The sequence below is a fragment of the Streptomyces roseus genome (assembly GCF_001044425.1).
Lineage (GTDB): Bacteria > Actinomycetota > Actinomycetes > Streptomycetales > Streptomycetaceae > Streptomyces > Streptomyces roseus.
Window position 1 is genome coordinate 1 of record NZ_LFML01000006.1, and the last position, 56499, is coordinate 56499.

At 71.4% G+C, this 56499-nt stretch carries 53 protein-coding genes and 1 pseudogene (1 of these 54 only partly in view); 20 read left to right on the forward strand and 34 right to left on the reverse strand.

Annotation, left to right across the window (positions count from 1 at the left end):
• The 3 genes from ACS04_RS00655 to ACS04_RS00665 all read right to left on the reverse strand — a co-directional run.
• Positions 1-633: NADH-quinone oxidoreductase subunit C (locus ACS04_RS00655; RefSeq protein ID WP_048474458.1), on the reverse strand; the 633-nt coding region annotated here is incomplete at its 3' end.
• On the reverse strand, positions 630-1232 hold the full coding sequence (locus tag ACS04_RS00660; RefSeq protein WP_048474459.1) for an NADH-quinone oxidoreductase subunit B: 603 nt from the start codon (positions 1230-1232) through the stop codon (positions 630-632). The genes ACS04_RS00655 and ACS04_RS00660, both read right to left, overlap by 4 nt.
• Positions 1223-1630: an NADH-quinone oxidoreductase subunit A gene (locus ACS04_RS00665; protein ID WP_048474460.1), complete on the reverse strand. Its 408-nt coding sequence runs from the start codon at positions 1628-1630 to the stop codon at positions 1223-1225. Before ACS04_RS00665 ends, ACS04_RS00660 begins: the two co-directional genes overlap by 10 nt.
• A 148-nt stretch (positions 1631-1778) precedes the next feature.
• On the opposite strand from ACS04_RS00665, the gene ACS04_RS00670 reads away from it, so the two are divergent.
• From ACS04_RS00670 to ACS04_RS00690, 5 genes are all read left to right on the forward strand, one after another.
• On the forward strand, positions 1779-2984 hold the full coding sequence (locus ACS04_RS00670) for a sensor histidine kinase (RefSeq protein ID WP_048474461.1): 1206 nt from the start codon (positions 1779-1781) through the stop codon (positions 2982-2984).
• Positions 2985-3172: 188 nt separating this feature from the next.
• The gene (locus tag ACS04_RS00675; protein ID WP_048474462.1) at positions 3173-4486 is read left to right on the forward strand and encodes a sensor histidine kinase; all 1314 of its coding nucleotides are present in this window, start codon (positions 3173-3175) and stop codon (positions 4484-4486) included.
• Positions 4487-4673: 187 nt separating this feature from the next.
• On the forward strand, positions 4674-5333 hold the full coding sequence (locus ACS04_RS00680; RefSeq protein WP_030161942.1) for a response regulator transcription factor: 660 nt from the start codon (positions 4674-4676) through the stop codon (positions 5331-5333).
• Between the two features lie 280 nt (positions 5334-5613).
• Positions 5614-7557: a 2-oxoacid:acceptor oxidoreductase subunit alpha gene (locus ACS04_RS00685; protein ID WP_048474463.1), complete on the forward strand. Its 1944-nt coding sequence runs from the start codon at positions 5614-5616 to the stop codon at positions 7555-7557.
• Positions 7550-8617 carry a 2-oxoacid:ferredoxin oxidoreductase subunit beta gene (locus ACS04_RS00690; RefSeq protein ID WP_048474464.1) on the forward strand — a complete coding sequence of 356 codons (1068 nt, stop codon included), beginning with the start codon at positions 7550-7552 and terminating at the stop codon, positions 8615-8617. Before ACS04_RS00685 ends, ACS04_RS00690 begins: the two co-directional genes overlap by 8 nt.
• 34 nt (positions 8618-8651) lie before the next feature.
• Here the strand turns inward: ACS04_RS00690 and ACS04_RS00695 are convergent, their stop codons facing one another.
• Positions 8652-9041, reverse strand: a complete 390-nt coding sequence (locus ACS04_RS00695) for a winged helix-turn-helix transcriptional regulator (protein WP_048474465.1) — start codon at positions 9039-9041, stop codon at positions 8652-8654.
• 118 nt (positions 9042-9159) lie between these two features.
• Between ACS04_RS00695 and ACS04_RS00700 the strand changes: the two genes are divergently transcribed.
• From ACS04_RS00700 to ACS04_RS00710, 3 genes are all read left to right on the forward strand, one after another.
• Entirely contained in the window at positions 9160-10014 is an 855-nt protein-coding gene (locus tag ACS04_RS00700; protein ID WP_048474466.1) for an SDR family oxidoreductase, read from the forward strand.
• A gap of 145 nt (positions 10015-10159) precedes the next feature.
• Positions 10160-11164, forward strand: a complete 1005-nt coding sequence (gene rarD, locus ACS04_RS00705; protein ID WP_048474467.1) for an EamA family transporter RarD — start codon at positions 10160-10162, stop codon at positions 11162-11164.
• A 211-nt stretch (positions 11165-11375) separates the two neighbouring features.
• Complete coding sequence (locus ACS04_RS00710; RefSeq protein ID WP_048474468.1) at positions 11376-12692, forward strand: M28 family metallopeptidase; 1317 nt, start codon at positions 11376-11378, stop codon at positions 12690-12692.
• 13 nt (positions 12693-12705) lie between these two features.
• Here ACS04_RS00710 and ACS04_RS00715 read toward each other — a convergent pair whose 3' ends face one another.
• The 4 genes from ACS04_RS00715 to ACS04_RS00730 form a co-directional block, all read right to left on the reverse strand.
• A complete protein-coding gene (locus ACS04_RS00715; RefSeq protein WP_245236228.1) occupies positions 12706-13101 on the reverse strand; it encodes a hypothetical protein in 396 nt (131 codons plus the stop codon).
• Positions 13098-13301, reverse strand: coding sequence for a ribbon-helix-helix domain-containing protein (locus tag ACS04_RS00720; protein WP_225884906.1), 204 nt, complete (start codon positions 13299-13301; stop codon positions 13098-13100). Before ACS04_RS00720 ends, ACS04_RS00715 begins: the two co-directional genes overlap by 4 nt.
• Before the next feature lie 109 nt (positions 13302-13410).
• Positions 13411-14622: a LolA family protein gene (locus ACS04_RS00725; RefSeq protein WP_048474470.1), complete on the reverse strand. Its 1212-nt coding sequence runs from the start codon at positions 14620-14622 to the stop codon at positions 13411-13413.
• A gap of 222 nt (positions 14623-14844) precedes the next feature.
• Positions 14845-15855, reverse strand: coding sequence for a polyprenyl synthetase family protein (locus ACS04_RS00730; RefSeq protein WP_048474471.1), 1011 nt, complete (start codon positions 15853-15855; stop codon positions 14845-14847).
• 211 nt (positions 15856-16066) lie between these two features.
• Here ACS04_RS00730 and ACS04_RS00735 point away from each other — a divergent pair, with 211 nt between their 5' ends.
• Together ACS04_RS00735 and ACS04_RS00740 are read left to right on the forward strand one after the other, a co-directional pair.
• Positions 16067-17572 carry a peptide MFS transporter gene (locus ACS04_RS00735; protein WP_048474472.1) on the forward strand — a complete coding sequence of 502 codons (1506 nt, stop codon included), beginning with the start codon at positions 16067-16069 and terminating at the stop codon, positions 17570-17572.
• 22 nt (positions 17573-17594) lie between these two features.
• Positions 17595-19607: a CocE/NonD family hydrolase gene (locus tag ACS04_RS00740; protein WP_048474473.1), complete on the forward strand. Its 2013-nt coding sequence runs from the start codon at positions 17595-17597 to the stop codon at positions 19605-19607.
• A 65-nt stretch (positions 19608-19672) separates the two neighbouring features.
• Here the strand turns inward: ACS04_RS00740 and ACS04_RS00745 are convergent, their stop codons facing one another.
• A complete protein-coding gene (locus ACS04_RS00745; protein ID WP_048474474.1) occupies positions 19673-20494 on the reverse strand; it encodes an HAD family hydrolase in 822 nt (273 codons plus the stop codon).
• A gap of 140 nt (positions 20495-20634) precedes the next feature.
• Between ACS04_RS00745 and fahA the strand changes: the two genes are divergently transcribed.
• Together fahA and ACS04_RS35940 are read left to right on the forward strand one after the other, a co-directional pair.
• A complete protein-coding gene (gene fahA, locus ACS04_RS00750; RefSeq protein WP_048474475.1) occupies positions 20635-21882 on the forward strand; it encodes a fumarylacetoacetase in 1248 nt (415 codons plus the stop codon).
• A gap of 33 nt (positions 21883-21915) precedes the next feature.
• A pseudogene (locus ACS04_RS35940) lies at positions 21916-22020 on the forward strand (GntR family transcriptional regulator); the annotation flags it as partial.
• Here ACS04_RS35940 and ACS04_RS00755 read toward each other — a convergent pair.
• The 15 genes from ACS04_RS00755 to ACS04_RS00825 all read right to left on the reverse strand — a co-directional run bounded on the left by ACS04_RS00755 (position 22021) and on the right by ACS04_RS00825 (position 38506).
• Positions 22021-22524, reverse strand: coding sequence for a contact-dependent growth inhibition system immunity protein (locus ACS04_RS00755; RefSeq protein ID WP_048474476.1), 504 nt, complete (start codon positions 22522-22524; stop codon positions 22021-22023).
• A 101-nt stretch (positions 22525-22625) separates the two neighbouring features.
• Positions 22626-24272: an NADH-quinone oxidoreductase subunit NuoN gene (gene nuoN / locus ACS04_RS00760; protein ID WP_209441583.1), complete on the reverse strand. Its 1647-nt coding sequence runs from the start codon at positions 24270-24272 to the stop codon at positions 22626-22628.
• A gap of 5 nt (positions 24273-24277) precedes the next feature.
• A complete protein-coding gene (locus tag ACS04_RS00765; protein WP_048474477.1) occupies positions 24278-25870 on the reverse strand; it encodes an NADH-quinone oxidoreductase subunit M in 1593 nt (530 codons plus the stop codon).
• A 1-nt stretch (position 25871) separates the two neighbouring features.
• Complete coding sequence (nuoL, locus tag ACS04_RS00770) at positions 25872-27767, reverse strand: NADH-quinone oxidoreductase subunit L (protein ID WP_048474478.1); 1896 nt, start codon at positions 27765-27767, stop codon at positions 25872-25874.
• Positions 27768-27779: 12 nt separating this feature from the next.
• Positions 27780-28079 (reverse strand): NADH-quinone oxidoreductase subunit NuoK, encoded by a 300-nt coding sequence (gene nuoK, locus ACS04_RS00775; RefSeq protein WP_048474479.1) that lies wholly within the window; start codon positions 28077-28079, stop codon positions 27780-27782.
• The gene (locus ACS04_RS00780; protein WP_048474480.1) at positions 28076-28885 is read right to left on the reverse strand and encodes an NADH-quinone oxidoreductase subunit J; all 810 of its coding nucleotides are present in this window, start codon (positions 28883-28885) and stop codon (positions 28076-28078) included. Before ACS04_RS00780 ends, nuoK begins: the two co-directional genes overlap by 4 nt.
• Positions 28882-29490: an NADH-quinone oxidoreductase subunit NuoI gene (gene nuoI, locus ACS04_RS00785; RefSeq protein WP_048474481.1), complete on the reverse strand. Its 609-nt coding sequence runs from the start codon at positions 29488-29490 to the stop codon at positions 28882-28884. The genes ACS04_RS00780 and nuoI overlap by 4 nt, the downstream gene beginning before the upstream one ends.
• Entirely contained in the window at positions 29483-30853 is a 1371-nt protein-coding gene (gene nuoH / locus ACS04_RS00790; protein ID WP_048474482.1) for an NADH-quinone oxidoreductase subunit NuoH, read from the reverse strand. The genes nuoI and nuoH overlap by 8 nt, the downstream gene beginning before the upstream one ends.
• Entirely contained in the window at positions 30850-33357 is a 2508-nt protein-coding gene (locus ACS04_RS00795; RefSeq protein WP_048474483.1) for an NADH-quinone oxidoreductase subunit G, read from the reverse strand. The genes nuoH and ACS04_RS00795 overlap by 4 nt, the downstream gene beginning before the upstream one ends.
• Positions 33354-34700, reverse strand: coding sequence for an NADH-quinone oxidoreductase subunit NuoF (gene nuoF / locus ACS04_RS00800; RefSeq protein ID WP_048474484.1), 1347 nt, complete (start codon positions 34698-34700; stop codon positions 33354-33356). Before nuoF ends, ACS04_RS00795 begins: the two co-directional genes overlap by 4 nt.
• Positions 34700-35464 carry an NADH-quinone oxidoreductase subunit NuoE gene (gene nuoE, locus ACS04_RS00805; RefSeq protein ID WP_048474485.1) on the reverse strand — a complete coding sequence of 255 codons (765 nt, stop codon included), beginning with the start codon at positions 35462-35464 and terminating at the stop codon, positions 34700-34702. Before nuoE ends, nuoF begins: the two co-directional genes overlap by 1 nt.
• The gene (locus ACS04_RS00810) at positions 35461-36810 is read right to left on the reverse strand and encodes an NADH-quinone oxidoreductase subunit D (RefSeq protein WP_048474486.1); all 1350 of its coding nucleotides are present in this window, start codon (positions 36808-36810) and stop codon (positions 35461-35463) included. Before ACS04_RS00810 ends, nuoE begins: the two co-directional genes overlap by 4 nt.
• Positions 36810-37580: an NADH-quinone oxidoreductase subunit C gene (locus tag ACS04_RS00815; protein WP_048474487.1), complete on the reverse strand. Its 771-nt coding sequence runs from the start codon at positions 37578-37580 to the stop codon at positions 36810-36812. Before ACS04_RS00815 ends, ACS04_RS00810 begins: the two co-directional genes overlap by 1 nt.
• Positions 37577-38131: a NuoB/complex I 20 kDa subunit family protein gene (locus ACS04_RS00820; RefSeq protein WP_030028258.1), complete on the reverse strand. Its 555-nt coding sequence runs from the start codon at positions 38129-38131 to the stop codon at positions 37577-37579. The genes ACS04_RS00815 and ACS04_RS00820 overlap by 4 nt, the downstream gene beginning before the upstream one ends.
• A 15-nt stretch (positions 38132-38146) precedes the next feature.
• The gene (locus ACS04_RS00825; RefSeq protein ID WP_030028256.1) at positions 38147-38506 is read right to left on the reverse strand and encodes an NADH-quinone oxidoreductase subunit A; all 360 of its coding nucleotides are present in this window, start codon (positions 38504-38506) and stop codon (positions 38147-38149) included.
• Between the two features lie 758 nt (positions 38507-39264).
• Here ACS04_RS00825 and ACS04_RS00830 point away from each other — a divergent pair.
• Both ACS04_RS00830 and ACS04_RS00835 read left to right on the forward strand, forming a co-directional pair.
• Entirely contained in the window at positions 39265-40101 is an 837-nt protein-coding gene (locus ACS04_RS00830; protein WP_048474488.1) for a C40 family peptidase, read from the forward strand.
• 240 nt (positions 40102-40341) lie between these two features.
• The gene (locus ACS04_RS00835; RefSeq protein ID WP_158977146.1) at positions 40342-40641 is read left to right on the forward strand and encodes a hypothetical protein; all 300 of its coding nucleotides are present in this window, start codon (positions 40342-40344) and stop codon (positions 40639-40641) included.
• 19 nt (positions 40642-40660) lie between these two features.
• Here the strand turns inward: ACS04_RS00835 and ACS04_RS00840 are convergent, their stop codons facing one another.
• Entirely contained in the window at positions 40661-41944 is a 1284-nt protein-coding gene (locus ACS04_RS00840) for a geranylgeranyl reductase family protein (RefSeq protein ID WP_048474490.1), read from the reverse strand.
• A 98-nt stretch (positions 41945-42042) separates the two neighbouring features.
• Here ACS04_RS00840 and ACS04_RS00845 point away from each other — a divergent pair, with 98 nt between their 5' ends.
• Complete coding sequence (locus ACS04_RS00845) at positions 42043-42579, forward strand: GNAT family N-acetyltransferase (protein ID WP_048474491.1); 537 nt, start codon at positions 42043-42045, stop codon at positions 42577-42579.
• 66 nt (positions 42580-42645) lie between these two features.
• Here the strand turns inward: ACS04_RS00845 and ACS04_RS00850 are convergent, their stop codons facing one another.
• Positions 42646-43557, reverse strand: coding sequence for a glutaminase (locus ACS04_RS00850; RefSeq protein WP_048474492.1), 912 nt, complete (start codon positions 43555-43557; stop codon positions 42646-42648).
• 20 nt (positions 43558-43577) lie between these two features.
• The gene (locus ACS04_RS00855) at positions 43578-44273 is read right to left on the reverse strand and encodes a demethylmenaquinone methyltransferase (protein WP_048474493.1); all 696 of its coding nucleotides are present in this window, start codon (positions 44271-44273) and stop codon (positions 43578-43580) included.
• A 199-nt stretch (positions 44274-44472) separates the two neighbouring features.
• On the opposite strand from ACS04_RS00855, the gene ACS04_RS35715 reads away from it, so the two are divergent.
• Positions 44473-45408: a DUF3152 domain-containing protein gene (locus ACS04_RS35715; RefSeq protein WP_048474494.1), complete on the forward strand. Its 936-nt coding sequence runs from the start codon at positions 44473-44475 to the stop codon at positions 45406-45408.
• Between the two features lie 68 nt (positions 45409-45476).
• Positions 45477-45806: a response regulator transcription factor gene (locus ACS04_RS00865; RefSeq protein WP_048474495.1), complete on the forward strand. Its 330-nt coding sequence runs from the start codon at positions 45477-45479 to the stop codon at positions 45804-45806.
• Here the strand turns inward: ACS04_RS00865 and ACS04_RS00870 are convergent.
• The 5 genes from ACS04_RS00870 to ACS04_RS00890 form a co-directional block, all read right to left on the reverse strand.
• Positions 45775-46032: a hypothetical protein gene (locus tag ACS04_RS00870; RefSeq protein ID WP_048474496.1), complete on the reverse strand. Its 258-nt coding sequence runs from the start codon at positions 46030-46032 to the stop codon at positions 45775-45777. The genes ACS04_RS00865 and ACS04_RS00870 overlap by 32 nt on opposite strands.
• A 58-nt stretch (positions 46033-46090) precedes the next feature.
• On the reverse strand, positions 46091-46735 hold the full coding sequence (locus ACS04_RS00875) for an imidazolonepropionase-like domain-containing protein (RefSeq protein WP_048474497.1): 645 nt from the start codon (positions 46733-46735) through the stop codon (positions 46091-46093).
• Between the two features lie 7 nt (positions 46736-46742).
• A complete protein-coding gene (mqnC, locus tag ACS04_RS00880) occupies positions 46743-47942 on the reverse strand; it encodes a cyclic dehypoxanthinyl futalosine synthase (RefSeq protein WP_048474498.1) in 1200 nt (399 codons plus the stop codon).
• 72 nt (positions 47943-48014) lie between these two features.
• On the reverse strand, positions 48015-49766 hold the full coding sequence (locus ACS04_RS00885; protein WP_048474499.1) for a serine/threonine-protein kinase: 1752 nt from the start codon (positions 49764-49766) through the stop codon (positions 48015-48017).
• Between the two features lie 246 nt (positions 49767-50012).
• On the reverse strand, positions 50013-50876 hold the full coding sequence (locus tag ACS04_RS00890; RefSeq protein WP_048474500.1) for a menaquinone biosynthetic enzyme MqnA/MqnD family protein: 864 nt from the start codon (positions 50874-50876) through the stop codon (positions 50013-50015).
• Positions 50877-51113: 237 nt separating this feature from the next.
• On the opposite strand from ACS04_RS00890, the gene ACS04_RS00895 reads away from it, so the two are divergent.
• Positions 51114-51317: a cold-shock protein gene (locus ACS04_RS00895; RefSeq protein ID WP_030162033.1), complete on the forward strand. Its 204-nt coding sequence runs from the start codon at positions 51114-51116 to the stop codon at positions 51315-51317.
• A gap of 187 nt (positions 51318-51504) precedes the next feature.
• On the opposite strand, the gene ACS04_RS00900 is transcribed toward ACS04_RS00895, so the two are convergent.
• Positions 51505-53214, reverse strand: a complete 1710-nt coding sequence (locus ACS04_RS00900; protein ID WP_078864322.1) for a lytic transglycosylase domain-containing protein — start codon at positions 53212-53214, stop codon at positions 51505-51507.
• 347 nt (positions 53215-53561) lie between these two features.
• On the opposite strand from ACS04_RS00900, the gene ACS04_RS00905 reads away from it, so the two are divergent.
• On the forward strand, positions 53562-54038 hold the full coding sequence (locus ACS04_RS00905; protein WP_048474501.1) for an SRPBCC family protein: 477 nt from the start codon (positions 53562-53564) through the stop codon (positions 54036-54038).
• A gap of 244 nt (positions 54039-54282) precedes the next feature.
• Here the strand turns inward: ACS04_RS00905 and ACS04_RS00910 are convergent, their stop codons facing one another.
• On the reverse strand, positions 54283-56022 hold the full coding sequence (locus ACS04_RS00910) for an AMP-dependent synthetase/ligase (protein WP_048474502.1): 1740 nt from the start codon (positions 56020-56022) through the stop codon (positions 54283-54285).
• A 146-nt stretch (positions 56023-56168) separates the two neighbouring features.
• On the opposite strand from ACS04_RS00910, the gene ACS04_RS00915 reads away from it, so the two are divergent.
• Positions 56169-56499, forward strand: the 5' portion of a protein-coding gene (locus ACS04_RS00915) for an AraC family transcriptional regulator (RefSeq protein ID WP_048474503.1). 680 nt of this gene lie beyond the right edge of the window; the window shows 331 of its 1011 coding nt (coding positions 1-331); the start codon lies at positions 56169-56171; its stop codon lies off the right edge, out of view.

Consider the following 56499-nt stretch of genomic DNA (forward strand, 5'->3'; position numbering starts at 1 on the left):
GGTACCCGCGGCCGCCGCGCGGGCGCCCCGGGCGGGGCGGGCCGGGGCCGGCGGGAGCTGGCCCTTCAGGGGACCCCAGTCGTTGGGGTCCGGCACGCCGGGCGGCAGCATCTGGCGGCGCTTGGGGGCATTGGGGTCGTGGGCCTCGCCCGGCTCCTTGGCCCCGGGCCACGCCTTCGCGACGCGCGCGGCCAGGACGAAGTCCTTCCGCAGCGGGTGGCCCTCGAAGTTCTCCGGGAGGAGGAGGGGGACCAGGTGCGGGTGGTCCGTGAAGACCACGCCGAACATCTCGTGCGTCTCGCGCTCGTGCCATTCCGCGCCCGCGTAGATCGCGACCGCGGAGGGCAGGGAGGGCGCCGAGTGCGGGACCGTCGTACGGAGCAGCAGGCGGCGTACGCGGTGGTTCTCCAGGGAGACGACGTGCGCGCAGACGCGGAAGCCCGTCCCCGGCTCGTCCACCGCGCTCAGCCAGTCGAAGTACGTGCAGCCGAGCTTGTCCCGGGCGATCTCCAGCGAGGGGACCCAGCTCCCGGGCGGCACGTCCACCGTCAGCACGTCGTAGGAGAGATCGGCCAGCGCCTCCGCGCCGAAGACCGTCGCCACCGCGTCGGGGAGGGAGTCGTAGAGGTTCACGCGCCGGCCCCCGGGGCGGGCGGCGGGGTGATCAGACCGCTGGTGAGCTGGGCGGTCGTCGGCCCGGTCGCGTAGCGGTCCGCCAGCGACTCCCTGGCGATCTTCTCCTGGAGCTTGAGGATGCCTTGGAGCAGCGCCTCCGGGCGCGGCGGGCAGCCGGGGACGTAGACGTCGACCGGGATGATCTGGTCGACGCCCTTCGTGACCGAGTACGAGTCCCAGTAGGGGCCGCCGCAGTTGGAGCAGGCGCCGAAGGAGATGACGTACTTCGGCTCCGGCATCTGCTCGTACAGCCGCTTCACGGCCGGGGCCATCTTGTCCGTCACCGTGCCGGAGACGATCATCAGGTCGGCCTGGCGCGGGCCCGGCGCGAACGGGATGACGCCGAGGCGGATGAAGTCGTGCCGGGCCATCGACGCGGCGATGAACTCGATCGCGCAGCAGGCGAGGCCGAAGTTGAAGACCCACAGGCTGTAGCGGCGGCCCCAGTTCAGGACCACCTTCATGGGCTCGGGCGCGAGGCGGGAGAGGACTCCCAGGCGCTTGGGCTCCGGGAGCAGCTGGGGCTCGGCCGGCGTCGCGGCCGGTGTCACGTCCATTCGAGGACGCCCTTCTTGTACGCGTAGAGCAGGCCGACGGCCAGGAAGCCCAGGAAGACGAACATCTCCACGAGCGTGGTGGCGCCGTAGCCGGTGCCCGCGAACACCGTCGCCCACGGGAAGAGGAAGATCGAGTCGACGGCGAAGATGACGTAGAGGAACGCGTACACGTAGTAGCGGACCTGGGTGTGCGCCCAGCCCTCGCCGACGGGGTCCACGCCGCACTCGTACGTCAGCAGCTTCTCGGGGGTCGGGACGACCGGTCTCAGCAGGCGGCCCGCGCCGAACGCGACGGCCACGAAGAGCACACCGAGGACGGCCAGCAGGCCGACGACCGAATAACTCCGGAAATAGTCCGCTGCGAGCACGGTTACGGTCGATACCGTCGGGTCGGGCACGTCCGTTCCTCGCTCCTTGGCCACTGTCGATGATCTGGTACGGACGGGAGTCTAGGGCCTGGTCCGCACAGGGTGGGGTTATCCCCCGTTTACAGCGGCCCGGCTGCCCCATGGCAGCGGCGGACCGGGATTTGGCACGCTGGGCCGCATGACCGCGCCCATACAAGCCTCCCACCCCGGTCCCGATCGTGACCGGCCGCCGCCCGTACGCCCCGCTCTGGGGGCCGTGGCATGGAAAGAGACCGTCCATCTGCTGGGCAATCTGCCGCTCGCGCTCGTCGGTTTCGTCTACACGGTGACCATGGTGGCGACCGCGGGCGGACTGTCCGTGACCGCGATCGGCCTTCCGCTGCTCGCGGTCGGTCTGTTCGGCTCCCGCCTGTTGGGACGGCTGGAGCGGGCGCGGGCGCGCGTGCTCCTGGGCGTACGGGTGGAGGAGCCGTCCCCGCTGCCGGGGCCGGGGCGGGCCGGCGGGTTCTTCCCCTGGCTGTGGGCGGGCGTGAAGGACCCGGTGGGCTGGCGCTCCGTGCTGTACGCGCTGGTCCGGCTGCCGTGGGGGCTCCTGACGTTCATGGTGGCGCTGGTGGGGCTGCTGGTGCTGTGGCCGGTGCTGCCGTACGTGGTGCGGTGGCTGTCGAACGTGGACCGGCTGATGGTGCGGGGGCTGCTGTCGCCCTCGGACGAGCTGGAGCGGCGGATCGCGGAGCTGGAGTCCGACCGGGGGGTGGTGGTGGACACGGCCGCCGCCGACCTGCGGCGCATCGAGCGGGACCTGCACGACGGGGCGCAGGCGCGGCTGGTGGCGCTGGCGATGGGGCTGGGCCTGGCGAAGGAGAAGCTGCTGGAGGATCCGGACGCGGCGGCCGTGATGGTCGACGAGGCGCACGGGGAAGTGAAGCTGGCCCTGCAGGAACTGCGGGATCTGGCGCGGGGGATCCATCCGGCGGTGCTGACGGACCGGGGGTTGGACGCCGCGCTGTCGGCGGTGGCCTCCCGATGCGTGGTGCCGGTGAAGGTGGCGGTGGATCTGGCGGAGCGGCCCGCGGCCGCGATCGAGGGGATCGCGTACTTCACCGTCTCGGAGCTGCTGCAGAACGTGAGCAAGCACGCGGGGGCGCGGACGGCGAGCGTGGAGGTCCGGCGGAGCGCCGGGTCCCCTCCCGCTGCGGCCCGGCTGCTGATCCGGGTCTCGGACGACGGTCGGGGCGGGGCCGCTGTGGGGGCCGGGTCGGGACTCGCGGGGCTGGCGGAGCGGCTGCGGGCCGTGGACGGGGTGTTCGCGGTCGACTCCCCCGAGGGCCGGGGGACGGTGGTGACGGCGGAGCTGCCGTGGCGCGGGCGCGCTGAGCACTGAGCCGTCGGCTCCGCCGTGGATCGGGATCCCCGTCCGGAACGGGGGTCCCGTCCGGAACGGGGATCCCGCAAGGGACGGAGCAGCGGTCCAGGCGGGCTGGATCGGAAGGTGGTGGGGTTATCCCCACCATGGGGACGCCTACCCGCCCGATGGTTTCGCGGGGGGCCGGGCGCGAGGGTGGGGTTGTCATGGGAGATACGGGAAGGGCGGGCCGGGATATGGGTTTCGGGCGAGCGTTGCGGGCCCCCGTGGAGGGGCGGACCTGGCGGGAGTTCGGGTATCTCCTGCTCGGGCTGCCGCTGAGCGTCTTCTACTTCTCGCTCGCGGTCACCGGCGTCAGTCTCGGCGCCGGGCTGCTGGTCACCTTCCTCGGGGTCCCGGTGCTCGCCGGGGTGCTCGCCATGTGCCGGGGGTTCGGCCGGGTCGAGCGGGGCCGGGCGCGGGTCATGCTCGGCGTCGACATCGCGGAGCCGGCGCCCGTCCGGGCGCGCAAGCGGGGCGCGCTGGCCGCCATGGGGGCCCTGCTCAAGAGCGGCAGTGCCTGGCGGCACGTCCTGTACTCCGTGATCCACCTCCCCTGGGCCGTCTTCGCCTTCACCCTGGCACTGGTGTTCTGGACGTACGGGTGGGCGTTCCTCCTGTACCCCGTCTGGTTCTGGGTCTTCCCGGCCTACACGGACATGCCCGGGCTCCAGCTCTTCCAGAACGACGACCACACCTTCTACCTCGACTCCCCCGCCGAGATCGCCCTCGCCTGCCTGGTCGGACTGGCCTTCACCCTGGCCACGCCCTGGGTGGTGCGGGCCCTGACCACCGTGGACCGCGTCCTCATCGCCGGACTGCTCGGCCCCTCGCGCCTCGACGACCGCGTCACCGAGCTGGAGTCGGACCGCGGGGTCGTCATCGACACCGCCGCCGCCGACCTGCGCCGCATCGAGCGCGACCTGCACGACGGGGCGCAGGCCCGCCTGGTGGCCTTGGCCATGGACCTCGGACTGGCGAAGGAGAAGCTGGCCGAGGACCCGCAAGCGGCCGCCCGCATGGTGGACGAGGCGCACGGAGAGGTGAAGGTCGCCCTCCAGGAGCTGCGCGACCTCGCCCGCGGGATCCATCCGGCGGTACTGACCGACCGCGGTCTGGACGCGGCACTGTCCTCGGTGGCCTCCCGCTGCGCGGTGCCGGTACGGGTGTCCGCGGATCTGCCGGACCGGCCCGCGGCCGCGATCGAGGGGATCGCGTACTTCACCGTCTCGGAGCTGCTCCAGAACATCAGCAAGCACTCCGGGGCCCGGACGGCGAGCGTGGACGTGTGGAAGTCCGGGGACCGGCTGCTGATCCAGGTCGTGGACGACGGCCGCGGCGGTGCGCGCGGCGACGGCTCCGGCACCGGGCTGGCCGGTCTCACCGAGCGGCTGGACGCGGTGGACGGGGTGCTGGTCGTGGATTCCCCGGCCGGTGACGGCACCACCGTGACCGCCGAGCTGCCCTGGCGCTCCCGGTAGTCCGGTTCCGGCGGTCCGGTTTCGGCGGTCCGCCCCCCTCCGTCCCCGGTGGGCCCGCCGGCGGCTCCCGCGTACGCCTCATCCGATGATCCCCACCCGCCTCCATTCGGCCCCCGGGCTGGGATGCTTGGCCCGTCAGGTACATCGGACGACGTGGACTCGGGAGCTGCTGGACGTGGAAGACAGGGTGCGGGTGGTCATCGCCGAGGATTCAGTGCTGCTGCGCGAGGGCCTGACCCGGTTGCTGACCGACCGGGGGCATGACGTCGTGGCCGGCGTCGGGGACGCGGAAGCCCTGATCAAGACGGTGGCGGAGCTGGCCGCCGAGGATGCGCTGCCGGATGTGGTGGTGGCCGACGTACGGATGCCGCCGACCCACACCGACGAGGGGGTACGGGCGGCCGTGCGGCTGCGGCGCGAACATCCCGGGATAGGCGTGCTCGTGCTGTCGCAGTACGTGGAGGAGCAGTACGCCACCGAACTGCTGGCCGGTTCCAGTACCGGGGTGGGGTATCTCCTCAAGGACCGGGTGGCCGACGTGCGCGAGTTCCTGGACGCCGTCGTGCGCGTGGCCCGGGGCGGGACCGCCCTGGACCCGGAGGTGGTCGCGCAGCTGCTCGGCCGCAGCAGGAAGCAGGACGTGCTGGCGGGGCTGACCCCGCGCGAGCGCGAGGTGCTGGGCCTGATGGCCGAGGGGCGGACCAATTCGGCCGTGGCCAAGCAGCTCGTGGTCAGCGACGGGGCGGTGGAGAAGCACGTCAGCAACATCTTCATGAAGCTCGGGCTGTCGCCCAGCGACGGCGACCACCGGCGCGTTCTGGCCGTTCTCACCTATCTGCGCTCTTGACCGGAAGACCGGGGCATTGATCAAAACCTTGATCAACTGACACCCTGTCAGGTGAGGCGTTCCCTCGCCCGGCCGCACGGGGCTCGCACCATTTCTGCACGGCACGAAATCTCGGAATCTCTCGGAATCCCGTGGACCCGCGTCATCCCACGGGATTCTCTCGACAGACCGCCGCGGACGACGGTCCAGAATACGAGCGTCCCCCAGGGATGGCCGCCCCTGCCGACGTAGGGTTGACCTTGGGAACGGGAACGCCACGCCTCGAAGGAGGTCCAGTTCAGTGACCAGCCAGGTCAGTAGTCCAGCCGAGCAGGCCGACGGGGCCGAAGGTGCCGTAGTCGGCGAACAGCGGACCCCCCGGGCTCCGGGGGGCAAGGAAGTACGCCGTCTGGACCGGGTGATCATCCGCTTCGCGGGTGACTCGGGCGACGGCATGCAGCTCACCGGTGACCGCTTCACCTCCGAGACGGCCTCCTTCGGGAACGACCTCTCCACCCTGCCGAACTTCCCGGCCGAGATCCGCGCCCCCGCCGGCACCCTGCCGGGCGTGTCGTCGTTCCAGCTGCATTTCGCCGATCACGACATCCTGACGCCGGGCGACGCCCCGAACGTCCTGGTCGCGATGAATCCGGCGGCGCTGAAGGCGAACATCGCGGACGTCCCGCGCGGCGCCGAGATCATCATCAACACCGATGAATTCACCAAGCGCCCGATGGCGAAAGTGGGCTACGAGACCTCGCCCCTGGAAGACGGCTCGCTGGGCGCCTACAACATCCACCCGGTGCCCCTGACCACGCTGACCGTGGAGGCGCTGAAGGACTTCGGGCTCTCCCGCAAGGAGGCCGAGCGCAGCAAGAACATGTTCGCGCTGGGGCTGCTGAGCTGGATGTACCACCGGCCCACCGAGGGCACGGAGAACTTCCTGCGGCAGAAGTTCGCGAAGAAGCCCGACATCGCCGAGGCGAACGTGGCCGCGTTCCGCGCCGGCTGGAACTTCGGCGAGACGACCGAGGACTTCGCGGTCTCGTACGAGGTCGCCCCGGCGACCCGCGCCTTCCCAACGGGCACCTACCGCAACATCTCCGGGAACCTGGCCCTCTCGTACGGCCTGATCACGGCGAGCCGGCAGGCCGATCTGCCGCTCTACCTGGGCTCCTACCCGATCACCCCGGCCTCGGACATCCTGCACGAGCTCAGCAAGCACAAGAACTTCGGCGTACGGACCTTCCAGGCCGAGGACGAGATCGCCGGCATCGGCGCGGCGCTCGGCGCGGCCTTCGGCGGCGCCCTCGGCGTGACCACCACCTCCGGCCCCGGCGTGGCCCTGAAGTCCGAGACGATCGGCCTGGCGGTCTCCCTGGAGCTGCCGCTGCTGATCGTGGACATCCAGCGGGGCGGCCCGTCGACGGGGCTGCCGACCAAGACGGAGCAGGCGGACCTGCTCCAGGCCATGTACGGGCGCAACGGCGAGGCCCCGGTCCCGATCGTTGCCCCGCGGACGCCGGCCGACTGCTTCGACGCCGCCATCGACGCCGCGCGGATCGCGCTGACGTACCGGACCCCGGTGTTCCTCCTCTCCGACGGGTACCTCGCCAACGGCTCCGAGCCCTGGCGGATCCCGGACGTCGCCGACCTTCCCGATCTGAAGGTCCAGTTCGCCTCCGGGCCGAACCAGCGGCTCGCGGACGGCACCGAGGTGTTCTGGCCGTTCAAGCGGGACCCGCAGACCCTGGCCCGCCCGTGGGCCGTCCCGGGCACGCCCGGGCTCGAACACCGCATCGGCGGCATCGAGAAGCAGGACGGCACCGGCAACATCTCGTACGACCCGGCCAACCACGACTTCATGGTCCGCACCCGCCAGGCCAAGATCGACGGCATCCGCGTCCCCGACCTGGACGTCGACGATCCGGACGGGGCCCGGACACTCGTCCTGGGCTGGGGCTCCACCTACGGCCCCATCACCGCCGCCGTCCGCCGCCTGCGGGCCGCCGCCACCCCCGTCGCCCAGGCCCACCTGCGCCATCTCAACCCGTTCCCGAGGAATCTCGGGGAGGTCCTGAAGCGTTACGACAAGGTAGTGGTGCCGGAGATGAACCTCGGGCAGCTCGCCACCCTGATCCGGGCGAAGTACCTGGTCGACGCCCAGTCGTACACCCAGGTCAACGGAATGCCGTTCAAGGCCGAGCAGCTCGCGAAGGTTCTCGAGGAGGCCATCAATGACTGAGGTGACCGACGCCCCCCATCTGCTCTCCCTCGTGCCGAAGGCCGAGGCGAAGCAGTCGATGAAGGACTTCAAGTCGGACCAGGAGGTCCGCTGGTGTCCCGGGTGCGGTGACTACGCGGTACTGGCAGCCGTACAGGGCTTCATGCCGGAGCTGGGACTCGCGAAGGAGAACATCGTCTTCGTCTCCGGGATCGGCTGCTCCTCGCGTTTCCCGTACTACATGAACACGTACGGGATGCACTCGACCCACGGCCGTGCCCCGGCCATCGCCACGGGCCTGGCCACCTCCCGCCGCGACCTGTCGGTGTGGGTGGTCACCGGCGACGGCGACGCGCTCTCCATCGGCGGGAACCACCTGATCCACGCACTGCGCCGCAACGTCAACCTGAAGATCCTGCTGTTCAACAACCGGATCTACGGGCTGACCAAGGGCCAGTACTCGCCGACCAGCGAGGTCGGCAAGATCACCAAATCCACCCCCATGGGCTCGCTCGACGCGCCCTTCAACCCCGTCTCACTGGCGCTCGGCGCCGAGGCCACCTTCGTCGCCCGGACCGTCGACTCCGACCGCAAGCACCTCACCGAGGTCCTGCGCGCCGCCGCCGACCACCAGGGCACAGCGCTCGTGGAGATCTACCAGAACTGCAACATCTTCAACGACGGCGCCTTCGAGGTCCTGAAGGACAACGCGCAGGCCCAGGAGGCGGTGATCCGCCTGGAGCACGGGCAGCCGATCCGCTTCGGCACCGACGGCCACAAGGGCGTCGTACGCGACCACGGCACCGGGGAGCTGGAGGTCGTGGACGTGACCCCCGAGAACGAGTCCCGGATCCTCGTCCACGACGCGCACGGCGCCGGCCCGACCACCGCCTTCGCCCTCTCCCGCCTCGCCGACCCGCACACCCTGCACCAGACGCCCATCGGGGTCTTCCGCAGCGTGGAGCGGCCGGTCTACGACACGCTGATGGCCGAGCAGCTCGACCAGGCCGTCGACGCCAAGGGCAAGGGCGATCTCAGCACCCTCCTCGCCGGCAGCGACACCTGGACGGTCGTCGGCTGATCCCCACCCCGCAGGCCGGCCGGCCCGGAGCCCCTCAGGAGCTCCGGGCCTCGTCGTACGCGGCCCGGGCCGCCTGGACGTCGGCGGTGCGCCGCTCGGTCCAGCGGGCGAGGGCGTACACCTGCTCGGCGGCCTCGCGCCCGAGCGCGGTCAGCGAGTAGTCGACGCGCGGCGGGATCACGGGCTTGGCGTCCCGCAGCAGGAATCCGTCGCGCTCCAGCGTCTGGAGGGTCTGGGCCAGCATCTTCTCGCTGACGCCGCCCACCTCCCGGCGCAGTTCGCTGAATCGGTACGAGCGCTCGACGAGCGCGGCCAGCACCAGGACCCCCCACCGGCTGGTGACGTGCTCCAGGACGCCGCGTGAGGGGCACATCGGGGCCTTCACGTTCACGGCCGGCACGGTCGGCTGCTCACTTACTTCCATACCAGTACCTTACTTTGAAGTGGGTACTTACGAAAGGTTAGCGCTCTCCCTAGGGTGGTGGCATATCCCGAAGCCGGACATGGCCCACGCCAGACGTGGCCCACGCAAGGAGCGCACCATGAGCATCGTCGTCACCGGAGCCACCGGAGCCCTCGGCCGCCTCGTCGTCGAGGAGCTGCTGAAGAAGGTCCCCGCCGAGCAGGTGGCCGTCGTCGTCCGCAGCAAGGAGAAGGCCGCCGACCTGGCCGAGCGCGGGGTCGCGGTGCGCATCGCCGACTACGACGCCCCCGAGACCCTGGCCGGCGCCTTCCGCTCCGGCGACCGCGTCCTGCTGATCTCCGGCAACGAGGTCGGCCGCCGGGTGCCCCAGCACCTCGCCGTGATCGCGGCCGCGCGGACCGCCGGCGTCGCCCAGCTCGCCTACACCGGGATCCTCGGCGGCCCCGAGGCCGACTTCGACCTGGCCGCAGAGCACAAGGTCACCGAGCAGGCCGTCCTCGACTCCGGCCTGCCCTACACGTTCCTGCGCAACGGCTGGTACCACGAGAACTACACCGCCCAGCTGGGCACCGTCCTGGAGCACGGCGCGGTCGTGGGCAGCGCGGGCGAGGGCCGGATCGCCTCGGCGGCCCGTGCGGACTACGCCGCCGCGGCAGCGGCCGTACTGACGGGCGAGGGGCACCTGAACCAGGTGTACGAGCTCTCCGGCGACTCCGCGTGGAGCCTGGCGGAGTACGCGGCCGAGGTCGCGGCGCAGAGCGGCAAGGAGGTCGCGTACAGCGAGGTCCCGGCCGAGACGCACCTGTCGATCCTGACCGGCGCCGGCCTGCCCGAGGGCTTCGCGGCGATCCTCGTCGACGTGGACGCGGCGATCTCCCGCGGCCGGCTGGCCCACACCGGCGGGGACCTGTCCCGCCTGATCGGCCGCCCGACGACCCCGGTGGCCCACGCGATCGCCTCCGCGCTGGCCTGAGCGGGGCCGGCCGCGGCCGGGTCCGTCCCGCCGCGGCCACGCAAGGCCGCGGAGGTGTCATGAGTATCTCCCGTGTACGGGCATGACATCCGCTCCGCCCGGCGCTACCTTCGTGAGGTTGGCCGAATCACGACTGGAGGGCCCCGTGAAGGCGGAGAACGAGCAGCGCACGGGTTTGCTCTACGGATTCGGCGCCTACGGGATGTGGGGGCTGGTCCCCCTGTTCTGGCCGCTGCTCAAGCCGTCCGGGGCCATCGAGATCCTCGCCCACCGCATGGTGTGGTCGCTGGGCGTGGTCGGCGTCCTGCTGCTGGCCCTGCGCCGCTGGTCCTGGATACGGGACCTGCTCCGCACGCCCCGCAAGCTGGCCCTGACCGCCCTGGCCGCGTCGGTGATCTCCGTGAACTGGGGCCTGTACATCTGGGCCGTCAACAACGGCGCCGTCGTCGAGGCCAGCCTCGGCTACTTCATCAACCCGCTCGTCACCATCGCGATCGGCGTGCTGCTCCTCGGCGAGCGGCTGCGCCGGGCGCAGTGGGCCGCGGTGGGCATCGGCGTGGCCGCCGTGCTGGTGCTCGCCATCGGGTACGGACGGCCGCCGTGGATCTCGCTCGTGCTCGCGTTCTCCTTCGCCACCTACGGGCTGATCAAGAAGAAGCTCGACATGGGCGGGGTCGAGTCGCTCGCCGCCGAGACCGCGCTGCTGTTCCTGCCCGCCCTCGGCTACCTGCTGTGGCTGGGCGCGCAGGGCAGGTCCAGCTTCGCCACGGAGGGCCCCGGGCACGCATCGCTGCTCGCCGCGACCGGGCTGGTCACCGCGATCCCGCTGGTCTGCTTCGGGGCGGCCGCGATCCGGGTGCCGCTGTCCACGCTCGGCCTGCTCCAGTACCTGGCCCCGGTGTTCCAGTTCGCGCTCGGTGTCGTGTACTTCCACGAGGCGATGCCGCCGGAGCGCTGGGCCGGGTTCTCCCTGGTCTGGGTCGCGCTGGCGCTGCTGACCTGGGACGCCCTGCGCACCGCGCACAGGACGCGGGCCCGGCTGGAGGCGGCCCGCACCGCCGCCGCGCCGGTGCCGGCCACGGCGGGCGCGCCGGTGCCCGCGCCGACGGCGGCCACGGCGGCCGAGCCCGCGTCCGAGCCCGCGACGTAGCCCCGTACCGCGTCCCCGACACCCCCACGATCCCCGCCACGGAACCCCCGTGGCGGGGATCGTCCGTTTTCCGAACCACCCTGACCGAATCGCGGTCTTGACGGGCCGTCACCCTTCCACCGAGCATCAGGCTCGCACTGACGCACGATCGCTCAATTGCGCCACCCCGCACGTTCCGTTCAATCCCCAACGGAATCCCGGAGTCCCCCACATGAGCCTGTCCGTCTCCCGGCGTCTCGCCGCCGTGACCGCGATCGCGGTCGCCGGCCTGTTCGCCTCCGCCGCCCCCGCCGCATTCGCCGCCCCCACGGCGGCGACCGCGGCGCCGACCCCGCCCGACATCCCGGTCGCCAACGTCAAGGCGCACCTGGCGCAGTTCCAGTCCATAGCCACCGCCAACGGCGGCAACCGGGCCCACGGCCGGGCCGGCTACAAGGCCTCGGTCGACTACGTGAAGGCCAAGCTGGACGCGGCCGGGTTCACCACGACCCTGCAGACCTTCACCAGCAGCGGCGCGACCGGCTACAACCTGATCGCCGACTGGCCGGGCGGCGACCCGAACTCGGTGCTGATGTCCGGCTCGCACCTGGACTCCGTGACCGCCGGCCCCGGCATCAACGACAACGGATCGGGTTCCGCCGCCATCCTGGAGACGGCGCTGGCCGTCTCGCGCGCCCAGCTCCAGCCCACCAAGCACCTGCGGTTCGGCTGGTGGGGCGCGGAGGAGCTCGGCATGGTCGGCTCGAAGTACTACGTGAACAACCTGCCGGCCGCCGAGAAGTCGAAGATCTCCGGCTACCTGAACTTCGACATGATCGGCTCGCCGAACCCGGGCTACTTCGTCTACGACGACGACCCGACCATCGAGCAGACCTTCAAGGACTACTACGCGGGCGTCGGCATCCCGACGGAGATCGAGACCGAGGGCGACGGCCGCTCCGACCACGCCCCGTTCAAGAGCGCCGGCATCCCGGTCGGCGGCCTGTTCTCCGGCGCCGACTACACGAAGACGGCGGCGCAGGCGCAGAAGTGGGGCGGCACCTCCGGTCAGGCCTTCGACCGCTGCTACCACGCCTCCTGCGACACCTCGGCGAACATCAACGACACCGCCCTGGACCGCAACTCCGACGCCATCGCGTACGCGATCTGGAACCTTGGGGCGGCCACCCCCGTCCCGCCGGGCAAGTCCTTCGAGAACACGGCGGACGTGAACATCCCCGACTCCCCCGGCGCCGCGGTGAGCTCGCCGATCACCGTCTCCGGCGTCACGGGCAACGCCCCGGCCACCACCAAGGTCGACGTGAACATCGTCCACACCTACCGCGGTGACCTGGTGGTCGACCTGGTCGCCCCCGACGGCACCGTCTACAACCTGCACAACCGCAGCGGCGGCAGCGCCGACAACCTCGTCCAGACGTACACGGTCAACGCGTCGAGCGAGGTGGCCAACGGGGTCTGGAACCTCCGGGTGAAGGACGGCGCGGCGCAGGACACCGGCTACATCAACAGCTGGAAGATCACCTTCTGAGCCGGGGAGGCGGCTAGGACGAGGCCGTCTGCGGCTCCTGTATGAGGGCCCGGAGCTCCTCGGCGACCGTCCCGATGTCGGCGCGGCCCCGCTTCGCCGCCTCCACCAGGTCGCCGAGCTCCTCGGGCGAGGGCAGCTGTTTGGCTCCCGCCACGCGCAGGTACGAGCGCGTGGCGGCGGCCGCGTAGAACTCGTTCATCGGCGATTCCAGGGCCGGGCACACCGCGAGGGTGTGCAGAAACGCGGCGGCCCGCCACGCGGTGTCCGGGGCGGGCTGTTCGGGCACCAGGACGAGGTCGTTCTGGTGCCGGGCGACCGCGGCGGCCACCCCGGAGGGATCCCACACGGCGGGATCCGACGGGAGATGGTGGGCCAGGGCGGTCCAGGCCCACTCCATGGTGATCTTCAATTGCCGAACCGCTCCTGGAAGTAGCCCCAGTGGTCGGCGAACTCCTCGATGCCGGACAGGAAGTTCTTCCTGTCCTCGTCGAGTTCGCGTTCCGTTACCTCGGTGATCAGCGCGGTGACCGTCGTCCCCAGTGCCGCCGCGCGCGCTTTGAGGCGCTCGTGGAACTCTTCGTCCAGGCGGATGGTGACGTGTCTCGACATGCTTTTCACCGTACAGCGGGCGCGCTGTACACAGGGCCACAACGGCCGAAGGGTGGGCGGGGACACAGTCCCCGCCCACCCTTCGGACAGCTCTGCCGGGCGTGCGGCACTACTTGGCGGCGTCGGCCGCCTGCACCAGCGCGTCCTTGGTGACCGCGCCGACGTAGACCTTGCCGTCGTCCGTGATCAGCGCGTTGACCAGGCGGGTCTTGAAGACCCGGCCCTCGCCGAACGTGCCGTTGACCTTGCCGCCGAGGGAGTCGAGGAACTGCTTGGCCTGCTTCGGGGCGTCCTTGTCGTTCGCGGACTTCTCCAGGTCCTGGAGGCCCTTGCCGGCGCCCGTGTCGATGCGGGCGATGGTCGCCCAGCCCTCGCCGAGCATTTTCGTCTCGCCGCCCTTGCCGCCCATGCCGCCGGTCAGGGCGTCCAGGCCGGGGAAGGAGTCCAGGCCCTTGAACTCCTTGCCGTGGCCGTCCTTGCCCGCCTCGGTGGCGCCCTCGGTCACCTTGGCGCCCTTGGGCGCGGTGAACGCGAAGGTGTCGGCGGAGGGCTTGGCGAAGTCCACCTTGGTGAACCCGGCGTCGACGATCGGCTTGCCGCCCTCGGCCGCGAGCAGCTGGACCCGCAGCGGCACGCCGTTCTTGGCATCCACCGCGATCTTGACCGAGCCGACCGTGGTTCCGCCCTGCTTCGGCTTCAGGACGAGCTGGTACGAGTCCCGGCCGGCCACCTGCGCGGTCTCGCCCACGCTGACGTCCGTGGTCGGGCCGGCGGCCTTCAGCACCTCCTGGGCCAGCTGCTGGGGCGAGGCGCCGCCCAGCCGGTGGGCCGTCTTCTTCTCGTCCTTGCCCGCCGCCGCCCCGGGGTTCTTCTCGTGCCAGACCTCGTTGGCCTTGCTGTCGTAGCCCCACACGTCGGCGCCGTTGTGGATCAGGCTGTACTCGTCCTTGCCGTCCACGAACGTGAGCTTCTGGCGGTCCGGGCCGTCGGCCGCGACGCGCAGGGTGTGCGAGCCGTTCGCCAGCTGCGCGATCTTGTCCTCGGGGTTGGCCGAGCCGCCCGAGACGCCCGAGCCGCCGAGGAAGCCGCTCGCCAGCTTCGGCAGGCCCAGGTCGGTGCTGATCTTCGCGCTGCCCGACAGCTGCTGCACGTCGGAGGCGGCGATCTTCTCGATCAGCTGCTGCGCGGTCACCTTCGGCAGGTCCGGACCGCCGGAGTTCGCGAAGGCCGGGACCATCGCCACGGTCGCGGCGGCCACACCCGCCACCGCTACCGGTACTGCGTACCGGGCGGCCTTGCGGGTCTTTGCGTTCGTTGCCATGTCTGCCCCTACCTCCGTGTCACCCGTTCTGGTGTGTCTCCATCTGACCAAAGGGGAGGGGGTCGGGGCGTCACTCCCCGGGGCCAACTCGGCGTACGCCCCAGGGATGACACGAGGAGGGCCCGGCGTCCCCTACCCGTAGGGGACGCCGGGCCCTTCGCCCCGCGGGCTGTCCTGCCCGGACGTATCCGGGCACACCGGTTGCGTCCTTCGGGCGGTCGGCTAGCCGGCCCGGTGCACCACCGCGTCGCAGAGCTCTTCGAGCGCCGACTTCGCGAAGCACTCCGGCAGCGGCGCCAGCGTGGCCCGCGCGTCCTGCGCGTAGCGGATCGTGTCGCGGCGGGCCTGCTCCAGCGCGGGGTGCACCCGCAGCCGGGCCAGCACCTCCGCGTGGCGGGCGTCGTCGCTCAGGTCCCCGTCCAGGAGGCCCACGAGCTCCAGGTCGGCGGGGTCGCCGCCCCGGGCCGCCATCTCGCGAAGCCGCAGTACGGGCAGCGTCGGGATGCCCTCGCGCAGGTCGGTGCCCGGGGTCTTGCCGGACTCGTGCGAGTCGGAGGCGATGTCCAGGACGTCGTCGGCGAGCTGGAAGGCGGTGCCGAGGCGCTCGCCGTACTGGGTCAGGATGTCGACGACCGACTCGTCGGCCCCCGACATCAGCGCGCCGAAGCGGCCGGAGACCGCGATCAGCGAGCCGGTCTTGCCGGCGATGACGTCGAGGTAGTGCGCGACGGGGTCGCGGCCGTCGCGCGGGCCGGCCGTTTCCAGGATCTGACCGGTGACCAGCCGCTCGAAGGCCTCGGCCTGGATGCGGACGGCCTCGGGTCCGAGGTCGGCCAGGATGTGCGAGGCGCGGGCGAAGAGGAAGTCACCCGTCAGGACGGCCACCGAGTTGCCCCAGCGGGCGTTGGCGCTGGCCACCCCGCGGCGCACGTCCGCCTCGTCCATGACGTCGTCGTGGTAGAGCGTCGCCAGGTGGGTGAGCTCCACGACCACCGCGGAGGGCACGATGCCGGGCGCGTAGGGATCGCCGAATCGGGAGGCGAGCATCACCAGCAGCGGCCGGAACCGCTTGCCGCCGGCCTTGACCAGGTGCTGTGCGGCCTCGGTGATGAAGGGGACTTCGCTCTTGGTGGCCTCCAGCAGACCCGCCTCGACGGCGGCCAGTCCGGCCTGGACATCGGTCTCAAGAGCCTGGTCCCGCACGCTCAGTCCGAACGGCCCGACGACGGTCACGAGGGGTACTCCTGTCTGCTGACGATCACGCTGACGATCACCTGGATTGTCGATGTGTCGCTGCCATCACTCAAGCCAGCGTATCCGGTCTGTTTTCGATCACCGAGAGCGGCCGTCATGTCGCCACCCGCGCACTGCCCGTTGCGCACCGGTATGTTCTTGAGGAGCCGAAACAACCGGAGAATACGTTTTGTCCAGAACTGACACGGCAATGGAGGACCCGGCGGAACCGGTCGACCCGGAGGCGGACCAGCCGCCGCCCTCCGACGGCCACGCGTTCCTCGGCCATCCCCGGGGCCTCGCCACGCTGTCCGGACTGGAGGTCTGGGAGCGCTTCTCGTTCCTCGGCATGCAGGCCATCCTCGTCCTCTACTTCGCGGACACGGTGGCGAACGGCGGCCTCGGCATGGACCCGGGCACCGCGGCCTCCGTCTCGGCGGCCTACGGGACCATGGTCTACCTCGTCTCCGTGGCCGGCGGGTGGCTCGCCGACCGGATCCTCGGTTCGTACCGGGCCGTGCTCTGGGGCGGCGTCCTGATCGCCTGCGGCCACTACGCCATGGCGGTGCCGACGGCCGCCATGACCTGGACGGGCCTCGGCCTGATCAGCGCGGGCACCGGCCTGCTCAAGCCCAACGTGGCCAGCATGGTCGGCAAGCTGTACCGGACGGACGACGACCGGCGCGACGCCGGCTTCGCCCTGTACTACATGGCCATCAACACCGGCGCCTTCGCCGGCCCCCTGATCACCGGCTGGCTCGGCGAGCACCAGGGCTGGCACCGGGGCTTCTCCGCCGCCGCCGTCGGCATGACCGCGGGCCTGGTCCAGTACGTACTGGGCCGCCGCCACCTGGCCGGGCGAAAGCACTCGGCCGAGTACGCCCTCGCCCCCGCCGCGATGCGCCGCGCCGTCCGGCGGATCGTCGCCGGACTCCTCGCCGCGGGCGCCCTCGCCACCCTTCTGGGCGCCGTCGGGTGGCTGACGATGGGCCGTTTCGTCGACCTGCTCACCCTGGTCTCGGTGATCGCTCCGGTCGTCTGCTTCGCGGTGATGTTCCGCAGCCCGCGGGTGACGCGCGAGGAACGCGGACGGCTGCGCCCGTACGTGGTGCTCTTCCTCGCCTCCGTCGCCTTCAACTTCATCCTCTTCCAGGCGTACTCCACGATGATGCTCCTCGCGTCGACGAACGCCCGGACCGAGATCCTCGGCTTCCACTTCCCCGCGAGCTGGTACGCCTCCGCGCTCGGCGCGTTCGAGGTGGCGCTCGCCCCGGTCGTCGCCGCGCTGTGGGCCAAGATGGGCCACCGCCAGCCGCACGCCTCGAACAAGATCGCCATCGGGGTGGTCCTGGGCGGCCTGTCCTTCCTGCTGATGGTCGTCCCGACCTCGGGGCACGGCGGCCAGGCGTACCAGATGGCCGCCTGGTGGATCGTCGGCTCGTACCTGCTGCTCGGCCTCGGCGACGTCCTGCTGGAGACCTCCGGCATGTCGGCCACCACCAAGCTCGCCCCGAAGGCCTTCGCGAGCCAGACCATGGCGCTGTGGTTCCTCTCGCTCGCCCTGGCCAACGGCATCCAGGCCCAGGTGGTCAAGGTCTACGGCCAGGTGTCCGCCCCCGCGTACTTCGGCGTCAACGGAGCGGTCGCGGTGGCGGCGGGGCTGGCCGTGATCGCCCTGGCGCCGTGGCTGCGCCGCACGATGCACCCCGTCCACTGAGAGCCCAGGTGGTGGTTCCCGCATGATCATCCGTACCGAGTTCCCGTACGGGACGGCCCACGAAGATGTCCGGATCCCGATGCCCGACGGCGTGGAGCTGTACGCCCGGATCTGGCGGCCCGTGACCGACGAGCCGGTCCCGGCCCTGCTGGAGTACCTGCCGTACCGGCTGACCGACTGGACCGCGCCGCGCGACTGGCAGCGCCACCCCTGGTACGCGGGCCACGGCTACGCCTCGGTCCGGGTGGACGTACGGGGCCACGGCTGCAGCGGAGGGAACCCGGGCGACGAGTACGACCCGCGGGAACTGGCCGACGGGGTCAAGGTCGTGGAGTGGCTGGCGGAGCAGCCGTGGTGCACGGGGTCGGTGGGGATGTTCGGGATCTCATGGGGCGGGTTCAACTCCCTCCAGATCGCGGCGCTGGCCCCCGAGGCCCTGAAGGCCGTCGTAACGGTCTGCTCGACGGACGACCGGTACGACAACGACGTCCACTACATGGGCGGCTCGGTGCTGGCCGTGGACATGCACGCGTGGGCGGCGACCATGCTGGCCTTCGCGGCGCGGCCGCCGGACCCGCTGTACGCCGGGGACGGCTGGCGCGAGCAGTGGCTGGCGCGGCTGGAGGCCGTCGAACCCCTGATCCACACCTGGCTCGCCCACCAGACGCGGGACGACTACTGGCGCCACGGCAGCGTCTGCGAGGACTACGGGGCGATCGGCGCGGCCGTGCTGGCGGTGGGCGGCTGGCACGACCCCTACCGGGACGCGGTGCTGAGGCTGGTCTCCCACCTGCCGCACGACCGGGTGCGCGGGCTGATCGGGCCCTGGTCGCACCAGTACCCGGACCGCGGGCTGCCGCCCGGTCCCGCGATCGGCTTCCTCCAGGAGACCCTGCGCTGGTGGGACCACTGGCTGAAGGGCGAGGACAACGGGGTGATGGACGAGCCGCTGCTGCGGTCGTGGATCTCGGACTCCCATCCGCCGGCGACCTCGTACGAGGTGCTGCCGGGGAGGTGGGTCGCGGACGCCGGGTGGCCCTCCCCTTCCGTCACCCCGGTCACGTACGCGCTCCAGGGCGCGCCGGTGGCCGTGGCCTCGCCGCAGCACACGGGGCTGGACGCGGGGCGGTTCTTCCCGTTCGGCAACGACGCGGACCTGCCGCCGGACCAGCGGGAGGAGGACGCGAAGTCGGCCTGCTTCGAGTTCCCGGTGGGGCGCGAGCCGGTGGAGATCCTCGGGCGGGCGCAGGTGACGGCCCGGCTGCGGATGGACGTCCCGTACGGGCAGGTGGTGGCGCGGCTGTGCGACGTGGCGCCCGACGGGTCCTCGACGCTCGTGACGCGGGGCGCGCTGAACCTCTCGGCGCGGCTGGGGCGGGACAAGGCGGTGCCGTGGCCGGTGGGCGCGTACGAGGACGTGGTGTTCGAGCTGAACGGCATCGGGCACCGCTTCGCCCCCGGGCACCGGATCCGGCTCGCGCTCTCCTCGGCGTACTGGCCGTGGATCTGGCCGCGAGCCGGCTCGGAGGCGGGGTGGACGGTGGATCCGGCGGGGAGTGCGGTGGTGCTGCCGGTGCGGGCCGCGGCCGGGGCGGCGGCCGCCGCGGACGCGGAGGTCCGCTTCGAGCCGCCCGAGCAGGCCGAGCCGCTGGGGGTGTCGTATCCGGCCACGCTGGACGAGCCGGGGCCGGAGCGGGTGGTCGTACGGGACGTGGCGCGGGGACGGTGGCGGCTGGAGGTGGACCCGCGGTACGGGGGCACGCGGGTGTTTCCGGACGGGCTGGAGTACGGGGAGGAGGCACGGGAGGTGTACGAGATCGACTCGGCGGACGCCTTGTCGGCGCGGACGCGCTCGCAGTGGCGGATCCGCTTGCACCGGCCGGATTCGGGTTGGGACGCCCGGGTGGAGACGCGGTCGGAGGTCCGCTGTGACGAGGGCGGGTTCCTGACCTCGAACGAGGTCGTGTGCCGGGCGGGGGAGGAAGTGGTGTTCCACCGGACGTGGGAGCGGCGCCTTCCGAGGGCGGCGGGCTGAGGGGGGGAGAGGGAGGGCGCCTGGGGGCGCCCTGCGGGGCCGGAAACGAGCGGCGGGGCGGGCGCTCAGCCCGGGTAGAGCCGCTCCAGGACCACCGCGATGCCGTCCTGTTCGTTGGAGAGGGTCAGTTCGTCGGCCACCGCCACCAGCTCGCGGTGGGCGTTGGCCATCGCCACCCCGTGTGCCGCCCACGCGAACATCGGGATGTCGTTCGGCATGTCGCCGAAGGCGATCGTCGACGACGGGCCGACGCCCAGCACCTCGGCCGCCAGCGCGAGCCCGCTCGCCTTGCTGACGCCCGGCGGCTGGAGCTCCACCGTGTGCTCCCCGGCCATGGTCACGTTGACCAGGTCCCCGACCACCGCGCGCGCGACCCGCGTCAGCTCGTCGTCGTCCAGCTCCGGGTGCTGGAGCAGCACCTTGTTGATCGGGGCGGCCCACAGGTCGCACCGCCTGCGCACCCGCACCGTCGGCAGGTGCGGATGCCACATGCGGTAGCCCGGCCCTATCAGCATCTCGGCGTCCACCCCCTCCTGGTTGACCGCCGCGTAGACCTCGCCGATCTCCGCCTCGATCTTCCCGAGCGCCACCTCGGCCAGCTCCCGGTCCAGCGCGACGGAGTGCAACAGGCGCGCGTCCGCCGTGTCGTACACCTGCGCGCCCTGCCCGCACACCGCGAGCCCCTCGTAGCCGAGGTCGTCCAATACGTGACGGACCTGCGGAACGGGGCGTCCGGTGACGATGATGTGCTGGGCGCCCGCGGCGCGCGCCGTCGCGAGCGCCGCGTACGAGCGGGCGGAGACGGTGTCTCCGGCGCGCAGCAGGGTCCCGTCCAGGTCAGTGGCGATCAAGGCGAACGGGGAGGCCGAAAGCGGGGCGGAAGTCACGGCGCAAGGATACGGACCCCTTTGGACAAGTCCTACAAATAGAGCCCGAATCCGGCCTCCCACCGGCCCCACTGGCCACGTAACGTATCAACCAGCCCCCGGGACACCCCCGGTCCGCAGCGAAAGCGAGGCAGTACCCCATGCCCCAGCAGAGCCCCCTCGATGTCCCCGAGGGCGACCCGTTCGGGCCGCACAACCTCCCGTACGGCGTCTTCTCGACCGCCGGGGCCGCCGGGGCCGCCGGCGACGAGCCCGAGCGCCGTCGTATCGGCGTGCGCATCGGCGCACACGTGCTCGACGCGGGTGCGGCCGCGGCGGCGCTCGGTTCCCCGTACGCCGCGCTGCTCGGGCAGTCCTCGCTCAACCCGCTGCTCGCCGCCGGCCGCACCGCCTGGCGCGACGTACGCCGCGCGCTGACCGCGTGGGTGACCGACCCGGGCCACCGCGAGACGGTCGAGGCGCACCTCTTCCCGCTCGACGCCGTCACCCTGCACCTGCCGTACGAGGTCGCCGACTACGTCGACTTCTACGCGAGCGAGCACCACGCCACCAACGTGGGCCGCATCTTCCGCCCGGACGGCGAGGCGCTGACCCCCAACTGGAAGCACCTGCCGATCGGTTACCACGGCCGCTCCGGCACGGTCGTGGTCTCGGGGACGGACGTCGTACGGCCCTGCGGGCAGCGCAAGGCGCCCTCCGACCCGGCGCCGGTCTTCGGCCCGTCCGTCAAGCTCGACATCGAGGCGGAGGTCGGCTTCGTCGTCGGCACCCCGTCCGAGCACGGCCGCCCGGTGCCGCTGGCGGACTTCGAGGACCACGTCTTCGGGCTGTTCCTGCTCAACGACTGGTCGGCCCGCGACATCCAGGCCTGGGAGTACGTGCCGCTCGGCCCCTTCCTCGGCAAGTCCTTCGCCACCTCGGTCTCCGCCTGGGTCACCCCGCTGGAGGCCCTGGAGGCGGCCCGGGTCGCCCCGCCCGCCCGCGACTTCCCCCTCCTGCCGTACCTCGACGACGCCGAAGCCGACCGGCCCGGCGGCTTCGACCTGCGCATCACCGTCTCCATCAACGGGCAGGAGGTCGCGCAGCCGCCGTTCGCGACGATGTACTGGACCGCCGCCCAGCAGCTCGCGCACATGACCGTCAACGGCGCCTCCCTGCGCACCGGCGACGTCTACGGCTCGGGCACGGTCAGCGGACCCGAGGTCGGCCAGCGCGGCTCGCTGCTCGAACTGACGTGGAACGGCCGCGACGCCATCGAGCTCTCCGACGGCAAGCGCACCTTCCTGGAGGACGGGGACACCGTCACCCTCACCGCATGGGCGCCGGGCCCCCAGGGCACCCGCGTCGGCCTCGGCGAGGTCACCGGCCGCATTGTGGGATCCCGCTAGACACGGCCCGGTCCGGCCCTTGGGCCGGACCAGGGCGGGGTCCTGCCGCTGGAGGACGTCCTCGCCGCCGAGTACGGAGCCGGCCGCAACACCGTCCGCCAAGCGCTCGACCTGCTGCGCGGCGGACGGCTCGTCGAATCAGCCGCGCGCCAGGCCCGTCGCCACCGACTGGAACCACGCGCCGTACGAAAACGGCTCGGGCGGGGCGACCTCCATGCCGAGTTCCGCTGCGGCCAGGGCGTAGTCGGCTTCGTCCAGCGGAAGGGCGAGGAGTTCGTGGAGCTCGCCGACGAGGCGGGCGGTGAGCTGGGGGTCGGTGGTGGCGGCGTAGTCCGCGACGGCGGCCTCGTGGCCGGGGAACTCGTCGACGCCTTCCTCGATGCTCCGCTTGAGGTGGTCCGCGAGCACGAGCAGCCAGTCGCCGACCGCGGACTGCGGCATCCCGGTGTCGGGGACGGCGTAGAACTCGCCGAGACCGATCCGCAGGCGGCCCGGGGGATTTCGGCTGTACTCGCGCAGTTGGCGCTCTGCCTCGGCGATGGCCCAAGGCCGGGTGTGCCAGGTGTGGCGCAGATAGGCGTCCAGGGCACGGCTGCGCTGTTCGCTCGTATCGTCTGCGGGCTGCCCGAGATAGGCGCGCATCACCTGATCGAGCTCGCCGTAGCGCCGATCGTGTTCAAGCGGAACACGCCGCTGGGCCCGCCCCCCGGAGGGGGCCGGGCCCAGTCGTGGAAGTGGCGGGGCTACCGCACGAACGTGCTCGCCTGGCCCGCCAGGTCCAGGAAGTACTGCGGGGCCACGCCCAGGACCAGCGTCACCGCCACACCCACCGCGATCGTGGTCATCGTCAGCGGCGAGGGGACGGCCACCGTCGGGCCGTCGGCCTTCGGCTCGCTGAAGAACATCAGGACGATCACCCGGATGTAGAAGAACGCGGCGATCGCGGACGAGATCACACCGACCACGACCAGCACCCCGGCGCCGCCCTCCGCCGCCGCCTTGAACACGGCGAACTTGCCGGCGAAGCCGGAGGTCAGCGGGATGCCGGCGAAGGCCAGCAGGAACACCGCGAACACCGCCGCCGTCAGCGGCGAACGGCGGCCCAGACCGGCCCACTTGGACAGGTGCGTCGCCTCGCCGCCCGCGTCGCGCACCAGCGTGACCACCGCGAACGCGCCGATCGTCACGAAGGAGTACGCGCCCAGGTAGAACAGGACGGACTTGACGCCCTCCGCCGAGGTCGCGATCACACCGGCCAGGATGAAGCCCGCGTGCGCGATCGACGAGTACGCCAGCAGCCGCTTCACGTCGGTCTGGGTCACCGCGATCACCGCACCGGCCAGCATCGTCAGGATCGCCACGCCCCACATCACCGGCCGCCAGTCCCACCGCAGGCCCGGCAGGACCACGTACAGCAGGCGCAGCAGCGCACCGAACGCGGCCACCTTGGTCGCCGCCGCCATGAAGCCCGTGACCGGGGTCGGGGCGCCCTGGTAGACGTCCGGGGTCCACATGTGGAACGGGACCGCGCCGACCTTGAAGAGCAGGCCCATCAGGATCAGCGCCCCGCCGATCAGCAGCGGCGCGTCGTTGCCCATGGTGTCGGCGAGCGCCGGGTCGATCTTGGTGACCGTACCGTCGACCACGTCGGCGATCGCCGCGTACGAGACCGAGCCCGCGTACCCGTAGACCAGCGCGATGCCGAAGAGGAGGAAGGCCGAGGAGAAGGCGCCGAGCAGGAAGTACTTGACCGCCGCCTCCTGCGACATCAGCCGCTGGCGGCGGGCGACGGCGCAGAGCAGGTACAGCGGGAGGGAGAAGACCTCCAGGGCCACGAACAGCGTCAGCAGGTCGTTGGCCGCGGGGAAGACCAGCATGCCGGAGACCGCGAACAGGGCCAGCGGGAAGACCTCGGTGGTGGTGAAGCCCGCCTTGACGGCGGCCTTCTCGCTCTCGCTGCCCGGGACGGACGCCGCCTGCGCGGCGAACGAGTCCACCCGGTTGCCGTGGGCGGCCGGGTCCAGGCGCCGCTCGGCGAAGGTGAAGACCGCGACGACCGCCGACAGCAGGATGATCCCCTGGAGGAACAGGGCCGGGCCGTCCACGGCCACCGCGCCCATCGCCGCGATGTGCGCCTTGTCGCTGCCGTACCCGCCGGCGGCGAGGCCGACGACCGCCGCGAAGGCCGAGGCCAGCGCGGCGACGGCGAGGAACACCTGGACGTAGTAGCGGGACTTGCGCGGTACGAAGGCCTCGACGAGGACTCCGAGGACCGCCGCGCCCACCACGATCAGCGTGGGCGCGAGCTGGGCGTATTCGATGTGCGGGGCCGGGATCCGGTCGACCGGTTGCCCGGCCGCCAGGGTCAGCAGCCCACGGGCCGCAGCCATGGTGCTCACTTCGCCGCCTCCCCGTTCTTGGCCTCGACGGCCACCTGTGGCTTGGGGTCCTTCTCGTGGACGTCGGACATGGTGTGCTCCACCGCCGGGTTGACGATCTGGGTGAGCGGCTTCGGGTACACGCCGAGCCCGATGAGCAGCACGATCAGCGGGGCGACCACCAGCACCTCGCGCAGGCGCAGGTCGTGCATCCCGGAGACCTCCGCCTTCACGGGGCCGGTCATCGTGCGCTGGTAGAGCACCAGCGTGTAGAGCGCGGCGAGCACGATGCCGATGGTGGCGATGATGCCGATGACCGGGTACCGGGCGAACGTGCCGACCAGGACCAGGAATTCACTGACGAAGGGCGCGAGCCCCGGCAGCGACAGGGTGGCGAGGCCGCCGATCAGGAAGGTGCCGGCCAGCACCGGGGCCACCTTCTGCACACCGCCGTAGTCGGCGATGAGCCGGGAGCCGCGGCGCGAGATCAGGAAGCCCGCGACCAGCATCAGCGCGGCCGTCGAGATCCCGTGGTTGACCATGTACAGCGTCGCGCCCGACTGCCCCTGGGAGGTCATCGCGAAGATGCCCATGATGATGAACCCGAAGTGGGAGATCGAGGCGTACGCCACCAGGCGCTTGATGTCCCGCTGGCCGACCGCGACCAGGGCGCCGTAGACGATGCTGATCAGGGCCAGGACGAGGATCGCGGGCGTGGCCCACTTGCTGGCTTCGGGGAAGAGCCCGAGGCAGAAGCGGAGCATCGCGAAGGTGCCGACCTTGTCGACGACCGCGGTGATCAGGACGGCGACCGGGGCGGTGGCCTCGCCCATCGCGTTCGGCAGCCAGGTGTGCAGCGGCCACAGCGGGGCCTTCACCGCGAAGGCGAAGAAGAAGCCGAGGAACAGCAGCCGCTCGGTGTTGGTCGCCATGTCGAGCGTGCCCGCGGCGCGGGCGGCGGTGATCTCCTGGAGCGAGAAGTTCCCGGCGACCACGTACAGGCCGATGACGGCGGCCAGCATGATCAGGCCGCCGACCAGGTTGTAGAGGAGGAACTTGACCGCCGCGTACGAGCGCTGCGCGGCCGCGTTCTCGTCGGAGCCGGCGTGGGCCCGGTCCCCGAAGCCGCCGATGAGGAAGTACATCGGGATGAGCATGGCTTCGAAGAAGATGTAGAAGAGGAAGACGTCGGTGGCCTCGAAGGAGATGATCACCATCGCCTCGACCATGAGGATCAGGGCGAAGAAGCCCTGCGTCGGCCGCCAGCGGGAGGAAGAGGTCTCCAGGGGGTCGGCGTCGTTCCAGCCGGCCCCGATCACGAACGGGATCAGCAGGGCGGTGAGCGCGATGAGCGCCACCCCGATGCCGTCGACGCCCAGTTCGTAGCGCACGCCGAAGTCGGCGATCCAGGCGTGTGATTCGGTGAGCTGGTAGCGGGCGCCACCGGGCTCGAAGCGGACCGCGACGAGCACGGCCAGGGCCAGCGTCGCCAGCGAGAAGAGCAGCGCCAGCCACTTGGCGGCGGTCCTGCGGGCGGCCGGGACGGCCGCCGTCAGGACGGCGCCGACCGCGGGAACCGCGGCCGTCACCGTAAGAAGCGGGAAACTCATCTCACACCGCCCTCATCAGCAGGGTCGCGGCGACGAGGATCGCCGTGCCCCCGAACATCGAGACCGCGTAGCTGCGGGCGTAGCCGTTCTGCAGCTTGCGCAGCCGGCCCGAGGCCCCGCCGACCGCGGCGGCCGTCCCGTTGACCACCCCGTCGACCAGGCTGTGGTCGAGGTAGACGAGCGAGCGGGTCAGGTGCTCCCCGCCGCGCACCAGCACGACGTGGTTGAAGTCGTCCTGGTACAGGTCCCGCCGGGCCGCCCGCGTGAGGAGCGAGCCGCGCGGGGCGACGACCGGGACGGGCCGCCGGCCGTACATCGACCAGGCGAGGGCGACGCCGACGACCAGGACGACCATCGTGGACGCGGTCACCGCCATGGCGCTGACCGGCGAGTTGCCGTGCTCGTAGCCGGTGACGGGCTCCAGCCACTTCAGGAAGCGCTCGCCGATCTCGAAGAAGGCTCCGGCGAACACGGACCCGAACGCCAGGATGATCATCGGGATGGTCATGGAGCTCGGGGACTCGTGCGGGTGCGGCTCGTGCCCCTGCGCATCGGGCTGCCAGCGCTTCTCGCCGAAGAAGGTGAGGAGCATGACCCGGGTCATGTAGAAGGCGGTGATGCCGGCGCCCAGCAGGGCCACCCCGCCGAGGATCCAGCCCTGGGTGCCGCCCTTGGCGAAGGCCGCCTCGATGATCATGTCCTTGGAGAAGAAGCCGGACAGACCGGGGAAGCCGATGATCGCCAGGTAGCCGAGGCCGAAGGTGACGAAGGTGACCGGCATGAACTTCCTCAAGGCCCCGTACTTGCGCATGTCCACCTCGTCGTTCATCCCGTGCATCACGGAACCCGCGCCGAGGAAGAGGCCGGCCTTGAAGAAGCCGTGCGTGACCAGGTGCATGATCGCGAAGACGTATCCGACGGGGCCGAGGCCCGCGGCGAGGATCATGTACCCGATCTGCGACATCGTCGAGCCCGCGAGGGCCTTCTTGATGTCGTCCTTCGCGCAACCGACGATCGCACCGAAGATCAGCGTGACCGCGCCGACGACGGTGACCACCAGCTGGGCGTCCGGCGCCCCGTTGAACACGGCGGCCGAGCGGACGATCAGGTACACGCCCGCCGTCACCATCGTCGCGGCGTGGATCAGGGCCGAGACCGGGGTCGGGCCCTCCATCGCGTCGCCGAGCCAGGACTGGAGCGGCACCTGGGCCGACTTGCCGCACGCGGCGAGCAGCAGCATCAGGGCGATCGCCGTCAGCTTGCCCTCGGTGGCGTTGCCCACGGAGGCGAACACCGGGCCGAAGGCGAAGGTCCCGAAGGTGGTGAACAGCAGCATGATCGCGATCGACAGGCCCATGTCGCCGACCCGGTTGACCAGGAAGGCCTTCTTCGCGGCGGTCGCCGCGCTGGGCTTGTGCTGCCAGAAGCCGATGAGCAGGTACGAGGCGAGGCCGACGCCCTCCCACCCGACGTACAGCAGCAGGTAGTTGTCGGCGAGGACCAGCAGCAGCATCGCCGCGAGGAACAGGTTCAGGTAGCCGAAGAAGCGCCGGCGGCGCTCGTCGTGCTCCATGTACCCGATCGAGTAGATGTGGATGAGCGTGCCGACCCCGCTGATCAGCAGGACGAACGTCATCGACAGCTGGTCGAGCTGGAAGGCGACGTCCGCCTGGAAGCCCTCGACGGGGATCCACGTGTACAGCTTCTCGTGCAGGGTGCGGTCCTCTGCCCCGCGGCCCAGCATGTCGGTGAACAGGGCAACGCCGATGCCGAAGGAGGCGGCGGCGAAGAGGGTGCCGAGCCAGTGCCCGGCCTTGTCGAGGCGCCGGCCGCCGAGGAGCAGCACCGCCGCTCCGAGCAGGGGCGCCGCGATCAGCAGCCCGATCAGATTCTCCACTGTGAGCGCCCCTTACAGCTTCATCAGGCTGGCGTCGTCGACCGAGGCCGAGTGGCGGGTACGGAACATCGACACGATGATCGCGAGGCCCACCACGACCTCCGCGGCGGCGACGACCATCGTGAAGAAGGCGATGATCTGGCCGTCGAGGTTGCCGTGCATCCGGGAGAAGGCGACGAAGGCGAGGTTGCAGGCGTTGAGCATCAGCTCCACGCACATGAACAGCACGATCGCGTTCTTGCGGATGAGCACGCCGGCCGCGCCGATGGTGAACAGCAGGGCGGCCAGGTACAGGTAGTTGACCGGATTCACTTCGAGGCCTCCTCACGGCCGAGGCGCTCCGCCGACGCCTGCTCCAGCGCCTTCAGATCGTTCAGCGCCTGGCTCGACACGTCCCGGATCTGGCCGCGGGCGCGCAGCGTCTTGCTGACGGTCAGCTCGGACGGGGTGCCGTCCGGCAGCAGTCCGGCGACGTCCACCGCGTTGTGCCGGGCGTAGACGCCGGGCGCGGGCAGCGGCGGGAGCTGCACGCCCTCGCGCACGCGCCGCTCGGCGAGCTCGCGCTGGGTGGCGGCCCGCTCGGTGCGCTCGCGGTGGGTGAGGACCATCGCGCCGACGGCCGCCGTGATCAGCAGCGCGCCGGTGATCTCGAAGGCGAACACGTACTTGGTGAAGATCAGCGTGGCCAGCCCCTCAACGTGCCCGGCGGAGTTGACCCGGCCGAGCCCGTTGAAGTGGTTCAGCTTGGCGTTGCCGATGCCCGCGATCAGCAGGACGCCGAAGCCGAGCCCGCACAGTACGGCCAGCCAGCGCTGTCCCTTGAGGGTCTCCTTGAGGGAGTCGGCGGCGGTGACGCCGACGAGCATGACCACGAAGAGGAAGAGCATCATGATCGCGCCGGTGTAGACGATGACCTGGACCACGCCCAGGAAGTACGCCCCGTTGGCGAGGTAGAAGACCGCCAGGATGATCATCGTCCCGGCCAGGCTGAGCGCGCTGTGCACGGCCTTCTTCATGAGGATCGTCGACAGCGCGCCGATGACGGCGACGGTGCCGAGGACCCAGAACTGGACCGCCTCGCCCGTGGAGGTCGCGGTGGCCGCTGCGAGGGCGCTCATGCCTGCACCTCCTCGGCACCGGCCGCGGTCTCGCCCTTGGAGAGCGCCACCTGGCGGACCGTCCCGGGAGCCGCCCCCGTCACCAGCCCGCGGTAGTAGTCCTGCTCGTCCGTGCCCGGGAAGACCGAGTGCGGAGCCTCCACCATGCCCTCGGTCAGGCCGGCGAGCAGCTGCTCCTTGGTGTAGATGAGCGATTCCCGGCTGGCGTCGGCCAGTTCGAACTCGTTCGTCATCGTCAGCGCCCGCGTCGGGCAGGCCTCGATGCACAGCCCGCACAGGATGCAGCGGGCGTAGTTGATCTGGTAGACCCGCCCGTACCGCTCACCCGGGGAGTAGCGCTCCTCCTCGGTGTTGTCCGCGCCCTCCACGTAGATGGCGTCGGCGGGGCAGGCCCAGGCGCACAGCTCGCAGCCGATGCACTTCTCCAGGCCGTCCGGGTGCCGGTTCAGCTGGTGCCGTCCGTGGAAGCGCGGGGCGGTGGTCTTCTGCTGCTCGGGGTACTGCTCGGTGAGGCGCTTCTTGAACATGGCCTTGAAGGTCACGCCGAAGCCGGCCACCGGGTTCTGCCACTTCTCGCCCTGTTCGGCGTCGGACTTGTCAGACATTCTCAGCACCCTCCTCTCGGTCACTGTCAGTATTCGTCCCGCCACTGACAATCAGCTCCCGCTCACTGCGAGGCCGCCTGCGCGGTACGGGTGCCAGCTGCTGGCCGGGCTTGGGCGGTACGGGGAACCCGCCCGCCATCGGGTCGAAGGGCTCGGCCCCGGCGGCCCCGCCGGCCTGCTCGGCGACGGCCTTCTCCTTCCGGTCGCGGAAGAGGTCCGCGACGAAGGACAGCAGCAGGATCGCGACGACCCCGCCGCCGACGTACAGCACGATCTCCGAGAAGTCGTAGTTCTCGTTGCGCAGCGCCCGGACGGTGGCGACGAGCATCAGCCAGACCACGGAGACCGGGATCAGGACCTTCCAGCCGAGCTTCATCAGCTGGTCGTAGCGCACGCGGGGCAGCGTGCCGCGCAGCCAGATGAAGAAGAACAGCAGCAGCTGGACCTTGATGACGAACCAGAGCATCGGCCACCAGCCGTGGTTCGCGCCCTCCCAGAAGTGGCTGATCGGGTACGGGGCCCGCCAGCCGCCGAGGAAGAGGGTGACCGAGACCGCGGAGACGGTGACCATGTTGACGTACTCGGCCAGCATGAACAGCGCGAACTTGATGGAGGAGTACTCGGTGTTGAAGCCGCCGACGAGGTCGCCCTCGGACTCCGGCATGTCGAACGGCGCCCGGTTCGTCTCGCCGACCATCGTGATGACGTAGATGATGAAGGACACCGGCAGCAGCACGATGTACCAGCGGTCGGCCTGCGCCTCCACGATCGCCGAGGTCGACATCGACCCGGAGTAGAGGAAGACGGAGGCGAAGGCCGCGCCCATCGCGATCTCGTACGAGATCATCTGCGCGCAGGAGCGCAGGCCGCCGAGCAGCGGGTACGTCGAGCCCGAGGACCAGCCGGCCAGGACGATGCCGTAGATGCCGACCGAGGCGACCGCGAGGATGTAGAGCATCGCGATCGGCAGATCGGTGAGCTGCATCGTGGTGCGCTGGCCGAAGATCGAGACCTCGTCGCCGGCCGGGCCGAACGGGATCACCGCGATGGCCATGAAGGCCGGGATCGCCGCGATGACCGGGGCCAGGACGTACACCACCTTGTCGGCCCGCTTGACGATGATGTCTTCCTTGAGCATCAGCTTCACGCCGTCGGCGAGCGACTGGAGCATGCCCCAGGGGCCGTGCCGGTTGGGGCCGATGCGCAGCTGCATCCAGGCGACGACCTTGCGCTCCCACACGATGGAGAAGAGCACGGTCACCATCAGGAAGGCGAAGCAGAACACCGCCTTGATCACGACCAGCCACCAGACGTCCCTGCCGAACAGGGAGAGGTCCTCGGCCGCGAGCTGTACCGCGTTCACGCTCCCACCTCCGCGGGGGTGCCGCTGCCGTCGGCCGGGGTCGCCGGGCCGATCCGTACGAGGGTGCCCGGGTGGGCCCCGGTGTCGGCGAGGACGCCGTGCCCGGCGGAGTTCAGCGGGAGCCAGACCACCCGGTCGGGCATCCGCGTGATCCGCAGCGGGAGTTCCACGGAGCCGGCGGGACCGGTCACCGCGAGGACGTCGCCGTCCTTGACGCCGGTCTCGGCGGCCGTGGCGGCCGACAGCCGGGCGCTCGCCTCGTGCCGGGTGCCGGCCAGGGCCTCGTCGCCCTCCTGGAGCAGGCCCTGGTCGAGCAGGAGCCGGTGGCCCGCGAGGACCGCCTCGCCGGCGCCCGGGCGGGGCAGGGGCGCGGTGTCCGCCGACTGCGCGGCGGCGCGCTCCCCGGCCCACGGGCCGAGCGCGTCGAGCTCGCGGCGTACGGCGTGTACGTCGGGCAGCGCGATCGGCCGGTCGGCCGCGTCGGCCAGCATGTGCAGGACGCGGGCGTCGGCGGGGGCGAGCCGGCGGGTCATCTGGTCGGGCTTGAGCGCGGCCTCGAACGGCCGGACCCTGCCCTCCCAGTTGATGAACGCACCGGACTTCTCGGCGACGGCCGCGACCGGGAAGACCACGTCCGCGTGGTCGGTGACCTGCCCGGGCCGCAGTTCCAGCGAGACCACGAAGGCCTCCTGGAGGGCGACCAGCGCCCGGGCCGGGTCCGGCAGGTCGGCGATCTCGACGCCCGCGACCAGCAGGGCGGAGAGCTCGCGGCCCGCGGCGGCCTCGACGATCTGGCCGGTGTCGCGGCCGTAGCGGTGCGGGAGTTCGTCCAGCCCCCAGGCGGTGGCGACCTCGTCGCGGGCCCGCGGGTCGGTGGCCGGACGGCCGCCCGGCAGCAGCGAGGGCAGCGCGCCCGCCTCCACGGCGGCCCGCTCCCCCGCCCGGCGCGGGATCCACACGAGCTGCGCGCCGGTCGCGGCGGCGGCCCGTACGGCGGCCGTCAGGGCGCCCGGCACACCGGCGAGGCGCTCGCCGACGACGATGACCGCACCGGCTCGGCGCAGCGCCTCGGCGGCCTCGGCCCCGCCGGCTTCCAGGCCGGTGCGGGAGGCCAGCGCGTCGAGCCACTCGGGCTCGGTGCCGGGGGCGGCGGCCAGCAGCGCGCCGCCCGCCTTCTCCAGGCCGCGGGTGGCGAACGGGGCGAGGGCGAAGGTCCGCTGCTTGTGCTTGCGGTGGGCCTTGCGCAGCCGCAGGAAGACCCCGGGGGCCTCCTCCTCGGACTCGATGCCGGCGAGCAGGACGGCGGGGGCCGCCTCCAGCTTCGCGTACGTCACGCCCCGGCCGTCGAGGTCCTTGCCGGTGCCGGCGACGGCGGCGGCCAGGAAGTCGGCCTCCTCCGCGCTGTGGATCCGGGCCCGGAAGTCGATGTCGTTGGTGTCGAGGACGACGCGGGCGAACTTGGCGTACGCGTACGCGTCCTCGACGGTGAGCCGGCCTCCGGTCAGGACCCCGGCCCGGCCGCGCGCCGCGGAGAGCCCGGCGGCCGCGGCCTCCAGGGCCTCGGGCCAGCTCGCCGGGGCCAGGACCCCGTCCGAGCCGCGCACCAGCGGGGTGGTGAGCCGGTCGGGCCGCTGCGCGTAGCGGAACCCGAAACGGCCCTTGTCGCAGATCCACTCCTCGTTGACCTCGGGGTCCTCGGCGGCCATCCGGCGCAGCACCTTGCCGCGGCGGTGGTCGGTCCGGGTCGCGCAGCCGCCCGCGCAGTGCTCGCACACGCTCGGGGAGGAGACGAGGTCGAACGGGCGGGAGCGGAACCGGTAGGCGGCCGAGGTGAGGGCGCCGACGGGGCAGATCTGGATGGTGTTGCCGGAGAAGTACGACTCGAAGGGGTCGCCCTCGCCGATGCCGACCTGCTGGAGCGCGCCGCGCTCCAGGAGCTCGATCATCGGGTCGCCGGCGACCTGGTTGGAGAAGCGGGTGCAGCGCGCGCACAGGACGCACCGCTCGCGGTCCAGCAGCACCTGCGTGGAGATCGGGACGGGCTTCTCGTACGTGCGCTTCTTGCCTTCGAAACGCGAGTCGCTCTGCCCGTGGGACATCGCCTGGTTCTGCAGCGGGCACTCGCCGCCCTTGTCGCAGACCGGGCAGTCCAGCGGGTGGTTGATGAGCAGCAGCTCCATCACCCCGCGCTGGGACTTCTCGGCGACCGGGGAGGTCAGCTGCGTCTTGACGACCATGCCGTCGGTGCAGGTGATGGTGCAGGAGGCCATCGGCTTGCGCTGGCCCTCGACCTCGACGATGCACTGGCGGCAGGCGCCGACCGGGTCGAGGAGGGGGTGGTCGCAGAACCGGGGGATCTCGATGCCGATCTGCTCCGCGGCCCGGATGACGAGGGTCCCCTTGGGCACCGACAGTTCGATGCCGTCGATGGTCAGGGAGATCAGGTCCTCGGGCGGCACGGCGGCCTCTCCGCCACCGGTCGGAGCATGAGTGGTGACGGTCATGCGTTCACCTCCGTGTCAGCCCAGAGGGTCGACTTCCTGGGGTCGAAGGGGCAGCCCTTGCCCGTGATGTGCTGTTCGTACTCCTCGCGGAAGTACTTGAGCGAGGAGAAGATCGGGCTGGCGGCGCCGTCGCCGAGCGCGCAGAACGACTTGCCGTTGATGTTGTCGGCGATGTCGTTCAGCTTGTCGAGGTCGGACATGACGCCCTTGCCGGCCTCGATGTCGCGCAGCAACTGGACCAGCCAGTAGGTGCCTTCGCGGCAGGGGGTGCACTTGCCGCAGGACTCGTGGGCGTAGAACTCGGTCCAGCGGGTGACCGCCCGCACCACGCAGGTCGTCTCGTCGAAGCACTGGAGCGCCTTGGTGCCGAGCATGGAGCCGGCCGCGCCGACGCCCTCGTAGTCCAGCGGCACGTCCAGGTGCTCGGCCGTGAACATGGGCGTGGAGGAGCCGCCCGGGGTCCAGAACTTCAGCCGGTGCCCGGGGCGCATCCCGCCGCTCATGTCGAGGAGCTGGCGCAGGGTGATGCCGAGCGGGGCCTCGTACTGGCCGGGGCCCGCGACGTGCCCGGACAGGGAGTAGAGCGTGAAGCCGGGGGACTTCTCGGTCCCCATCGCCTTGAACCAGTCCTTGCCCTTGTTGAGGATCGCGGGAACCGAGGCGATGGATTCCACGTTGTTGACGACAGTGGGGCACGCGTAGAGGCCCTCGACGGCGGGGAAGGGCGGGCGCAGCCGGGGCTGTCCGCGCCGGCCTTCGAGGGAGTCGAGCAGTGCCGTCTCCTCGCCGCAGATGTACGCGCCCGCGCCCGCGTGGACCGTGATGTCGAGCTTCAGCCCGCTCCCCAGGATGTCCTCGCCGAGGTATCCGGCCTCGTACGCCTCGCGCACCGCCTCGTGCAGGCGCCGCAGTACCGGCACGACCTCGCCGCGCAGGTAGATGAAGGCGTGCTCGGAGCGGATCGCGTAGCAGGCGATGATCATTCCCTCGATGAGGGAGTGCGGGTTGGCGAAGAGGAGGGGGATGTCCTTGCAGGTTCCCGGCTCCGACTCGTCCGCGTTCACCACGAGGTAGTGCGGCTTGCCGTCGCCCTGCGGGATGAACTGCCACTTCATGCCCGTGGGGAAGCCCGCGCCGCCGCGGCCGCGCAGACCGGAGTCCTTCACGTAGGCGATGAGGTCGTCCGGGGTCATCGCGAGCGCCTTGCGCAGGCCCTCGTACCCCTCGTGGCGGTGGTAGGTCTCCAGCGTCCACGACTGCGGCTCGTCCCAGAAGGCCGACAGGACGGGCGCCAGCAGCTTCTCCGGGGCGCCGTTCTCGTGCATTTCGGCAGTCACCGTCATCACTCCCCCTCCTCGGTGGCGGCAGAAGCCTCGCCACGCGGGTGCACGACCTTGCCGAGCTGCGGGGTCTCGCCGCGCGCGATGCGCAGCCCGATCAGGGAGGCGGGGCCGGCGCCGCCGCTCGCCTCGACCGCGCCCTCGCGCTCGTCGGGGAAGCCGGCGAGGATCCGGGCCGTCTCCTTGTACGTGCACAGCGGCGCGCCCCGGGTCGGCGCGACGGGCCGGCCGGCGATCAGGTCGTCGACCATGGCCTTGGCGGATTCGGGGGTCTGGTTGTCGAAGAACTCCCAGTTGACCATCACCACGGGGGCGTAGTCGCAGGCCGCGTTGCACTCGATGTGCTCCAGCGTGACCTTCCCGTCGGGGGTGGTCTCGTTGTTGCCGACGCCGAGGTGCTCCTTGAGCTCGTCGAAGATCGCGTCGCCGCCCATGACCGCGCACAGGGTGTTCGTGCAGACCCCGACCTGGTAGTCGCCGGAGGCCTTGCGCCGGTACATCGTGTAGAAGGTGGCCACGGCGGTGACCTCGGCGGTGGTCAGGCCCAGCACCTCGGCGCAGAACCGGACGCCGGTGCGCGAGACGAAGCCCTCCTCGGCCTGGGTCAGGTGCAGCAGCGGCAGCAGCGCGGAGCGGCTGTCGGGGTAGCGGGCGATGACCTCCTTCGCGTCCGCTTCGAGCCGGGCGCGCACGTCGGCCGGGAAGTCGGGGGCCGGAAGCTGGGGCATGCCCAGGCCCACCCCTTGACCGGTCGGATTGGCTGTCATCGGTCGACGCCTCCCATCACGGGGTCGATGGAGGCGACGGCGACGATGACGTCGGCGACCTGGCCGCCCTCGCACATCGCGGCCATGGCCTGAAGGTTGGTGAAGGACGGGTCGCGGAAGTGGACCCGGTAGGGGCGGGTGCCGCCGTCGGAGACGACGTGCACGCCGAGCTCGCCCTTGGGCGACTCGACGGCCGCGTACGCCTGCCCGGCCGGCACCCTGAAGCCCTCGGTCACCAGCTTGAAGTGGTGGATGAGGGCCTCCATGGAGGTGCCCATGATGTTCTTGATGTGATCGAGCGAGTTGCCGAGGCCGTCCGGGCCCATCGCCAGCTGCGCGGGCCAGGCGATCTTCTTGTCGGCGACCATGACCGGGCCCGGCTCCAGCCGCTCCAGGCACTGCTCGATGATCCGCAGCGACTGGCGCATCTCCTCCAGGCGGATCAGGAACCGCCCGTACGAGTCGCAGCTCTCGGTGGTCGCCGCGTCGAACTCGTAGGTCTCGTACCCGCAGTACGGGTCCGCCTTGCGCAGGTCGTGCGGCAGGCCGGCCGAGCGCAGGATGGGGCCGGTGGCGCCGAGCGCCATGCAGCCCGTGAGGTCGAGGTAGCCGACGTCCTGCATGCGGGCCTTGAAGATGGGGTTGCCGGTGGCGAGCTTGTCGTACTCCGGCAGGTTCTTCTTCATGGTGCCCAGGAAGTCGCGGAGCTGGTCCACGGCGCCCGGGGGCAGGTCCTGGGCGAGGCCGCCGGGGCGGATGAACGCGTGGTTCATGCGCAGGCCGGTGATCAGCTCGAAGATGTCGAGGATCAGCTCGCGGTCCCGGAACCCGTAGATCATGATCGTGGTCGCGCCCAGCTCCATGCCGCCGGTGGCGATGCACACCAGGTGGGAGGAGAGCCGGTTGAGCTCCATCAGCAGGACGCGGATGACGGTGGCGCGGTCCGGGATCTGGTCGGTGATGCCGAGGAGCTTCTCGACGCCGAGGCAGTACGCCGTCTCGTTGAAGAACGGCGTCAGGTAGTCCATGCGCGTCACGAAGGTGGTGCCCTGCGTCCAGTTCCGGAATTCGAGGTTCTTCTCGATGCCGGTGTGCAGGTAGCCGATGCCGCAGCGGGCCTCGGTGACGGTCTCGCCGTCGATCTCCAGGATGAGGCGCAGCACGCCGTGGGTGGAGGGGTGCTGCGGGCCCATGTTGACGACGATCCGCTCGTCGTCGGCCTTCGCCGCGGACTGGACGACCTCGTCCCAGTCCCCGCCGGTGACGGTGTAGACGGTGCCTTCGGTGGTCTCCCGGGAGGCCGCGGTGTCCGAGGAGGCGCTGTTCGATGCGTTCTGGGCGTTCATCAGCTGTACGACCTCCGCTGGTCGGGAGCCGGGATCTGGGCGCCCTTGTACTCGATGGGGATGCCGCCGAGCGGGTAGTCCTTGCGCTGCGGGAAGCCCTGCCAGTCGTCCGGCATCATGATCCGCGTCAGCGCCGGGTGTCCGTCGAAGACCAGACCGAAGAAGTCGTACGCCTCGCGCTCGTGCCAGTCGTTCGTCGGGTAGACGGAGACGAGCGACGGGACGTGCGGGTCGGCGTCCGGGGCCGTGACCTCCAGGCGCACCACCCGGCCGTGGGTGATCGAGCGCAGGTGGTAGACGGCGTGCAGCTCGCGGCTCTTGTCCTCGGGGAAGTGCACCCCGCAGACGCCGGTGCAGAGCTCGAAGCGCAGGGCCGGGTCGTCGCGCAGGGTCCTGGCGACGCGGACGAGGTGCTCGCGGGCGATGTGGAGGGTCAGCTCGCCGCGGTCGACGACGACCTTCTCGATCGCGTTCTGCGGGAGCAGGTCCTGCTCCTCCAGCGCCCCTTCGAGCTCGTCGACGACCTCGTCGAAGTAGGAGCCGTAGGGGCGGTGGCTCGCGCCCGGCATGGCCACGGTGCGGACGAGGCCGCCGTAGCCGCTGGTGTCGCCGCCGCTGCGGGCGCCGAACATGCCCTTGCGGACGCCGATCACCTCGGGGCCGGCGGCGGAAACCCGCGGGGCAGGAACGTTGTTGCCGTTCCCGGTGCCGTTGCCGTTGCCGTTCCCGGTGCCGTCGGTGCCTGGGGAGGTCTCGCTCGCGTCGCTCACCGGAGCAGCCCCTTCATCTCGATCGTGGGGAGGGCCTTGAGGGCCGCCGCCTCCGCCTCGCGCGCCGCCTCTTCCCGGTTCACGCCGAGCTTTCCGCCCTGGATCTTCTGATGGAGCTTGAGGATCGCGTCCATCAGCATCTCGGGGCGCGGCGGGCAACCGGGGAGGTAGATGTCCACCGGGACGATGTGGTCGACGCCCTGGACAATCGCGTAGTTATTGAACATTCCGCCTGAAGATGCGCAAACCCCCATGGAGATGACCCATTTGGGAGCGGGCATCTGGTCGTACACCTGCCGCAGCACCGGCGCCATCTTCTGGCTGACCCGCCCGGCCACGATCATCAGGTCGGCCTGGCGCGGGGATCCGCGGAAGACCTCCATGCCGAAGCGGGCCAGGTCGTACCGGCCCGCTCCGGTGGTCATCATCTCGATGGCGCAGCAGGCCAGGCCGAAGGTCGCGGGGAACACGGATGACTTGCGCACCCAGCCCGCGGCCTGTTCGACGGTGGTCAGCAGAAAGCCGCTCGGCAGCTTCTCTTCCAGTCCCATGGGAAATTCAGCCCCTCAGTCCCATTCCAGGCCGCCGCGGCGCCACACGTAGGCGTAGGCCACGAAGACGGTGAGCACGAAGAGCAGCATCTCGACGAGCCCGAAGATCCCCAGGGAGTCGAAGGTGACCGCCCAGGGGTAGAGGAAGACAACTTCGATGTCGAAGACGATGAAGAGCATCGCCGTCAGGTAGTACTTGATGGGGAAGCGGCCGCCGCCGGCCGGCGTCGGTGTCGGCTCGATGCCGCACTCGTACGCCTCGAGCTTCGCCCGGTTGTACCGTTTCGGGCCGATCAGCGTGGCCATGACCACGGAGAAGATCGCAAACCCTGCGCCGAGGGCGCCGAGCACGAGGATGGGCGCGTACGCATTCACGCTCCTCGCTCCTTCCAGTCGTCCTTGACCGTTGGACCGCCGTGCCGGCCGCCCCGCGAAGATCGTCCAACTCGACGGGATCTCATGTGAGGCAGTTCACAAGCCGGACTGGTGGGCATCTTATGCCTGCTCCTCTGTGATCTGCGACACGGGTAACAACACCGAGTTTGTGATCTCCACCACCTGACGAACGATCATCAAGCCCGATAGGTGGTGATCTTCATACGCGAAGCATCCACATGATCACCAAAGGTGACATCCGACCCCGTTTTCGCAGGTGGAAGGCGGATGCCCCTATCAAAGGATGGCGAGTGCAGGCAAATTTGCGGGATCAAGCCTTGCAGGGTAAAGGAAATCGCCGTCGCCCGGCCGGGGGAGGCTCCGGGGACGCGAGTGGACGGCGCCCGGCGCGTGCGCGCGTTCACGAGCGCGGGGGACCGCGCCCACGGGAAGTTCACGGCCGGATCACGGACGGACCACAGCGCCCTCACAGTGAGATGAATCCGTGACCTGCGCCACACCGGATTCTCGGTTCCGAAACGGGGCTTGGCCATCTGTGCGCACTGATGGTAGGTCGCAGATCAATTCGGACTTATTGCTGAAACCCCTTGATCACAGCCTTGTGACGGCGTGTCCGATACGTCCGTTACGGCGTCAATAAGACGCGCGACGCGCCCGGTTAGCCCGGTTCGCGAACAACTGTGGCGCAGACCACGTTTCTTGAAGGGAACCCGGACCCCCTGATAGCGGTTGTCCTCATGTCCCACACCGCTCACATACCCAGCCACCGGAAGCCCCGTCGCAGCGCCTCGAAGCTCGCGGTCCGCGCCGGAGTCGCCGGTGGCGTCCTCAGCACCCTGGCGATGGCCGGCACGGCGAGCGCGTCCCCGTCCGAGCCCGTGACCGAGACGACGCTCGAAATGCCGGTCCTGAACCTGGACCTGGCCGCCGACGTCTCCTCCGCCGTCACCACCGCCGCCGAGAACACGGCCGCCGCCGCCGTCACCGGTGAGCTGCGCACCCAGGAGGAGCAGGCCCGTACGGGCGCTGCCGCCGAGGCGAAGAAGGCCAAGGAAGAGGCCCAGAAGGCCGACGCCGAGAAGAAGGCGAAGGAGGAGGCGGACCGCAAGGCCGAGGCCGAGCGCGCGGGCCGCAGCTCCTCCCGGGGCAGCCTCCAGAACGCCTCCGCGTCGGACTCGGGCTCCGAGCTGGGCTCGGGCACCGTCACCGCCCCGGCGACCGGCTCCGCCGCCGCCATCGTCAACTTCGCCCGCGCGCAGGTCGGCAAGGCGTACATCAGCGGCGGCACCGGTCCGTCCTCGTACGACTGCTCCGGCCTCGTCCAGGCCGCCTACCGCCAGGCCGGCGTCTCCCTGCCGCGCATGTCGCAGGACCAGTCGGCGGAGGGCACCTCGGTCTCCCTGAGCGCCCTCCAGCCCGGCGACGTCCTGTACTGGGGCTCCCGCGGCAACGCCTACCACGTCGCCATCTACGTCGGCGGCGGCAAGTTCGTGGGCGCCCAGAATCCCAGCACGGGCATCGTCGAGCGCTCCCTGAGCTACGACAAGCCGACGGGCGCCGTCCGCATCCTCTGAGGCTCCTGGCGCTCCCGAGGCCCGTCCCGGGCACCTGGGCTTCCCCAGGGGCTCCCTGAGCCCCTCTCAGCGCGCTCGGCGCGTCTCGGCGCGCTCCGGGCCGTCCGCGTACGTCCCGGCACGGCCCGAGGGCCGGCACTCCCCCGCTCGGGGGCGGAGTGCCGGCCCTTTCCGCGTCCGCCGGCGCCCTGAGAGGATGGCGGTGCGCAGCGCCCGATTCAGGCCAGGAGGTGGCGGACCGTGATGACCGACGCGTACGAGGAGAAAGACGGCGCCGCCGACCCCACTTCCGTCCCCGCCGCGACCGGGCTCTTCCTGCTCGCGGTCGGCGGGTGGCTGCTGAACACCACCCGCCCTTGGCACAAACCCGGACATCCCGTCATCCTGGGACTCGGCTGGGCCGTTGCCTTCGCCCTGCTGCTCTGGGGCACGGTGCTGGTGGCCCGCTGCGTGCGGACCGTCCACGGCGGGGAACCGGCCCCGGCCGAAACCGGCGAAGCGGGCCGAACCGGCAAGAAACCGGTCCGCCCCGCTCCCTAGCCCAGTACCCGGCCCCGCCTCAGGCCTTGGGGGCCACCTTCGAGAGGCCGTTGATGACGCGGTCCATGGCGTCGCCGCCCGACGGGTCGGTCAGGTTCGCCAGCATCTTCAGCGTGAAGCGCATCAGCACCGGGTGCGTCAGGCCGCGCTGCGCGGCGACCTTCATGACCTTCGGGTTGCCGATCAGCTTCACGAAGGCGCGGCCCAGCGAGTAGTACCCGCCGTACGTCTCCTTGAGCACCTTCGGGTAGCTGTGCAGCGCGAGCTCGCGCTGGGCCGGAGTGGCCCGGGCGTGCGCCTGCACGATGACGTCGGCGGCGATCTGCCCGGATTCCATCGCATAAGCGATGCCCTCGCCGTTGAACGGGTTGACGAGCCCGCCCGCGTCGCCGACCAACAGCAGGCCCTTGGTGTAGTGCGGCTGCCGGTTGAAGGCCATCGGCAGGGCCGCGCCGCGGATCGGCTGCGTCATGTTCTCGGGCGTGTAACCCCAGTCCTCGGGCATCGAGGCGCACCAGGCCTTGAGGACCTCGCGCCAGTCCAGCTCCCGGAAGGCGGAGGAGGAGTTGAGGATGCCGAGGCCGACGTTGGACGTGCCGTCGCCCATGCCGAAGATCCAGCCGTAGCCGGGCAGCAGCCGGTCCTGCGCGCCGCGCCGGTCCCACAGCTCCAGCCAGGACTCCAGGTAGTCGTCGTCGTGCCGGGGCGAGGTGAAGTACGTACGGACGGCCACGCCCATCGGGCGGTCCTCGCGCCGGTGCAGGCCCATGGCGAGCGACAGGCGCGAGGAGTTGCCGTCGGCGGCCACCACCAGCGGGGCGCTGAAGGTGACCGGGGTCTTCTCCTCGCCCAGCTTCGCCTGCACGCCGGTGATGTGCCCGGTGCGCGGGTCGCGGACGGGCTCGCCCACGTTGCAGCGCTCGTACAGGCGGGCGCCGGCCTTCTGGGCCTGGCGGGCCAGCGTCTCGTCGAAGTCGTCGCGCTTGCGGACGAGTCCGTAGTCCGGGAAGGAGGCGAGTTCCGGCCAGTCCAGCTGGAGGCGCTGGCCGCCTCCGATGATCCGCAGGCCCTTGTTGCGGAGCCAGCCGGCCTCTTCGGAGACGTCGATGCCCATCGCCACCAGCTGCTTGGTGGCGCGCGGGGTCAGGCCGTCACCGCAGACCTTTTCGCGCGGGAACGCCGTCTTCTCCAGCAGCAGGACGTCGAGTCCGGCCTTGGCGAGGTAGTAGGCCGTGGTCGAGCCGGCGGGCCCGGCCCCGACGACGATCACATCCGCGGAGTGTTCGGAGAGGGGCTCGGTCACTGCGGGGTCTCCCGAAGGCTCGATAAGGGGTGCCCAACGGCACGGGACATGTGCAGTCTATGCAGCGAGAGAGATCACGAACCCGAAGGGCTGCCCCGATGACCGCTTCGCCCACCTCGCCCGCCTCGCTCCCCACCGTCCGGCTGCGCGTGCCGACCGACGAGGACGCCCGGGCCTGGCACGAGGTCTTCGACGACCCCGACGTGATGGAGTTCCTCGGCGGTCCGGCCGAGCTGTCCCTGTACGAGGAGTTCACGGCGCGCCAGCGGATGCACGACGCACAGCTCGGCTTCTGCCTGTGGACGCTGCTGGACGCGGACGGCGCGGTGATCGGCTTCACGGGTGCGCAGCCGTGGCCGCAGGAGAAGGCGTGGGGGCCGGTCGGCGAGATCGAGATCGGCTGGCGCCTGGGCCGCTCGGCGTGGGGCAAGGGCTACGCGTACGCCGCCGCCCTGGCGACGCTGGAGCGCGTGCGGGCCGCGGGGCTGGGGCGGGTGGTCGCGATGATCAACGACGAGAACCGCCGCTCGATCGCGGTCGCGGAACGGCTCGGCATGACCATGGCGGAGCGCTCCCCGCTCCCCGGCGGCCGCGGTTACGGCCGCCGCTACGAACTCGTCCTGGCCGCGGGGTAGCCCGGCCCGGGCGGAGAGGCCCGCCACGGCCGGACCGGGCGAGCGGGCGGGCGGGCGGGCGGCGCGTCAGAAGACGGACAGACCGGTCAACGTCGTGAACCGGTCCAGGGACGCGACACCCGCGACGGAGTTGCCGTGCGGGTCCAGGCCCGGTGACCACACGGCCAGCGTGCACACGCCCGGCACCACCGCCACGATCCCGCCGCCCACGCCGCTCTTCCCGGGGAGGCCGACGCGGTACGCGAACTCGCCCGCCGCGTCGTACGTCCCACAGGTCAGCATCACCGCGTTGACCTGCTTCGCCTCGCTCCGCGTCAGCAGCCGCGACCCGTCGGCCCGCAGCCCGTGCCGGGCCAGGAACCGCGCCGCCCGTGCCAGGTCCGCGCAGCTCATCTCGATCGCGCACTGCCAGAAGTAGTGGTCCAGCAGCGTCGGCACCGGGTTGTCGATGTTCCCGTACGAGGCCATGAAGTGCGCCAGCGCCGCGTTGCGGTCACCGTGCGACTGCTCCGAGGCCGCCACCTCCGCGTCGAAGCCGAGCTCGGGGTTGCCGCTCTCCTGACGGAGGAACTCCAGCAGTTCGCTGCTCGCGTCGCCCGTCAGCGTCTGGAGCCGGTCCGTGACCACCAGCGCGCCCGCGTTGATGAAGGGATTGCGCGGAACGCCGTTCTCGTACTCCAGCTGCACCAGGGAGTTGAACGGGTTGCCCGAAGGCTCCCGCCCGACCCGCTCCCACAGGCTGTCGCCGCCCTCGGCCAGCGCCAGCGCCAGCGCGAAGACCTTCGTGATCGACTGGGCCGAGAACGGGACCTGCCAGTCCCCCACCCCGTAGACCTTCCCGTCGAGATCGGCGACGGCCATCCCGAACTGCCCCGGGTCCACGGACGCGAGCGCGGGGATGTACTCGGCCGGGGTGCCGCCGCCCACCAGGGGGGCGACATCGGCCGCTATCTGCTCCAGGAGGGGCTGGTAGTCCACGGGTCCGCCGCGCCCTGCGCCTAGACCGTCTTGACGCCGCGGTGCAGCGCCACGATGCCGCCGCTCAGGTTCCGCCAGGCCACCTTCGACCAGCCGGCCTTCTGCAGCAGGCCGGCCAGCGCCGGCTGGTCGGGCCACTCGCGGATCGACTCGGCGAGGTAGACGTACGCGTCGGGGTTGGAGGAGACCGCGCGGGCCACCGGCGGCAGGGCGCGCATCAGGTACTCCGTGTACACCGTCCGGAAGGGGCCCCACGTGGGCTGCGAGAACTCGCAGATCACGACCTGCCCGCCCGGCTTGGTCACCCGGTACAGCTCGCGCAGCGCGGCGTCCGTGTCCTGCACGTTGCGCAGCCCGAAGGAGATCGTCACGGTGTCGAAGACGTCGTCCTTGAACGGCAGCCTCGTCGCGTCGCCCGCGGTCAGCGGCAGCCAGGCGTGCCGCTTCTTGCCCTCGCGGAGCATGCCGAGGGAGAAGTCGCAGGGGACGACGTACGCGCCCGTCGCGGCGAACGGCAGCGAGGAGGTCGCGGTACCGGCGGCCAGGTCCAGCACCGTGTGCCCGGGGCGCGCACCGACCGCCTTGGCGACCTCCTTGCGCCACAGGCGGGCCTGCCCGAGGGAGAGGACGTCGTTGGTGAGATCGTAGTTCGCCGCCACACCGTCGAACATGGAGGCGACTTCGTGCGGCTGCTTGTCCAGGGAAGCGCGGGTCACTGGCGTTGGCCCCTCAGGTGCGGTGCGGTACGGGTGGGCTGATACCGGGCCATTCTCGCAGGCGGCCCCGGGCCCCACCGCCGGGGGCACAACTGGCCCGATGGACAGTTACGCGGAGCACGCGCGCCCGCGTTGACTGGCGCGTACGGCCTGGAGAAGGCCCACCGAAACACGATGTTCCCGAACAAAGGGCTCCACGATGCCGGCAGGCCATACCACCGGTCACGGTCGAAGTTCCCGTCTCGGCCGCCGCGCCCGGGAGCGGGCCGAGCGGCGCAGGCGGCTCCACCGCACGCTCCTGGCAGCGGCGGCGGTGGCCACCGTGGCGGCGACCGCGTACGCGGTCGTGCCGCTGGACGACGCCTCCTCCGTCTCGGATTCCGTGGCCGCGCCGGCCCCCGGTACGCCCGGCGCCGCCTCCGCCGCGCCCGGCCAGGACCCCGCCGTCGCCCCTCCCCCGGCCTCGGCCGGGTCCGGAGCCTCCGGAGGGTCCGCCGGGTCCGGGAAGCCCGCCGCCGACCCCGCGAAGCCGGGCGGCGAGGGGGGCGGACCGACCGCGGGCAAGACGCCCCGGTCCGGCCCGGGCACCTTCGCGGCCTCCTCCCGTCCGGGGCAGCCGCAGGGCAAGGGGCCCGCCCGCAAGTGGCGGATCGAGGTCGAGGACGGGAGCGGGGTCGACGCGAACGCCGCGGCCCAGTCCGTGGAGAGGATCCTCGGGGACCCCCGAGGCTGGATCAAGGACCCGGCGTACGGCTTCCAGCTCGTCGGGGCCGGCCAGCCGGTGGACTTCACCGTGAAGATCGCCACACCCGCGACCACCGACCGGCTGTGCGAGGTGGTCACCCCGGAGCTGATCGGCGAGACGAACTGCCGGGCCGGCCACACCGTCGTGGTGAACCTCAAGCGCTGGCTGGAGGGATCTCCGCAGTTCAAGGGGGCCGTGGAGGAGTACCGGGCGCTGATCGTCAACCACGAGGTGGGCCATGAACTGGGCCACGACCACGAGACCTGTCCGGGCCCCGGGAAGCCCGCTCCGGCGATGATGCAGCAGATCAAGGGGCTGCTCGGCTGCCAGGCCAATGCCTGGCCGTTCGACGGAAATGGAACCTACCTGTCGGGACCACCCGTCCCATAGGGCAGAGAGATCCGACGGGCCGCACGAGTTGACCGCTCGACCACCGGCCGGGGGCGAGGAGTGGAACCATGCGCGTCGTCAGCTACAGCGTCCCCGTCTGGTTCCCGCCCCGCACGGGGCAGGACGTACCGCCGCAGGCCCAGCTCACCGAGCAGGAGTCGGCCGTGTTCCGGTCCCTGGCCACCGGCGCCTCGAACGCGGAACTCGCGGTCGAGCTCCGGCTGTCCGTCAGCACGGTCAAGTTCCACGTGCACAACATAAGAGCGAAGCTGGGCGGCATCAGCCGCCTCCAGGCCTGCCTCCTGGCGGCCCTGGCCCGCGAGTCCGCCGGCTCGCAGGAACCCGGCCTCCCCGGCACCGATCCCCTCAGGCGAGTTCCAGCAGCCCGCCGAGGCTGAGGACGAGCCCGCCAAAAGCCACGATCGCGCACAGGGCCCGGTAGAGCCCGGCAGACATGTGCCGCGTGGCCGGGCCGAGGTCGCCCCGGGCGTGCCTCGCCAGCTCGGCGTTGGCCTCACCCCGCCGCTCCAGCGCGGTGGCGCTGCCCCCGAGGTTCAGTGCGACCGCGCCGCCTCCCGCGAAACTGAGGAGACCGACGGTCAGCAGGACGACGGCAAGACTCATGAATACCCCCCGGTGATGCACTGTCGCCGGAGGATAGCAGCAGGTCAGGCGGGCAGCGCTAGCGGCGGCGGTGGAGGAGGCGGCCGGATATGACCGTGGCCACGCAGGTGGTGGCGCCCTCGGCGAGGAGCTGTTCCGGGTCGGCCACGGCGAAGGCCGCGAAGCGGGCCGGGGCGCCCGCTTCGAGTGCCCCGTGGAAGGCCTCCTCGGGCGACTCGCGGCCGGCGAAGGGGTCCAGTGAGGGGGTCCCGGGGGCGGCCGCCTGCGGGAGGAGGGTCAGGCCCGAGCGGGAGACCGCGGTGCGGACCGCCGGGACCGTGAGCCTCCCGGCCACCGCCACCACCCCGCGGGCCAGCAGCTTCTGCGTGGCCCGCCGGGCGCTGTTGCCCCAGCGGGACTCCGTCAGCTTCAGCTCGGCAAGCGCCCCGGCGCCGCTGATCGGGTCGGCCCCGAGTTCGGCGGTCTCGTACGGGTCGTCCGGGTAGTACGTCCGCTCCAGCAGCTCGTCGGCCTCGCGCACCAGGAGCCCCGGGGTCAGCACCCCGGGCCAGCGCCGGACCCGCGCGTGCGGGCAGCCCGCCGCGAGCTCCTCGTACGGGCCCACCCGGGCGATCCGGTCGCCCTCGACCAGGACCGCCCCGGCGGGCAGCGGCGCGCGGCCCGCCCCGGGGAACAGGAGGTCGGCGGTGTGAAGCGTCAGCACGGGTAGGTCAGTTCGTGGAGATGAGCTTCAGCTCGGGGTGCGCCGTGCCACCCTCGATCGCCGTCGAGGAGATGTGCGAGACCACGCGGTCGTCGACCGGGTCGTTCGCCGGGTCGTCGTGCACGAGGAGGTGCTCGTACGTCGTCGCGCGCTGCGCCGGGACCCGGCCCGCCTTGCGGATCAGGTCGATGATCTCCTGGCGGTTCGAGCGGTGCTTGGCGCCGGCCGAGGAGACCACGTTCTCCTCCAGCATGATCGAGCCGAGGTCGTCCGCACCGTAGTGCAGCGAGAGTTGGCCCGCCTCCTTGCCCACGGTCAGCCAGGAGCCCTGGATGTGGGCGATGTTGTCGAGGAAGAGCCGCGCGATCGCGATCATGCGCAGGTACTCGAAGACCGTCGCCTGCGTGCGGCCCTTGAGGTGGTTGTTCTCGGGCTGGTACGTGTACGGGATGAAGGCGCGGAAGCCGCCCGTGCGGTCCTGCGTGTCGCGGATCATCGCGATGTGCTCGATGCGCTCGGCGTTCGTCTCGCCCGTGCCCATCAGCATGGTGGAGGTGGACTCCACACCCAGCTGGTGGGCGATCTCCATGATCTCCAGCCAGCGCTCGCCGGACTCCTTCAGCGGGGCGATCGCCTTGCGCGGCCGCTCCGGCAGGAGTTCGGCGCCGGCGCCCGCGAAGGAGTCGAGGCCCGCGGCGTGGATCCGCTGGATGGCCTCCTGCGCCGAGACGCCCGAGATGCGGGCCATGTGGTCGACCTCGGAGGCACCGAGGGAGTGGATGACCAGCTGCGGGAACGCCTTCTTGATCGCGGAGAAGTGCTCCTCGTAGTACTCCACGCCGTAGTCCGGGTGGTGTCCGCCCTGGAACATGATCTGCGTGCCGCCGAGCTCCACGGTCTCCGCGCAGCGGCGCAGGATGTCGTCGAGGTCGCGGGACCAGCCCTTCTTCGTGTCCTTCGGGGCCGCGTAGAAGGCGCAGAACTTGCACGCCGTGACGCACACGTTCGTGTAGTTGATGTTGCGCTCGATGATGTACGTCGCGATGTGCTCGGTGCCGGCGTAGCGGCGGCGGCGCGCGGCGTCGGCGGCCTGGCCGAGCGCGTGCAGCGGGGCGTGCCGGTAGAGGTCGAGCGCCTCTTCCTTGGTGATCCGGCCCCCTGCGGCGGCACGGTCGAGGACAGACTGGAGAGCGGCCTGGTCGGTCACCGGTGCGTCACCTTTCGGCGGTGTCAAGAGGTACGGACCGATCCAGCCTACGCCAGGGCCCGTCGGCGGCTTTCAGGGGATGCGGGTCAGGTCGCCTTCGGGGTTTCCGGCCGGGCCGTCGCCCGACTTGTAGTGGAGCGTCCCGTTGGCGTTCAGGGTGAAGCGCTCGTCGGCGGAGCCGTTGGAGCAGATGCCGGGCGCGGGGTTGGTGCCGCCCGCGGTGTCCAGGACGAGTGAGCGGTCGGTGGCGGAGACCAGTTTCCAGTCGCCGCTGCAGTCGGTGCCGAAGAGCGGCAGGACCGACTTGTCCCGCCCGACGATCTCGCCGACCTTTCCGCCCTTGATCGTGATCTGGAACTCGCTGGGGACCCCCGCGCGGGCGGTGGTGACCGTGCCCTTCCAGGTGCCGGTGAGCTGCTTGGGGACGTCGCCCCGGGTGCCGGCCGGCGCACCCGTCGAGGGCTTGGCCGTCGAGGGGGTGGCGGAGGGGGTCGCCGAAGGGGGCGTGGCGGCGGTGTCGCCGGACGCGTGCCCGTCGGCGTCGCCCCCGGTCCCGGGGAGCAGTCCCAGCCCGTACAGGCCGCCGCCGGACAGCGCGACCAGGGCCGCGGCCGACACGAGGACCAGCGAGCAGCTGAAGCGCCGTCCGGCCGCGTTGAGGGTGACCTGGCGCGCCTGGCCGGGGGCGGTCCGAGGCTGCGGCACCCGGCCCCCGCCCCCGCCGGTCTCGGTGGGGCTGTGCGCCGCGTCGGGGGGCGGCGGCCCGTAGGGGCCGTACGAGGGGGCGGGGCCGCCGGAGCCGGCGGCGCTCCCGTACGAGGGGTCCGGCGCTCCGAAACCGGCCGCGGGGCCCCCGTACGAGGCGGCCGTGAACGGCACCGGCCCGGACGCGGGTTCGCGGCCCGGGGCCGCGGCGCCCTCCGGGGGCCCCGTCGGCGCGGCCTCCAGGTCCAGCAGGGCCATGGCGGCGCGGCTGGCGTCCTCCAGCAGCGGCGCGGGAAGCCAGCCGGGGGCGCGCAGGGCGCCGGAGAGCGCCTGCGCGATCGCCGCCGGGGCGGGCCGGTCGGCGGGGGCCTTGGCCAGGCAGCCCGCGATCAGCTCGCGCAGCTCGCCGGCCGGGACGTCGTCGAGGTCCGGCGGTTCGTGGACCACCTTGTAGAGGAGCGTCGCCGCGTTGTCCCCGGTGAACGGCGGCCGGCCGGTGGCCGCGAACGCGAGCACGGCGCCGAGCGAGAACACGTCGGCCGCCCCGGTGAGCCCCTTGCCGAGGATCTGCTCGGGGGACATGTAGCCGGGGGAGCCGATGGAGACGCCGGTGGAGGTCAGCGATGCCGTGCCTTCCGTGGCGCGGGCGATGCCGAAGTCGATGAGCCGGGGGCCGTCGAGGGTCAGCATCACGTTCGAGGGCTTCACGTCCCGGTGGACCAGTCCCAGACCGTGCACGGCCACCAGGGCGCGCGCCAGGCCTTCGCCGACGGCCCGTACGGAGCCCTCCGGAAGGGGCCCGTGCGCGGCCAGGGCGCCGCCGAGCGAGGGGCCCGCCACGTACCCGGTGGCCACCCACGGCACGGCCGCTTCCGGGTCGGCGTCCAGGACGGGCGCGGTCCACTCCCCGCCGACGCGGCGCGCGGCCTCCACCTCGCGGCGGAAGCGGGCGCGGAACTCCTCGTCGGAGGCGAAGTGCGGGTGCACGATCTTGACGGCGACGGTCCGGCCTCCGGCGCTGCGGCCGAGGTAGACCCGGCCCATGCCGCCCGAGCCGAGCCGGCCGAGCAGCCGGTACGCGCCGATGGTCCGCGGTTCGCCGGCTTCGAGCGGCTGCATCGCGTCCCCCCTCCCCCGTCGGTGCCTGAGCGCTGAGTACCGGGCACTGAGCGCCGGCGGCCGGTCGCGGACCGGCCAAGAGCACCTTAGGGGTGGGCGGCCCGCCGCGGCGCGGTATTCCCCCTCGTGGACGGGAAAGCGAAAAGAGGGGGAATTCCCGGGAAACGGCATTTCCGCCGAACCGGCACGGGAACGGGAACAGGAACCGGAAGGGGAGCCGGAACCGGCGGCCCCGATCGGAAATGATCAGCAGCGCACGCCGTCCCCGTTCAGCAACTCCACCGCGACGTCGGCGTCATAGCCCGTACTCGGTCCCGTACGGCGGGCGAATTCCCTCACACCGGCCAACTGTTCGGGCCCGAAACGGAAGTCGAGCGTCGTGAAGTACCGCTCCAGGAGATCGGCGTCGAAGGCCTCCCAGCGTGCCGCCTGCTCGGCGACCTTGGCGACCTCCTCCAGGGAGAGGTCACGGGAGTCGAGGAAGGCCTCGTGCACCTTCCGCACGACGTGCGGCTCGCGGGCGAGGTAGTCCTTGCGGGCGGCCCAGACGGCGAAGACGAACGGCAGTCCGGTCCACTCCTTCCACATCTGCCCCAGGTCGTGCACGTGGAGGCCGAGCCGGGGCGCGTCGTGCAGCGAGGCGCGCAGCGCGGCGTCCCCGATCAGTACGGCGGCGTCCGCCTCCTGCATCATCAGCCCCAGGTCGGGCGGGCAGGTGTAGTAGTCCGGCTCGACCCCGTACCGCTCGGAAAGCAGCAGCTGGGCGAGGCGTACGGACGTGCGGGAGGTCGAACCGAGGGCGACGCGCGCCCCGTCCAGCTGCTCCAGCGGCAGCTGCGAAACGATCACGCAGGACATGACGGGGCCGTCGCAGCCGACCGCGAGATCGGGGAACGCGACGAGCTGGTCGGCGTTGCGGAGGAACTCCACGAGGGTGATCGGACCCATGTCGAGCTCCCCCTGGACGAGGCGCTCGCTGAGCTTCTCGGGGGTGTCCTTGGTCAGCTCCAGGTCCAGCAGCGTGCCGGTTCTGGCCAGCCCCCAGTAGAGCGGGAGGCAGTTCAGGAACTGAATGTGGCCGACGCGGGGCCGGCTGCGATAGACGTCCACATCGCGAGACTAGCCCCCGGGTCCGCGTCAGCCTTCAGGCGGCCCTCAAACGTCCGGGTGACGTGATCTTTCCCTCTGGTCTCCGCCACGGGGTGCGTGCTAGGCTCGTCGCAAGTTGCAGTTTGGTTTCCCTTGCAGTACGAGGCCTGCGGAGAATGTGACCCGCAGGCTTTTGTAGTTTTCAGACTTCTTAGCAGGTTCTGGAGCAGGGCGACCCTTTGGCCCATAGGAGGGCTCATGGCTACCGGAACCGTGAAGTGGTTCAACGCTGAAAAGGGCTTCGGCTTCATCGCCCAGGACGGCGGCGGCCCGGATGTCTTCGTCCACTACTCCGCGATCAACGCCTCTGGCTTCCGCTCCCTCGAGGAGAACCAGATGGTGAACTTCGACGTCACGCAGGGTCCGAAGGGCCCGCAGGCGGAGAACGTCACCCCGGCCTAATCGCCTGGGCCAACTCTCATCGCGGTTGGAAAAGCAGTACCCAAGGAGCCCTGCTCCTCCGTGCGAGCGGAGGGGCGGGGCTCCTGCCTTTCCCCTCCCGGGTGGGGTGCGGGGAACGCGAACCGCCCCCGGTCGCCGTCGGGACGGCGACCGGGGGCGGTCTGGGGGCGGGTGCGGACCCGAGGGCCTACCGAGCCCGCGTGGTGGCCGGGGCCGGCGTCGTGGCCGGTGCCGGGGTCGGCGTCGTGGCCGCCGTGATCTTCAGGTCCAGGACCAGGACCACGTTGTCCTTCGTGACCAGGCGCAGGTGGTACGTGCCCGGGGCCACGTCCGTGGTGTAGAGCTGCGGCAGCGCGATCTTGCCGTCGGCGCCGGCCGGGGCCAGGAGCAGGCTCGTGACCTTGTTGCCGTCCTTGTCCTTGAACCAGGGGCCCTTGGACTTCGCCGGGTCCACGGGGACCCACGGGCCGTCCTTCTCGTTCTGCTCGACGAGTCCGGCGGTGACCTGCGTGCCCTCCGCGGCCTTGCCCTGGGCCGTGGCCGTGACCTCCAGGCCCGCCAGGACCTTGCCCGCCTCGACCTCCAGGGGCTTGTCCGCGCCTGCGTCGGTACGGGCCAGCTTGTCCGCGACCGGGGCCGGCTTCGCCGTGACGGTGCCGGTGAAGTTCACCGTCAACTGCGCCGCGGTGTTGTACGCGGCCACCCGCAGGGTGAAACCGCCCGCCTTGGCACCGGCCTTCAGGCCGGGCAGGGCCGCGACGCCCTCGGAGTCGGTGTCGACCACGAGGAACGTCTTGCCCTCGGCGCCGATGGTGGAGCCCGTGGTGTCGTCCTTGAGCTCGAAGAGGATGGGCTTCGCGGCGGCCGGCTTGCCGTCGCTGAGCACCGCCTTGATCCGCGGGACCGCCGTGAACGCCGAACCGGCCTCAGCCGTGAGCTCCGCGCTGCCGAGCAGCTCCAGCTTGGCCAGGGTCGGCGCCGGCGTCGGCTTCGGCTCCTCCGGCTTCGGCGTGGGCTTCGGCGTGGGAGTCGGGGTCGGGGTGGGAGTCGGGGTGGGCTTCGGCTTCGGGGTGGGAGTCGGCGTGGGCAGCGTCCTCGTGGGCGGCGGCGTGTAGTCGCCGGCCGGCGGGTTCACCACGCCGGTGGCGCCGTTCTGGTACTGGTGCATGTACCCGAGCACCGTGTTCACGTACTCGCGGGAGTTGTTGTAGCTGAGGATCGCCCGGTCGAGCTGCGCCTGGTCCGAGAGGTCACGGTCGCCCGCGCACAGGTAGAGGCCCGCGCCCAGCGCCGCGTCGTAGATGTTGTTCGGATCGCGCTTGGAGTCGCCGTTGCCGTCGGCGCCCCACTTCGCCCAGGTGGAGGGGATGAACTGGAGCGGGCCGACGGCGCGGTCGTAGACGGCGTCCCCGTCGAACTCGCCCTTGTCGGTGTCCTTGATCTCGGCGAACCCGTTGCCGTCGAGGCGCGGGCCGCGGATCGGCTTCTCGGTGTAGCCGTCGTTCTTGAGTCCGTAGCCGGAGGCGTGGACGGACTCGACGCGGCCGATGCCGGCGATCAGTTGCCAGGGCAGCTTGCAGCCGGGGAGCGCGGCGGCGACGGAGAGCTCGGCCCGCTTGTACGCGTCGAGGGCGGTCGCGGGTATCCCGCTGATCCCCTCAGCGGCCCCCGCGCCCTCGGTGGGCGGTACGGCCGGATCGGCGAGCGGGTCGGGCAGATCGAGGCGGGCGTCGCCGCGGTCGGTGGCCTGGGGGCTGTCCGGAGTGGGCTCGGACTCGCCCGCGTCGGCGGTGGACGTATTGGTCACCACCGCGGCGGTCGTCAGGCTGGCCGCGAGCGCGGCCGTGCACAGGACCTTGCGCGAGGTGTTGACGAGGTGACGGTGAAGCGGCTTCACAGTGCGGCGATCCCCCCAAGGCGGCCGACAAGGTATACGACGGCGGGTCGAGCCGTGGATATCCACTGTCTATCAGGTATTCGGACGCGACTCACCGCCACCCGGGCAGATGTGACCCACCATTCGTCTCGGCTTCACCGGGTCCTCACGGCCGTCCGGACACAGGACGGTGGTCCCGGGTGGAAAGGAACCGAAGTCTAACTGTTTGAAACCCCTTGGGGCTTTGGGATGGTTTCATGGCGACCGGTACCAGGAACGGCCGGAGGCGCGCGCCCCGCGAACGACCGAGGCGGACGGGCGGTGCGCCACGGACGGATCCGGCCCCGCCGGTCCTACGGTGGGATGCCATGACCACCATCGAGCCGGTCCGCGTCCCCGACCTGTCGGACCGTCCCCACGAGCTGACCGTCGAACGGTCGATGATCGCCACCGAGCACACCCTGTACGCGGGATGGACCGAGGAGTTGGACCGCTGGTTCGCGGCTCCCGGCTCGGTCCTGATGCGGGCCGAGGTGAACGCGCCGTTCTTCTTCGAGACGGAGTTCGCACCGGAGCCGGAGGGCCCGAGGACCAGGCACCCGCACTACGGGCGCTTCCTGCGCTTGGTCCCGAACCGGCTGGTGGAGCTGACGTGGGTGACGGGCAGGGGCGGTACGGAGGGCGCCGAGACGGTGGTCACCGTGGAACTCCTCCCGCACCCGATCGGCACCCATGTACGGCTGAGGCACGCGGGGTTCCACGACGAGGCGGCCCGGGACCGGCACGCGGTGGCCTGGGAGCAGGTACTGATCCAGCAGGACGAGGCGCTGACCGGGGAGGAGTGAGGCCCCCGGCGCCGGGAGCGGGGACTGGGAGGACGGGCCCCGACCTGGCTCACCTGGTACGTGTTCACCGCGTTGCCCCGGGTCCGGCGGATCGAGGGCCCCACGCGTCAGCACAACCTCGCGATGCGCCGTGTTTTGCGAAGGTGCGGCGTGCGGCTGCGCGAAGGAAGCGCGCTACCGCGAGGGGTGGCGGGCGGACCCGACGAGTCGGCTGAGGGCCCGCCCACCGCCTTACGGCCACCGCCTAGGCGTACAGCGCGTCGATCTCCGCCGCGTAGCGCTCCGCCACCGCCTTGCGGCGCAGTTTCAGGGTCGGGGTCAGCGTGCCGGCCTCGATGGTGAACTCCTCCGGCAGGATGTGGAAGGCGCGGATGCGGGCCGGGCGGGAGACCGTGGCGTTGGCCGCCTCGACCGCCTCCTCGACCAGGGCCCGGACCGCGGGGTGGGCGGCGGCCGCGGCCGGGTCGAAGGCCTCCAGTCCCTCCCGGCGGGCCCAGGCCCCGATCTCCTCCGCGTCCAGGGTGACGAGGGCGACCGGGTGGGGCCGGCGGTCACCGATGAGGACCGCCCGAGAGACGTACCGGGAGCGCTGGACGGCGAACTCGACCTCCGTCGGCGTGATGTTCTTCCCCGCCGAGGTGATGATCAGCTCCTTCTTGCGGCCGACGATCGACAGGTACCCGTCGGCGTCCAGTGCCCCCAGGTCCCCGGTGTGCAGCCAGCCCTGCTCGTCCAGGACCCGCTCGGTGGCGGCGGGGTTCGCGTGGTAGCCGGGGAAGACCATCGGCCCGCGGACCAGGATCTCGCCGTCCTGCGCGATGCGGACCTCGCAGCCCTCGATGGGCTGGCCGACCGTGCCGTGGCGGGTGGCTTCCGCGTGGTTCAGGCTGATCAGCCCGGCGGTCTCGGTCATCCCGTAGCCCTCGTAGATGGTGATCCCGCAGGCCCGCAGGAAGTCCATGGTCGCCGGGGCGATCGGCGCCGCGCCGGTCACCGCCTGGTTCAGCCGGCCCCCGAAGGCGCCCCTGACCAGCGAGTACAGGTTCTTCTCGGCCTCCTCGTAGGCCGGCCGGTCGGCTTCCGGAAGCCTTCCTTCCGCCGCGAGCACCCCGAGCCGCACCGCCTCCCGGAAGCGCTCGGCGCCGCCCTCCCGCGACTCGGCCATCGACAGCATCACCGAGTGCACCTTCTCGAACAGCCTCGGTACGGACGGCAGGTGAGTGGGCTTCGCCTCGGCGAGCTCGGAGAGCACGTCCTCGATCCGGCCGCCGAAGTAGCACAGCTCCCCGCCGGCCAGCAGGGTCGTGAACTGGATCAGCTGGGCCAGCACGTGCGCCAGCGGCAGGTACAGGTACGTGGAATCGCCCGGTCCGCCGTGGATCAGCGGGCGCGTCGCGTCCTGGACGGCGCCGATGTTGCCGTGCGTGAGGCGGCACCCCTTCGGCAGGCCCGTCGTCCCCGAGGTGTAGATGATCGACGCGTCCGACTCCGGGGTCACCCGCCGTGCCCGCTCCCGGAGTTCCGCCTCCGGGGCCGCTTCCATCTCGGCCAGCGCGTCCATCCGTACGACCGCCCGCAGGGCCGGCAGTTTCGCCCGCAGCGCCTCCACCCGGTCCGCCTGCGCCGCGTCGTCGCAGACGACGGCCACCGCCTCCGCGTCCGAGAGGACCCAGGCCAGCTCCTCCTCCCCCGCCGTCGGGTAGACCGGTACCAGGACGGCGCCCGCCGCCATGATCCCGAAGTGGGTGTACGTCCACGCCGGGCGGGTCTCGGCCAGGACCGCCACCCGCTCTCCGGGCCCGACCCCCAGCCCGATCAGCGCCCGCCCGGTGCGCCGTACGCGCTCGTGGAGTGCGGAGTACGTGACGGTGGCCCAGCCCCCGTCCCCGTCCGGGTCCCGGTGGCGCAGGGCGGTCTCGCCGCCGTACCGCTCCCCCGTCCACTCCGTGAACACCGCCAGCGTCTCCGGTCGCACAGCGTCCATCGCGTTCGCCTCCCTGGGGTCCGTACGGCGTACGGCGCACGGCGCGCGTACGTCCGACCGACGCTAGGCAGCCAAAGCCCCCGTACGGCATGACCGGAAGCGTCACGACCCCTGACCCGAGCGCTCATCCGGGCTACCGTCGTGCCATGGGGAGGCGGACGATCACCGTGCACCACGTGCGTGCCGTGCTCGCGGGGGCGGCGCGCGGCGGCATCGACACCGTGCCGCTGCTCCAAGAGGCGCAGATCCCGCCGCTGCTGCTCGGCGACGACCGGGCACGGATCACGCCGGCCCAGTTCGCCCGGCTGTTCCGGGCGCTGTACCGGACCACGCAGGACGAGTTCCTCGGCCTGTCGGCGGTGCCGAGCCGCCCGGGCACGTTCGCGATGATGTGTCACGCCTCGCTGGGCTGCCGGGATCTCGGCTCGGCGGTGGAGCGTGCCGCGACCTTCTACGGTCTCTTCCCCGGCGGCCCGG

Excerpts from the sequence above, each read along its gene's own strand:
- ACS04_RS00660 (WP_048474459.1), bottom strand. The coding sequence starts at position 1,232 with ATGGACGTGACACCGGCCGCGACGCCGGCCGAGCCCCAGCTGCTCCCG.
- ACS04_RS00670 (WP_048474461.1), top strand. The coding sequence starts at position 1,779 with ATGACCGCGCCCATACAAGCCTCCCACCCCGGTCCCGATCGTGACCGG.
- ACS04_RS00675 (WP_048474462.1), top strand. The coding sequence starts at position 3,173 with ATGGGAGATACGGGAAGGGCGGGCCGGGATATGGGTTTCGGGCGAGCG.
- ACS04_RS00690 (WP_048474464.1), top strand. The coding sequence starts at position 7,550 with ATGACTGAGGTGACCGACGCCCCCCATCTGCTCTCCCTCGTGCCGAAG.
- ACS04_RS00695 (WP_048474465.1), bottom strand. The coding sequence starts at position 9,041 with ATGGAAGTAAGTGAGCAGCCGACCGTGCCGGCCGTGAACGTGAAGGCC.
- ACS04_RS00700 (WP_048474466.1), top strand. The coding sequence starts at position 9,160 with ATGAGCATCGTCGTCACCGGAGCCACCGGAGCCCTCGGCCGCCTCGTC.
- ACS04_RS00710 (WP_048474468.1), top strand. The coding sequence starts at position 11,376 with ATGAGCCTGTCCGTCTCCCGGCGTCTCGCCGCCGTGACCGCGATCGCG.
- ACS04_RS00720 (WP_225884906.1), bottom strand. The coding sequence starts at position 13,301 with ATGTCGAGACACGTCACCATCCGCCTGGACGAAGAGTTCCACGAGCGC.
- ACS04_RS00725 (WP_048474470.1), bottom strand. The coding sequence starts at position 14,622 with ATGGCAACGAACGCAAAGACCCGCAAGGCCGCCCGGTACGCAGTACCG.
- ACS04_RS00735 (WP_048474472.1), top strand. The coding sequence starts at position 16,067 with ATGGAGGACCCGGCGGAACCGGTCGACCCGGAGGCGGACCAGCCGCCG.
- ACS04_RS00740 (WP_048474473.1), top strand. The coding sequence starts at position 17,595 with ATGATCATCCGTACCGAGTTCCCGTACGGGACGGCCCACGAAGATGTC.
- fahA (WP_048474475.1), top strand. The coding sequence starts at position 20,635 with ATGCCCCAGCAGAGCCCCCTCGATGTCCCCGAGGGCGACCCGTTCGGG.
- ACS04_RS00755 (WP_048474476.1), bottom strand. The coding sequence starts at position 22,524 with ATGCGCGCCTATCTCGGGCAGCCCGCAGACGATACGAGCGAACAGCGC.
- nuoN (WP_209441583.1), bottom strand. The coding sequence starts at position 24,272 with ATGGCTGCGGCCCGTGGGCTGCTGACCCTGGCGGCCGGGCAACCGGTC.
- ACS04_RS00765 (WP_048474477.1), bottom strand. The coding sequence starts at position 25,870 with ATGAGTTTCCCGCTTCTTACGGTGACGGCCGCGGTTCCCGCGGTCGGC.
- ACS04_RS00780 (WP_048474480.1), bottom strand. The coding sequence starts at position 28,885 with ATGAGCGCCCTCGCAGCGGCCACCGCGACCTCCACGGGCGAGGCGGTC.
- nuoI (WP_048474481.1), bottom strand. The coding sequence starts at position 29,490 with ATGTCTGACAAGTCCGACGCCGAACAGGGCGAGAAGTGGCAGAACCCG.
- ACS04_RS00795 (WP_048474483.1), bottom strand. The coding sequence starts at position 33,357 with ATGACCGTCACCACTCATGCTCCGACCGGTGGCGGAGAGGCCGCCGTG.
- nuoF (WP_048474484.1), bottom strand. The coding sequence starts at position 34,700 with ATGACGGTGACTGCCGAAATGCACGAGAACGGCGCCCCGGAGAAGCTG.
- nuoE (WP_048474485.1), bottom strand. The coding sequence starts at position 35,464 with ATGACAGCCAATCCGACCGGTCAAGGGGTGGGCCTGGGCATGCCCCAG.
- ACS04_RS00810 (WP_048474486.1), bottom strand. The coding sequence starts at position 36,810 with ATGAACGCCCAGAACGCATCGAACAGCGCCTCCTCGGACACCGCGGCC.
- ACS04_RS00820 (WP_030028258.1), bottom strand. The coding sequence starts at position 38,131 with ATGGGACTGGAAGAGAAGCTGCCGAGCGGCTTTCTGCTGACCACCGTC.
- ACS04_RS00830 (WP_048474488.1), top strand. The coding sequence starts at position 39,265 with ATGTCCCACACCGCTCACATACCCAGCCACCGGAAGCCCCGTCGCAGC.
- ACS04_RS00845 (WP_048474491.1), top strand. The coding sequence starts at position 42,043 with ATGACCGCTTCGCCCACCTCGCCCGCCTCGCTCCCCACCGTCCGGCTG.
- ACS04_RS35715 (WP_048474494.1), top strand. The coding sequence starts at position 44,473 with ATGCCGGCAGGCCATACCACCGGTCACGGTCGAAGTTCCCGTCTCGGC.
- ACS04_RS00865 (WP_048474495.1), top strand. The coding sequence starts at position 45,477 with ATGCGCGTCGTCAGCTACAGCGTCCCCGTCTGGTTCCCGCCCCGCACG.
- ACS04_RS00870 (WP_048474496.1), bottom strand. The coding sequence starts at position 46,032 with ATGAGTCTTGCCGTCGTCCTGCTGACCGTCGGTCTCCTCAGTTTCGCG.
- ACS04_RS00885 (WP_048474499.1), bottom strand. The coding sequence starts at position 49,766 with ATGCAGCCGCTCGAAGCCGGCGAACCGCGGACCATCGGCGCGTACCGG.
- ACS04_RS00895 (WP_030162033.1), top strand. The coding sequence starts at position 51,114 with ATGGCTACCGGAACCGTGAAGTGGTTCAACGCTGAAAAGGGCTTCGGC.
- ACS04_RS00905 (WP_048474501.1), top strand. The coding sequence starts at position 53,562 with ATGACCACCATCGAGCCGGTCCGCGTCCCCGACCTGTCGGACCGTCCC.
- ACS04_RS00910 (WP_048474502.1), bottom strand. The coding sequence starts at position 56,022 with ATGGACGCTGTGCGACCGGAGACGCTGGCGGTGTTCACGGAGTGGACG.